At 73.1% G+C, this 57,158-nt stretch carries 47 protein-coding genes, 1 tRNA gene and 1 pseudogene; 29 read left to right on the top strand and 20 right to left on the bottom strand.

All coding sequences use genetic code 11. The features are described 5' to 3' along the window. Window positions 1–124: 124 nt before the first annotated feature. Window positions 125–958, top strand: a complete 834-nt coding sequence (locus ACFVYI_RS23240) for a hypothetical protein (protein ID WP_387888692.1) — start codon at window positions 125–127, stop codon at window positions 956–958. 23 nt (window positions 959–981) lie between these two features. Here the strand turns inward: ACFVYI_RS23240 and ACFVYI_RS23235 are convergent, their stop codons facing one another. Next, window positions 982–2,151: an NADH-quinone oxidoreductase subunit D gene (locus ACFVYI_RS23235; RefSeq protein ID WP_387888642.1), complete on the bottom strand. Its 1,170-nt coding sequence runs from the start codon at window positions 2,149–2,151 to the stop codon at window positions 982–984. Beyond that, window positions 2,148–3,167 (bottom strand): SAM-dependent methyltransferase, encoded by a 1,020-nt coding sequence (locus tag ACFVYI_RS23230; protein WP_387888637.1) that lies wholly within the window; start codon window positions 3,165–3,167, stop codon window positions 2,148–2,150. The genes ACFVYI_RS23235 and ACFVYI_RS23230 overlap by 4 nt, the downstream gene beginning before the upstream one ends. Before the next feature lie 164 nt (window positions 3,168–3,331). On the opposite strand from ACFVYI_RS23230, the gene ACFVYI_RS23225 reads away from it, so the two are divergent. The 17 genes and pseudogenes from ACFVYI_RS23225 (at window position 3,332) to ACFVYI_RS23145 (ending at window position 22,127) form a co-directional block, all read left to right on the top strand. Continuing rightward, window positions 3,332–4,525: a sensor histidine kinase gene (locus ACFVYI_RS23225; RefSeq protein ID WP_387888690.1), complete on the top strand. Its 1,194-nt coding sequence runs from the start codon at window positions 3,332–3,334 to the stop codon at window positions 4,523–4,525. A gap of 31 nt (window positions 4,526–4,556) precedes the next feature. Next, window positions 4,557–5,246, top strand: coding sequence for a response regulator (locus ACFVYI_RS23220; RefSeq protein ID WP_387888636.1), 690 nt, complete (start codon window positions 4,557–4,559; stop codon window positions 5,244–5,246). 193 nt (window positions 5,247–5,439) lie between these two features. After that, window positions 5,440–6,387, top strand: a complete 948-nt coding sequence (locus ACFVYI_RS23215; protein ID WP_387888634.1) for a Rossmann-like and DUF2520 domain-containing protein — start codon at window positions 5,440–5,442, stop codon at window positions 6,385–6,387. Continuing rightward, entirely contained in the window at window positions 6,387–7,292 is a 906-nt protein-coding gene (gene panC / locus ACFVYI_RS23210) for a pantoate--beta-alanine ligase (RefSeq protein ID WP_387888631.1), read from the top strand. Before ACFVYI_RS23215 ends, panC begins: the two co-directional genes overlap by 1 nt. A 91-nt stretch (window positions 7,293–7,383) precedes the next feature. Beyond that, window positions 7,384–7,833 carry an aspartate 1-decarboxylase gene (gene panD, locus ACFVYI_RS23205; RefSeq protein ID WP_360640373.1) on the top strand — a complete coding sequence of 150 codons (450 nt, stop codon included), beginning with the start codon at window positions 7,384–7,386 and terminating at the stop codon, window positions 7,831–7,833. A 17-nt stretch (window positions 7,834–7,850) separates the two neighbouring features. Then, entirely contained in the window at window positions 7,851–9,524 is a 1,674-nt protein-coding gene (locus tag ACFVYI_RS23200; protein ID WP_387888629.1) for an L-aspartate oxidase, read from the top strand. A gap of 4 nt (window positions 9,525–9,528) precedes the next feature. Continuing rightward, a complete protein-coding gene (gene nadC / locus ACFVYI_RS23195) occupies window positions 9,529–10,491 on the top strand; it encodes a carboxylating nicotinate-nucleotide diphosphorylase (protein WP_387888627.1) in 963 nt (320 codons plus the stop codon). Between the two features lie 34 nt (window positions 10,492–10,525). Beyond that, window positions 10,526–11,311: a type III pantothenate kinase gene (locus ACFVYI_RS23190; protein ID WP_360640382.1), complete on the top strand. Its 786-nt coding sequence runs from the start codon at window positions 10,526–10,528 to the stop codon at window positions 11,309–11,311. 199 nt (window positions 11,312–11,510) lie between these two features. Then, window positions 11,511–11,951 (top strand): annotated as a pseudogene (locus tag ACFVYI_RS23185) (ABC transporter permease); the annotation flags it as partial. 100 nt (window positions 11,952–12,051) lie between these two features. Further along, entirely contained in the window at window positions 12,052–12,783 is a 732-nt protein-coding gene (locus ACFVYI_RS23180) for a hypothetical protein (RefSeq protein ID WP_387888624.1), read from the top strand. A 196-nt stretch (window positions 12,784–12,979) separates the two neighbouring features. Then, the gene (gene lysX / locus ACFVYI_RS23175) at window positions 12,980–14,539 is read left to right on the top strand and encodes a bifunctional lysylphosphatidylglycerol synthetase/lysine--tRNA ligase LysX (protein WP_387888621.1); all 1,560 of its coding nucleotides are present in this window, start codon (window positions 12,980–12,982) and stop codon (window positions 14,537–14,539) included. A gap of 4 nt (window positions 14,540–14,543) precedes the next feature. After that, window positions 14,544–14,666 (top strand): hypothetical protein, encoded by a 123-nt coding sequence (locus tag ACFVYI_RS23170; protein ID WP_329488349.1) that lies wholly within the window; start codon window positions 14,544–14,546, stop codon window positions 14,664–14,666. Window positions 14,667–14,783: 117 nt separating this feature from the next. After that, the gene (locus tag ACFVYI_RS23165; protein ID WP_387888618.1) at window positions 14,784–15,221 is read left to right on the top strand and encodes a BlaI/MecI/CopY family transcriptional regulator; all 438 of its coding nucleotides are present in this window, start codon (window positions 14,784–14,786) and stop codon (window positions 15,219–15,221) included. 9 nt (window positions 15,222–15,230) lie between these two features. Continuing rightward, the gene (locus tag ACFVYI_RS23160) at window positions 15,231–15,767 is read left to right on the top strand and encodes an amino-acid N-acetyltransferase (protein WP_329885568.1); all 537 of its coding nucleotides are present in this window, start codon (window positions 15,231–15,233) and stop codon (window positions 15,765–15,767) included. Window positions 15,768–15,859: 92 nt separating this feature from the next. After that, window positions 15,860–16,210, top strand: a complete 351-nt coding sequence (locus ACFVYI_RS23155) for an Lsr2 family protein (protein WP_387888616.1) — start codon at window positions 15,860–15,862, stop codon at window positions 16,208–16,210. A gap of 690 nt (window positions 16,211–16,900) precedes the next feature. Continuing rightward, window positions 16,901–19,420, top strand: coding sequence for an ATP-dependent Clp protease ATP-binding subunit (locus tag ACFVYI_RS23150; RefSeq protein ID WP_387888613.1), 2,520 nt, complete (start codon window positions 16,901–16,903; stop codon window positions 19,418–19,420). Between the two features lie 352 nt (window positions 19,421–19,772). Beyond that, window positions 19,773–22,127, top strand: coding sequence for an immune inhibitor A domain-containing protein (locus ACFVYI_RS23145; protein ID WP_387888611.1), 2,355 nt, complete (start codon window positions 19,773–19,775; stop codon window positions 22,125–22,127). Window positions 22,128–22,298: 171 nt separating this feature from the next. Here ACFVYI_RS23145 and ACFVYI_RS23140 read toward each other — a convergent pair whose 3' ends face one another. Then, window positions 22,299–23,468 (bottom strand): threonine aldolase family protein, encoded by a 1,170-nt coding sequence (locus tag ACFVYI_RS23140; RefSeq protein WP_387888608.1) that lies wholly within the window; start codon window positions 23,466–23,468, stop codon window positions 22,299–22,301. 378 nt (window positions 23,469–23,846) lie between these two features. Between ACFVYI_RS23140 and ACFVYI_RS23135 the strand changes: the two genes are divergently transcribed. Next, on the top strand, window positions 23,847–24,788 hold the full coding sequence (locus ACFVYI_RS23135; protein ID WP_387888605.1) for a M23 family metallopeptidase: 942 nt from the start codon (window positions 23,847–23,849) through the stop codon (window positions 24,786–24,788). Between the two features lie 103 nt (window positions 24,789–24,891). On the opposite strand, the gene ACFVYI_RS23130 is transcribed toward ACFVYI_RS23135, so the two are convergent. Then, complete coding sequence (locus ACFVYI_RS23130; protein WP_387888604.1) at window positions 24,892–25,518, bottom strand: TetR/AcrR family transcriptional regulator; 627 nt, start codon at window positions 25,516–25,518, stop codon at window positions 24,892–24,894. A 234-nt stretch (window positions 25,519–25,752) separates the two neighbouring features. On the opposite strand from ACFVYI_RS23130, the gene ACFVYI_RS23125 reads away from it, so the two are divergent. After that, window positions 25,753–27,360: an MDR family MFS transporter gene (locus tag ACFVYI_RS23125; RefSeq protein WP_387888601.1), complete on the top strand. Its 1,608-nt coding sequence runs from the start codon at window positions 25,753–25,755 to the stop codon at window positions 27,358–27,360. Between the two features lie 177 nt (window positions 27,361–27,537). Here the strand turns inward: ACFVYI_RS23125 and ACFVYI_RS23120 are convergent, their stop codons facing one another. Further along, complete coding sequence (locus ACFVYI_RS23120; protein WP_387888599.1) at window positions 27,538–28,485, bottom strand: A/G-specific adenine glycosylase; 948 nt, start codon at window positions 28,483–28,485, stop codon at window positions 27,538–27,540. 202 nt (window positions 28,486–28,687) lie between these two features. Here ACFVYI_RS23120 and ACFVYI_RS23115 point away from each other — a divergent pair, with 202 nt between their 5' ends. Both ACFVYI_RS23115 and ACFVYI_RS23110 read left to right on the top strand, forming a co-directional pair. Continuing rightward, window positions 28,688–29,554, top strand: a complete 867-nt coding sequence (locus ACFVYI_RS23115; RefSeq protein ID WP_387888597.1) for a hypothetical protein — start codon at window positions 28,688–28,690, stop codon at window positions 29,552–29,554. 353 nt (window positions 29,555–29,907) lie between these two features. Beyond that, entirely contained in the window at window positions 29,908–31,122 is a 1,215-nt protein-coding gene (locus ACFVYI_RS23110; protein ID WP_387888596.1) for a S8 family serine peptidase, read from the top strand. Between the two features lie 108 nt (window positions 31,123–31,230). Here the strand turns inward: ACFVYI_RS23110 and disA are convergent, their stop codons facing one another. After that, complete coding sequence (gene disA / locus ACFVYI_RS23105) at window positions 31,231–32,289, bottom strand: DNA integrity scanning diadenylate cyclase DisA (RefSeq protein WP_238863804.1); 1,059 nt, start codon at window positions 32,287–32,289, stop codon at window positions 31,231–31,233. A gap of 188 nt (window positions 32,290–32,477) precedes the next feature. Beyond that, entirely contained in the window at window positions 32,478–34,001 is a 1,524-nt protein-coding gene (radA, locus tag ACFVYI_RS23100) for a DNA repair protein RadA (RefSeq protein WP_387888593.1), read from the bottom strand. A gap of 231 nt (window positions 34,002–34,232) precedes the next feature. Here radA and ACFVYI_RS23095 point away from each other — a divergent pair, with 231 nt between their 5' ends. Beyond that, window positions 34,233–36,230, top strand: coding sequence for a sigma-70 family RNA polymerase sigma factor (locus ACFVYI_RS23095; RefSeq protein WP_387888591.1), 1,998 nt, complete (start codon window positions 34,233–34,235; stop codon window positions 36,228–36,230). A 71-nt stretch (window positions 36,231–36,301) separates the two neighbouring features. Here the strand turns inward: ACFVYI_RS23095 and ACFVYI_RS23090 are convergent, their stop codons facing one another. From ACFVYI_RS23090 to ACFVYI_RS23080, 3 genes are all read right to left on the bottom strand, one after another. After that, on the bottom strand, window positions 36,302–36,973 hold the full coding sequence (locus ACFVYI_RS23090) for a GAP family protein (protein WP_387888588.1): 672 nt from the start codon (window positions 36,971–36,973) through the stop codon (window positions 36,302–36,304). A gap of 39 nt (window positions 36,974–37,012) precedes the next feature. Next, complete coding sequence (locus tag ACFVYI_RS23085) at window positions 37,013–38,347, bottom strand: DUF1254 domain-containing protein (RefSeq protein ID WP_387888586.1); 1,335 nt, start codon at window positions 38,345–38,347, stop codon at window positions 37,013–37,015. An 81-nt stretch (window positions 38,348–38,428) separates the two neighbouring features. After that, entirely contained in the window at window positions 38,429–39,754 is a 1,326-nt protein-coding gene (locus ACFVYI_RS23080; RefSeq protein ID WP_387888585.1) for a DUF1254 domain-containing protein, read from the bottom strand. A 215-nt stretch (window positions 39,755–39,969) separates the two neighbouring features. On the opposite strand from ACFVYI_RS23080, the gene ACFVYI_RS23075 reads away from it, so the two are divergent. After that, window positions 39,970–41,037, top strand: coding sequence for an NAD-dependent epimerase/dehydratase family protein (locus ACFVYI_RS23075; RefSeq protein ID WP_387888583.1), 1,068 nt, complete (start codon window positions 39,970–39,972; stop codon window positions 41,035–41,037). A gap of 229 nt (window positions 41,038–41,266) precedes the next feature. On the opposite strand, the gene ACFVYI_RS23070 is transcribed toward ACFVYI_RS23075, so the two are convergent. Together ACFVYI_RS23070 and ACFVYI_RS23065 are read right to left on the bottom strand one after the other, a co-directional pair. Further along, window positions 41,267–42,316 carry a family 2 encapsulin nanocompartment cargo protein polyprenyl transferase gene (locus tag ACFVYI_RS23070; protein ID WP_387888580.1) on the bottom strand — a complete coding sequence of 350 codons (1,050 nt, stop codon included), beginning with the start codon at window positions 42,314–42,316 and terminating at the stop codon, window positions 41,267–41,269. A gap of 85 nt (window positions 42,317–42,401) precedes the next feature. Next, window positions 42,402–43,829, bottom strand: a complete 1,428-nt coding sequence (locus tag ACFVYI_RS23065; protein WP_387888578.1) for a family 2B encapsulin nanocompartment shell protein — start codon at window positions 43,827–43,829, stop codon at window positions 42,402–42,404. A 373-nt stretch (window positions 43,830–44,202) separates the two neighbouring features. Here ACFVYI_RS23065 and ACFVYI_RS23060 point away from each other — a divergent pair, with 373 nt between their 5' ends. Further along, window positions 44,203–45,267: an ATP-grasp domain-containing protein gene (locus ACFVYI_RS23060; protein ID WP_387888575.1), complete on the top strand. Its 1,065-nt coding sequence runs from the start codon at window positions 44,203–44,205 to the stop codon at window positions 45,265–45,267. Between the two features lie 123 nt (window positions 45,268–45,390). On the opposite strand, the gene ACFVYI_RS23055 is transcribed toward ACFVYI_RS23060, so the two are convergent. The 3 genes from ACFVYI_RS23055 to ACFVYI_RS23045 form a co-directional block, all read right to left on the bottom strand. Beyond that, window positions 45,391–45,948, bottom strand: a complete 558-nt coding sequence (locus ACFVYI_RS23055) for a methylated-DNA--[protein]-cysteine S-methyltransferase (protein WP_387888573.1) — start codon at window positions 45,946–45,948, stop codon at window positions 45,391–45,393. Window positions 45,949–46,092: 144 nt separating this feature from the next. Then, on the bottom strand, window positions 46,093–46,326 hold the full coding sequence (locus tag ACFVYI_RS23050; protein ID WP_387888571.1) for a hypothetical protein: 234 nt from the start codon (window positions 46,324–46,326) through the stop codon (window positions 46,093–46,095). Between the two features lie 197 nt (window positions 46,327–46,523). Next, complete coding sequence (locus ACFVYI_RS23045) at window positions 46,524–47,714, bottom strand: MFS transporter (RefSeq protein WP_387888569.1); 1,191 nt, start codon at window positions 47,712–47,714, stop codon at window positions 46,524–46,526. Window positions 47,715–47,989: 275 nt separating this feature from the next. Between ACFVYI_RS23045 and ACFVYI_RS23040 the strand changes: the two genes are divergently transcribed. Then, window positions 47,990–48,856 (top strand): hypothetical protein, encoded by an 867-nt coding sequence (locus ACFVYI_RS23040; RefSeq protein ID WP_387888568.1) that lies wholly within the window; start codon window positions 47,990–47,992, stop codon window positions 48,854–48,856. On the opposite strand, the gene ACFVYI_RS23035 is transcribed toward ACFVYI_RS23040, so the two are convergent. Beyond that, window positions 48,856–48,929 (bottom strand) — tRNA-Thr (locus ACFVYI_RS23035). The two genes, ACFVYI_RS23040 and ACFVYI_RS23035, sit on opposite strands and share 1 nt — an antisense overlap. Before the next feature lie 280 nt (window positions 48,930–49,209). Here ACFVYI_RS23035 and ACFVYI_RS23030 point away from each other — a divergent pair. From ACFVYI_RS23030 to ACFVYI_RS23020, 3 genes are all read left to right on the top strand, one after another. Then, window positions 49,210–50,301, top strand: coding sequence for an ABC transporter ATP-binding protein (locus ACFVYI_RS23030; protein WP_387888566.1), 1,092 nt, complete (start codon window positions 49,210–49,212; stop codon window positions 50,299–50,301). Between the two features lie 183 nt (window positions 50,302–50,484). Then, on the top strand, window positions 50,485–50,925 hold the full coding sequence (locus ACFVYI_RS23025; protein ID WP_387888563.1) for a hypothetical protein: 441 nt from the start codon (window positions 50,485–50,487) through the stop codon (window positions 50,923–50,925). Between the two features lie 95 nt (window positions 50,926–51,020). Beyond that, window positions 51,021–51,824, top strand: coding sequence for an NDP-sugar synthase (locus ACFVYI_RS23020; RefSeq protein WP_387888561.1), 804 nt, complete (start codon window positions 51,021–51,023; stop codon window positions 51,822–51,824). Window positions 51,825–51,984: 160 nt separating this feature from the next. Here ACFVYI_RS23020 and ACFVYI_RS23015 read toward each other — a convergent pair whose 3' ends face one another. From ACFVYI_RS23015 to ACFVYI_RS23000, 4 genes are all read right to left on the bottom strand, one after another. Beyond that, the gene (locus ACFVYI_RS23015; protein WP_387888558.1) at window positions 51,985–53,628 is read right to left on the bottom strand and encodes a DoxX family membrane protein; all 1,644 of its coding nucleotides are present in this window, start codon (window positions 53,626–53,628) and stop codon (window positions 51,985–51,987) included. 324 nt (window positions 53,629–53,952) lie between these two features. Further along, the gene (gene rlmB, locus ACFVYI_RS23010; RefSeq protein WP_387888557.1) at window positions 53,953–54,948 is read right to left on the bottom strand and encodes a 23S rRNA (guanosine(2251)-2'-O)-methyltransferase RlmB; all 996 of its coding nucleotides are present in this window, start codon (window positions 54,946–54,948) and stop codon (window positions 53,953–53,955) included. Between the two features lie 135 nt (window positions 54,949–55,083). Next, window positions 55,084–56,478 (bottom strand): cysteine--tRNA ligase, encoded by a 1,395-nt coding sequence (gene cysS / locus ACFVYI_RS23005; RefSeq protein ID WP_387888554.1) that lies wholly within the window; start codon window positions 56,476–56,478, stop codon window positions 55,084–55,086. A gap of 117 nt (window positions 56,479–56,595) precedes the next feature. Beyond that, window positions 56,596–56,991 carry a PPOX class F420-dependent oxidoreductase gene (locus tag ACFVYI_RS23000; protein ID WP_387888552.1) on the bottom strand — a complete coding sequence of 132 codons (396 nt, stop codon included), beginning with the start codon at window positions 56,989–56,991 and terminating at the stop codon, window positions 56,596–56,598. Between the last annotated feature and the right edge of the window lie 167 nt (window positions 56,992–57,158).

The following is a 57,158-nucleotide window of genomic DNA, read 5'->3' as shown; positions in this document are numbered from 1 at the left end:
AAATCACCGCAAATGCCCCGGCCCCAGGCGGTTCGCACCGCCGTGAAGGCTCTACCCTTGCCGGGTGGCAGCAGAGACGTCCAAGAAGAAGTCCAAGGCCGGCGCGACCCCGGTCGACCTCGCGATGCCGACCCTGCGCGCCGAGGTCCCGCTCGACTTCCCGCGCCCCGAGGTCCCGCTCGACTTCCCGCGGGCCTGGGTCGAGTTCGCCGACCCCGACGACGAGGAGCAGGTCTTCCGCTGCGACCTCACCTGGCTGACCTCCCGCTGGACGTGCATCTTCGGCCGCGGCTGCCAGGGCATCCGCGAGGGCCGGGGCGAGTCGGACGGCTGCTGCACGCTCGGCGCGCACTACTCGGACGAGGACGACGAGAAGCGCGGGGCCGGCCACGCGGCCCGGCTGACGCCCGAGATCTGGGAGAACTTCGCGCACGGCACCGACGCCAAGGGCCGGATCAGGCTCGACGGCGGCATCACCATGTTCGACGAGGACGGCGACCGGCAGACCCGCCGGGTCGACGGCGCCTGCCTCTTCCTCAACAGCCCCGGCTTCCCCGGCGGCGCCGGCTGCGCCCTGCACACCCTCGCCCTCAAGGAGGGCAAGGAGCCGCTGGAGACCAAGCCGGACGTCTGCTGGCAGCTCCCGGTGCGCCGCACCTACGACTGGATCGACCGCCCGGACGACACCCGCTACCTCCAGGTCACCATCGGCGAGTACGACCGCCGGGGCTGGGGCCCGGGCGGCCACGACCTGCACTGGTGGTGCACCGGCAGCCCGGACGCCCACACCGGCCCGGACCCGGTCTACGTCAGCTACCGCCCCGAACTCACCGAGCTGATGGGCAAGGCCGGGTACGAGGTGCTGGCCGGCCTCTGCGAGCAGCGGATCGCCACCAAGGGCGACCGCAAGGTGGCCCCGCACCCGGCCGACCCGACGAGGAAGGCCGGCAAGAAGTAGCCGGCCCGCCGCTCCGCGCCGCGCTACTTGTCGATGTCGCCGACGACGAAGAACATCGAGCCCAGGATGGCCACCATGTCGGCGACCAGGGCGCCGGGCAGCAGCTCGGCGAGCGCCTGGATGTTGTTGAAGGACGCCGAGCGCAGCTTCAGCCGCCACGGCGTCTTGTCGCCGCGCGAGACCAGGTAGTAGCCGTTGACGCCGAGCGGGTTCTCCGTCCAGGCGTAGGTGCTGCCCTCGGGGGCCTTGAGCACCTTGGGCAGCCGCAGGTTGACCGGGCCGGGCGCCAGCGTGGCCAGCTTGTCCAGGCAGGCGTCCGCGAGGTCCAGCGAGTTGACGGTCTGCTCCAGCAGGCACTCGAACCGGGCCAGGCAGTCGCCCTCCTCGCGGGTGACCACGGTCAGCACCGCCCGCAGCTCGTCCGAGCCGTACGCCAGGTAGGGCTCGTCGCGGCGCAGGTCGAAGTCGAGCCCGCTGGCGCGCGCGATCGGGCCGCTGACGCCGTACGCCTCGGCGTGCGCCTTGGTGAGGATGCCGACGCCGGCGGTGCGGGCCCGGAAGATCTCGTTGCCGAGGACGAGCTCCTCGAAGACCGGCAGCTGCGAGCGGACGGTGGCGATCGCCGCCCGGACCCGGCCGAGCCAGCCGGCCGGCAGGTCCTCCTTGAGGCCGCCGACCCGGTTGAACATGTAGTGCATCCGGCCGCCGGAGGCCTCCTCCAGCACGTGCTGGAGGTCCTCGCGGCCGGAGAAGGCGTGGAAGATCGGGGTGATCCCGCCCAGCTCCAGCGGGTAGGAGCCGAGGAACATCAGGTGGTTGAGGACGCGGTTCAGCTCCGCGAGCATGGTGCGGATCCAGACCGCGCGCTCGGGCACCTCCATGCCGAGCATCCGCTCGACGCCGAGCACCACGCCCAGCTCGTTGGCGAACGCGGAGAGCCAGTCGTGCCGGTTGGCCAGCATGATGATCTGCCGGTAGTCGCGGGCCTCGAAGAGCTTCTCCGCGCCGCGGTGCATGTAGCCGATCACCGGCTCGGCGGTGACGATCCGCTCGCCGTCCAGCACCAGCTTCAGCCGCAGCACGCCGTGGGTCGCCGGGTGCTGCGGGCCGATGTTGAGCACCATGTCGGTGCTGTCCGCCCCGCCGGTGAAGTTCTCGGCTCCCGCCCCGATGCCGACCGTGGTCTCCCTCATGACCCGAGAGTCTGCCATCCCCCGAGGCCGGCGAGGGTCTCCGGTACCGGCATGCGGACGGCCTGCGCGAGCCAGCCGAACGCGCCCAGGCCCGCCGGGTCGGTCAGCTCGGCGCCCTCCCCGGCGCCGCCGAGCGCCCGCAGGTAACCCACCGGGTCGGTGGAGGCCAGCGCCAGCGGCGGGCGGGCACCGCTCACGCCGAGCGCCCGCAGCGCCTCCCGCTGGGTTGTCCACAGGCTGTGGAGGGCGGGCGCGGCCACCGCGTCCAGCGCGACGTGCGCGGTGAGGTCGCAGCTGCCGTCCGGCACCGGGCGCACCTCGCGGCCCGCCCGGAAGCCGGTCAGGGTGGTGAGGAGCGGGCGGCGCGCGGCGGTGTGCCCGTAGTCCGCCGCGACCGCGAGGCCGCGCTCCAGCCCGGCGACGGCCGAGGCCCAGGCCGCGTCGCGCGGTGCGCCGAACTCCACGAGGTCACCCGGCGCGGGGGCCGGCCACCAGCGGGCGGCCCAGGCGGCGTCGGCCTCGTCCACCGCGCCGCCGAGGCGCTCGTCGCCGGTCGCGGTGTCCACCTCGACGTAGCGCAGCACCCCGTCCCCGTCCACCGCGCCGAAGTCCAGCGGCACGTTGTCCAACCACTCGTTGGCGAACAGCAGGCCGCTGACGCCGCGCGGCACCTCCTCCGTCCACAGGGCTGTGGACGGAAGTCCCGCGGGGCGGTCCGCCGCGATCTCCACCCCGTACGGCCGCAGCCGGGCCAGCACCTCGTCCGGCAGCGCGGCCAGCACGCCGGTCAGCAGCTCACCGCGGCCGGCCCCGACGTCCACGAGGGCCAGCTCCTCCGGACGGCCGAGGGCCGCGTCCACCTCCAGCAGCAACCGGGCCACCGCACGGGCGAACAGCGGGGAGGCGTGCACCGAGGTGCGGAAGTGCCCGGCCGGCCCCTCCGGCCTGCGGTAGAAGCCGCCCTCCGGGGCGTAGAGGGCCTGTTCCATGGCGGGCCGCCACCGCATCCAAGTCATGCGGCGGGACGCTACCCGCGGCGGGGTGCCCCTCCCAACCGGAGCGTGGGCTTCTCCGACCTAGGGAGTAGGACGGATCGCCCTCCCGGCGGACCTGACCACGCTCGGCGACTGCCTAGGCTTGAGACGTGCAACGACTCAACGCCTGGCTCCGCCGTCACCCCATGGTGGTCGACTCCGCCTGGGCGGCGATCGTGCTGTTCTTCGGACTGCTCCCCAGCGACGCCCGCGAGGCCGGCTGGCACGGGGGCGTCCAGGTCGCGGTCGCGATCGTCCTGCCGCTGCTGATGGTCTTCCGGCGGCGCCTGCCGGACCTCACGGTGGCCGCCGCCGTCGTGGTCGGACTCACCCAGGTCGCGCTGGACGTCGACCCGGGCGGATCCAGCATCGCCTACCTGGTCTTCGCGTACACCGGCGCCGCCTTCGGCTCCACCTGGATCTCCCGGCTCGCCCTCGCCGCCGGCCTGTCCGCCGGGCCGCTGGTCTTCTGGGAGCAGGGGCTGCTCAAGAGCCAGTACCACCCGGAGACCAGCACGACCACCTTCCACCCCTACGGCGTCGGCGAAACGCTCCTGATCATGGGGCTGATGACCAGCCCGTTCATCCTCTGCTGGGCGTGGGGCCGGCTCACCCGGGTGCGCCGGGCCTATCTGGTCGAGCTGGAGGACCGCGCCGCCCGGCTGGAGCGCGAGCGCGACGCCCAGGCCAAGGTGGCGGTCGCCGCCGAGCGCGCCCGGATCGCCCGCGAGCTGCACGACGTGGTCGCGCACAACGTCTCCGTCATGATCGTCCAGGCCGACGGCGCCGCCTACGTGCTGGACAACTCGCCCCAGCAGGCCAAGGAGGCGCTGAGCACGATCGCCTCCACCGGGCGCCAGGCGCTCGTCGAGATGCGCCGGCTGCTGGGCGTGCTGCGCACCGCGGACACCGCCGAGGAGTACGTGCCGCAGCCCGGCGTCGAGGAGCTGCCCGAGCTGCTGGACCAGGTCCGCACCGCCGGCCTCCAGGTGGAGTTCGCCACCTCGGGCGACCCGCGCGAACTGCCGCGCGGCGTCGAGCTGACCGTCTACCGGATCGTCCAGGAGGCGCTGACCAACGTCCGCAAGCACGGCGGCCCCGATGTGCACGCCCGGGTCGCGGTCGACTTCGGCGAGCGCGAGCTGGCCGTCCTGATCGAGGACGACGGCCGCGGCTCGACCGACGAGCAGCTGGCCTCCGGCGGGACGGACGGCCAGGGCCACGGCCTGATCGGCATGCGCGAGCGGGTCGGCATGGTCAGCGGCAGCCTCGACGTCGGGCCGCGGCCCGGCGGCGGCTTCCGGATCCGCGCCATCCTGCCGCTCAAGGCAGCACACTGACCACGTCGCCGCCCACGAACTAGGAGCCACCTTGACCATCCGCGTGATGCTCGTCGACGACCAGGAGCTGCTGCGCACCGGCTTCCGGATGATCCTGCAGTCACAGGGCGACATCGAGATCGTCGCCGAGGCGGGTGACGGCGCGCAGGCCCTGGAGCGACTGCGGCACACGCAGGTGGACGTGATCCTGATGGACGTCCGGATGCCCCGCCTGGACGGGGTGCAGGCCACCCGCCGGATCTGCCTCGCCGAGGACGGCAGCCCGCTGGCGAACGCCCCGCACGTCCTCATCCTCACCACCTTCGACCTGGACGAGTACGCCTTCGCCGCGCTCAAGGCCGGCGCCAGCGGCTTCCTGCTCAAGGACGTGCCGCCGACCGAGCTGGTGGCCGCGATCCGCGCGGTGCACGGCGGCGACGCGGTGGTCGCGCCGACCACCACCCGCCGCATGATCGACCGGTTCGCCGAGGTGCTGCCCACCGCGGCGAGCACCCCCGGCCCGGACACCCTGGGCCCGCTCACCGAGCGCGAGCGCGAGGTGTTCCTGCTGGTCGCCCAGGGCCTGTCGAACAGCGAGATCGCCGCCCGGCTGGTCCTCTCCGAGGCCACCGTGAAGACCCACGTCGGCCGGATCCTGGCCAAGCTCGGCCTGCGCGACCGGGTCCAGGCCGTCGTCCTCGCCTACGAGGCCGGCCTGATCCGGGCCGGCTCGGGGGATTAAGGCACCGCCGGCACCGGCCGTAGAATGGGCCGGTGCGTCCGGTACCCGCAGAGGACCGGAACGGTAAGAGTGAGGACCAGGGCCGAACTGTGAGCGAGCGAACCGGGCTCACCGTCGAGAGGTGCGCCATGGCGACTGCCCCCGCCGAGCGCCGGGGCCGCCCCCGGCCCGGGAACGACGCGGAGGTGTGCGCGTGAGCACGTCCGACAACGCCGACTTCACCCCCCTCGCCGACGGTTTCGGCGACCCCGCCGACCCCGGCAACCGCCCGGCCCGCCTCGCCGTCGGGGTGGTCGGCACCGGCCGGGTCGGCCCGGCGCTGGGCGCCGCCCTGCAGCTCGCCGGGCACCGGGTGGTCGCCGCCTCCGGGGTGTCCGCCGCCTCCCGGCGCCGCGCCGAGCAGCTGCTGCCGGGCGTGCGGATCGTCTCCCCGCCGCAGGTGCTCGCCGCCGCCGACCTGGTGCTGCTCACCGTCCCCGACGACGCGCTGGCCGACCTGGTGGCCGGCCTCGTCGCGACCGGCTCGGTGCGCCCCGGCCAGCTGGTGGTGCACACCTCGGGCGCGCACGGCGTCGCCGTCCTGGAGCCCGCCACCCGGGCCGGGGCGCTGCCGCTGGCGCTGCACCCCGCGATGACCTTCACCGGCACCACGGTCGACCTCGCCCGGCTGGCCGGCTGCCCGTTCGGGGTGACCGCCCCCGACGAGCTGCGCCCGGTCGCCGAGGCCCTGGTGGTCGAGATGGGCGGCGATCCCGAGTGGGTGCCGGAGGGCGTCCGCCCGCTCTACCACACGGCCCTCGCGCACGGCGCCAACCACCTGGTCACCCTGGTCTCGCAGGCGCTGGAGCTGCTGCGCACGGCGGGCGTCGCCGAGCCCGGCCGGCTGCTCGGCCCGCTGCTGGGCGCTGCCCTGGACAACAGCCTGCGCTCCGGCGACGCTGCCCTCACCGGCCCGGTCGCGCGGGGCGACGCGGGCACCGTTCGGCGCCACCTGGCGCAGCTCAGTACGGTGTCCCCGGACATCCCGGCCGCCTACCGGGCGATGGCCCGTGCCACCGCCCAGCGGGCGCTCGCCCGCGGGACGATCGACGAAGCGTCGGCGGCGGCGCTGCTGGACGTACTGAACGAGGAGAAGCACTGATGGCACGCGGCAAGCAGCCCGGCAAGGCCCAGCGGGCCCCGAAGGTCCACCGGGCCGTCGTCACCCGGACCGTCACCGACTTCGAGGCGGCCTTCTGGCCGGACGAGCAGCCGGTGGACAACGCGGTCGTGATGACCATGGGCGCGCTGCACGAGGGCCACGCCGCGCTGATCCGGGCCGCCCGCAAGCAGGTCGGCCGGGACGGCCGGGTCGCCGTCACCGTCTTCGTCAACCCGCTGCAGTTCGGCGCCGGCGAGGACCTGGAACGCTACCCGCGCGACCTGGACGCGGACGTGCGGCTGGCCGAGGAGAACGGCGCCGACGTCGTCTTCGCGCCGTCCGTCGAGGAGGTCTACCCGAACGGCGAGCCGCAGGTGCGCCTGGCGGCCGGCCCGATGGGCGAGCGGTTCGAGGGCACCACCCGGCCCGGCCACTTCGACGGGGTGCTGACCGTGGTGGCCAAGCTGCTGCACATCACCGACCCGGACTTCGCCCTCTTCGGCGAGAAGGACGCCCAGCAGCTGGCCGTCATCCAGCGGATGGTGGCCGACCTGGACTTCGACGTCGAGATCATCGGGGTGCCGACCGTCCGCGAGGAGGACGGGCTGGCGCTCTCCTCCCGCAACCGCTTCCTCTCCGCCGAGGACCGCGAGCACGCGCTCGCCCTGTCCGGGGCCCTGTTCGCCGGCCGCGACGTGGCCGCGCAGGGCCCGAAGGCCGTGCGCGAGGCCGCCGCGGCCGCCCTGGCCACCTCCGAAGGCGTCACCCTCGACTACCTCGCCCTGATCGACCCGCACGACTTCACCGAGGCGGCGGACGACTTCCAGGGCGAGGCGGTCCTGGCCGTCGCCGCGAAGGTGGGCTCGACCCGCCTGATCGACAACGTCCACGTCATCTGCCGCTAGGCGGATGACCGGCAAGCACGGAATCGTTCGGTAGTCCGGCAAGCGACAGCAGTCCCCCTTTCAGGCATGCACTCACAGGAGGCGTGACCCCATGCTCCGCACCATGCTCAAGTCCAAGATCCACCGGGCCACCGTGACCCAGGCCGACCTGCACTACGTCGGCTCCGTCACGGTGGACGAGGACCTGCTCGACGCCGCCGACCTGCTCCCCGGCGAGCTGGTCCACATCGTCGACATCAACAACGGCGCCCGGCTGGAGACGTACACGATCGCCGGCCCGCGCGGCACCGGCGTGATCGGCATCAACGGCGCCGCCGCGCGCCTGGTCCACCCCGGCGACCTCGTCATACTCATCGCCTACGGGCAGATGGACACCGCCGAGGCCAAGGGCTACCTGCCGAAGGTGGTCTTCGTGGACGCGGACAACCGGATCACCGGCCTCGGCGGCGACCCCGCCGAGGCCGGGGAGGGCACCGGACTGCTCCGCGGCGACGCGGCGTACGGTGACGGCAACGGCGCGGCCCCGACCGCCGCGCGCTGAAGGAGCCACTGAACGCCATGCCCGTCACGCACCGCCTCACCGCCCCCGCCCCCGGCTGGACGACCACCACCGACGTCGTCGTGGTCGGCTCCGGCGTGGCCGGACTCACCGTCGCGCTCAACGTCCGCAAGGCCGGCCTGCGGGCCGTGGTGGTCACCAAGGCGATGCTCGACGACGGGTCCACCCGCTGGGCCCAGGGCGGCATCGCCGCCGCCCTGGGCGAGGGCGACACCCCCGAGCAGCACCTGGACGACACCCTGGTGGCCGGTGCCGGGCTCTGCGACGAGGAGGCCGTGCGCACCCTCGTCACCGAGGGCCCGGAGGCCGTCCGCCACCTGATCGCCACCGGCGCCGCCTTCGACCGCGGCGAGGACGGCGAGATCCTGCTCACCCGCGAGGGCGGCCACCACCGCCGCCGGATCGCGCACGCCGGCGGGGACGCCACCGGCGCCGAGATATCGCGCGCCCTGGTCACCGCCGTCCGGTCCGACCCGGGCCTGGAGCTGATCGAGCACGCCCTCGTCCTCGACCTGCTCACCGACGCCGACGGGCACGCCGCCGGCCTCACCCTGCACGTGATGGGCGAGGGCCAGCGGGACGGCGTCGGCGCCATCCGGGCCCGCGCGGTGGTCCTCGCCACCGGCGGCATGGGCCAGGTCTTCTCCGCCACCACCAACCCGGCGGTCTCCACCGGCGACGGCGTGGCGCTCGCGCTGCGGGCCGGCGCCGAGGTCACCGACCTGGAGTTCGTCCAGTTCCACCCGACCGTGCTCTGGCTCGGGCCGGACGCCGAGGGCCAGCAGCCGCTGGTCTCCGAGGCGGTCCGCGGCGAGGGCGCGCACCTGGTCGACGCGGCTGGCACCCGCTTCATGCTCGGGCAGCACGAGCTGGCCGAGCTGGCCCCGCGCGACATCGTCGCCAAGGCCATCACCCGGCAGATGCAGCTCCTGGGCACCGAGCACATGTACCTGGACGGGCGGCACTTCGGCGCCGAGATGTGGGAGCAGCGGTTCCCGACCATCCTCGCGTCCTGCCGGACGCACGGCATCGACCCGGTGACCGAGCCGATCCCGGTCGCCCCGGCCGCGCACTACGCCTCCGGCGGCATCCGCACCGACCTGCACGGCCGCACCACCGTCCCCGGTCTGTACGCCTGCGGCGAGGTGGCCTGCACCGGGGTGCACGGCGCCAACCGGCTGGCCTCCAACTCGCTGCTGGAGGGCCTGGTCTTCGCCGAGCGGATCGCCGCCGACCTGACCTCCCGGCACCGTGCGGACGACCTGCCCGAGCGCTCGGTGGACGTCGCCGCCGCGCGTGCCGCCCACCCGGTGCCGCTGCCCGCGCCCGAGGCGCGCGCCGAGATCCAGCGGCTGATGTCGCGCGGCGCGGGCGTGCTGCGTTCGGCCGCGTCGATGGCCGGCACGGCCACCGGGCTCGCCCTGCTCGCCGAGCACGCGTACGCGCACGTCGCCGAGGAGAAGCCGGCCGACCCCCGGGTGGAGACCTGGGAGGCCGCCAACCTGCTGCTGGTCGCCACCGCCCTGGTGACGGCCGCCGGCCGGCGTGCCGAGACCCGCGGCTGCCACTGGCGCGAGGACTTCCCCGAACGGGACGACGCCCACTGGCAGCGCCACCTGATCACCACCCTCACCGCTTCCGGCGATCTTGTCAGCACCCCAGAGGAGCAGTAGAACCATGACCCACTCCCACGAGGAACTCCCGATGGCCGACGGCTGCGGCGACGGCTGCGCGTGCGGCGACGGCGAGGGCTACGAGACCGGTCTGGACCCGCAGCTCGCCGAGCTGCTGGAGGAGGCCGGCCTCGACCCGATCGAGGTCGAGGACATCGCGACCCTGGCGCTGGCCGAGGACCTGGCCGGCGGTGAGGACGTCACCTCGGTCGCCACCGTGCCCGCCGACGCCGTCGCCACCGCCGACTTCACCGCCCGCGAGGCCGGCGTGGTGGCCGGCCTGCGGATCGCCGAGGCGGTCGTCTCGCTGGTCTGCGAGGAGGAGTTCGAGGTCGAGCGGCACGTCCAGGACGGCGACCGGGTCGAGGCCGGCCAGGTGCTGCTCTCCGTCCGCAGCCGCACCCGCGACCTGCTGACCGCCGAGCGCAGCGCGCTCAACCTGCTCTGCCACCTCTCCGGCATCGCCACCGCGACCCGCGCCTGGACGGACGCCCTGGAGGGCACCGGCGCGGTGGTCCGCGACACCCGCAAGACCACCCCGGGCCTGCGCGCGCTGCAGAAGTACGCGGTCCGCTGCGGCGGCGGCGCCAACCACCGGATGGCGCTCTCCGACGCGGCCCTGGTCAAGGACAACCACGTGGTCGCGGCCGGCGGCGTCGCCGAGGCGTTCCGGGCCGTCCGGGCCGCCTACCCCGACCTGCCGGTCGAGGTCGAGGTGGACACCCTGGAGCAGATCCCGCCGGTGCTGGAGGCCGGGGCCGACCTCGTCCTGCTCGACAACTTCACCGTGCCGCAGCTGGAGAAGGCCGTCGAGCTGGTGGCCGGCCGCGCCCGGCTGGAGGCGTCCGGCGGACTGACCCTGGCCAGCGCGCGCGAGGTCGCCCAGACTGGGGTCGACTACCTGGCCGTGGGCGCGCTCACGCACTCCTCGCCGATCCTGGACATCGGCCTGGACCTGCGCGCCTGATCACCTCTGATCACCCCTCACGCAGAAGGCACCCATGCTGCTCACCATCGACGTCGGCAACACCCAGACCACGCTCGGCCTGTTCGACGGCGAGGAAGTGGTCGAGCACTGGCGGATCTCCACCGATCCGCGCCGCACGGCCGATGAGCTGGCGGTGCTGCTGCAGGGCCTGATGGGCTCGCACACCGCGGTCAACGAGGCCGCGGTGGAGGGCCTGGCGATCTGCTCGTCCGTCCCCTCCGTGCTCCACGAGTTCCGCGAGGTGACGCGCCGCTACTACGGCGACGTCCCCGCGGTGATCGTGGAGCCGGGGGTGAAGACGGGCGTGCACGTCCTGATGGACCACCCCAAGGAGGTCGGCGCCGACCGGATCGTCAACGCGCTGGCCGCCAACCACCTGTACGGCGGCCCGTGCATCGTGGTCGACTTCGGCACCGCCACCACCTTCGACGCGATCAACGCCCGCGGCGACTACGTCGGCGGCGCGATCGCCCCCGGCATCGAGATCTCGGTGGAGGCGCTCGGTGCGCGCGGCGCCCAGCTGCGCAAGATCGAGCTGGCCCGCCCCCGCAACGTGATCGGCAAGAACACCGTCGAGGGCATGCAGTCCGGCATCCTCTACGGCTTCGCCGGCCAGGTCGACGGCCTGGTCGACCGGATGGCCAAGGAGCTCGCCAAGGACCCGGACGACGTCCAGGTCATCGCCACCGGCGGGCTGGCCCCGCTGGTCCTCGGCGAGGCCGGCACCATCGACGTCCACGAGCCCTGGCTGACCCTGATCGGCCTGCGCCTGGTGTACGAGCGCAACCGGCCCAGCTGAGGCGGGACTTCACCGCACCCGCCGCTCCGAACCCACCCGAACGGGACATTCGCGCCCGCTCCCCCGCGCCCGCCCCGCCGTTCCTCGCGATCCCGACCGGCGCGACCCCGCGCTGTGTTAGTTTCACGCCCCGGGACCGGGCAGCGCGCCGGTCCCGCGGCCGGGGAGGCCGGTGGGCACCGGGGGGTGCGGGCGCGGTCCCGCCCACCCGACGAGCCCGCCCCACCCGCGCACCCTGCGCACGGCCGTCACCTCCGACCTCGACCGGCTCTTCCTGCTGCTCGCCGGGATCTGCCTGGTGATCGGGGCCGTCGGGATCGCCAACACCACCCTGGTCGCGGTGCTGGAGCGGACCGGCGAGATCGGGCTGCGCCGCGCGCTGGGGGCCCGGGGCCGCCACATCACCGGCCAGTTCCTCTGCGAGTCGGCGTCCCGGGGGCTGGTCGGCGGTCTGGTCGGCAGCTCGCTGGGGGTGCTGACGGTGCTCGGCGTGGCGCTGGCCCGGGACTGGACCCCGGTGGTGGCCCCGGTGACGGTGGCCGCCGCCCCGGTCGTCGGTCTGGCCACCGGTCTGCTGGCCGGCGCCTACCCGGCGTGGCGCGCGGCCCGGATCCAGCCGGCCGAGGCGCTGCGGCGCTGAGCGGGCGGGCCCTTCGTCCACAGGACATTCACCGGGCCAAACGTGGGGGATCGGCGCGACGTTACCGACAAATCGGATATTCCTCACGTAGTGTCAGCCCATGCCTACGCCACACGGATCGCGCGGCGGCATGGCCTTCAGCGCCGACGAAGTCCGCGTGCTGCGCCGCGCCCTCGCCCAAGCACTGCACCCCGCCGTCCCCGTCCATCTCCACGCCCCCGACCGGCTGCCGTTCGCCGGCGCGGGCGCCGAGCTGTGGGCGGAGGACGTCCAGGACGCCCTGCGCCTGACCGAGGCGATCGACGAGGCCGTCCAGGAGGGCGGCCGGCTGCGCGCCTTCCTGCTCGCCGACCTCGGCCGCTACCGGGCGGCACTGCCGGGCAGCGCCACCGGCTACCTGGAACGCCTGGAGGAGGCGGTGACCGACGGCTACCTCCCCGGGCCCGAGGACCTCACCGCGCTGCGCGGGCTGACCCGACAGCCGTGCGGCCAGACCGAGCGGTCCCGCCGCTCGCGGCTGGCCGGGCGCTGCCACGCACTGGCCGAGGCGGCCGTCCGCGAGCGGCTCGCCCTCACCACCGGCCAGCGCCACCTCGTTGCCGTACCGAGCCCTGCCGCACCCCCGAGCAGTCTCCCCACCCCTGTTGGAGGACGGATCCCGATGAGCAGCACCGAGCCCGGCGCAGAGCAGCCCGACGCCCCCCGGACGCCGCCCCGCCCGCACCGGATGCCGACCCCCGCCGAGCTCTTCGGCCGTCGCCCCAAGCCCCCGGCCCGGCCCGCGCCGCCCACCGCCCCCGAGGAGCTGGAACTGGCCACCGGCACCGGCTGACCGCCCCCGCCCGGCCCGCCCCCGCCGTCCGCCCGGGGGGGGCGGGCCCGCTCATGCCCGCGGCACGGTGGCGACCGGGCCGGCGGCGGGCCCGACCGGCGTCCGCCGCGCGGGGCGGGCGGCACCCGCCGTCCGCCCCGCGCGGCTCGGCCAACCCGTGGCGGATCGGCGCTCCGGGGCTGGCTACCCTGGTGGGGTGAGCGATCAGAGCCCCATCCCCGCGACCGACGACCTCCCCGAGCAGATGCGCGTCCGGCGCGAGAAGCTGGACCGGCTCCGGGCGGCCGGCATCGACCCGTACCCGGTCGGTTTCCCCCGGACCAGCACCATCGCCGACCTCCGGGCCAAGCACCCTGACCTCGCCCCGGACACCGCGACCGGCGAGCGGGTCGGCATCACCGGCCGGGTGATCCTCTCCCGCACCGGCGGCAAGCTCTGCTTCGCCACCCTGCGCGACGGCAGCGGCGACCTCCAGGTGATGTTCTCCCTGGACAAGCTGGGCGACGAGCGGCTGGCGGCCTGGAAGTCCGACATCGACCTCGGCGACCAGGTCGGCGTCGAGGGCGAGGTGATCACCTCCCGCCGCGGCGAGCTGTCGGTGATGGTGGACGCGTGGGCGCTCACCGCCAAGTGCCTGCGCCCGCTGCCGGACAAGCACAAGGGCCTGACCGACCCGGAGGCCCGGGTCCGCCAGCGGTACGTGGACCTGATCGTCAACCCCGAGGCCCGCGAGATCCTGCACCTGCGCAGCAAGGTGGTCCGCTCGATCCGCCGCACCTACGAGGAGCGCGGCTACATCGAGGTCGAGACCCCGATGCTGCAGCCGGTGCACGGCGGCGCCAACGCCCGCCCGTTCAAGACCCACATCAACGCGTACGACATCGACCTGTTCATGCGCATCGCCCCCGAGCTGTACCTCAAGCGGCTGGTCGTCGGCGGCGCGGAGAAGGTCTTCGAGATCAACCGCAACTTCCGCAACGAGGGCGCGGACTCCACCCACAACCCCGAGTTCACCTCGCTGGAGTCCTACGAGGCCTACGGCGACTACGACACCCAGGCCGAGCTGATCCGGGCGACGATCGTCAACGCCGCCCGGGACGCGCTCGGCACCACGGTGATCCGGGGCCTCGACCCGCACGGCGTGGAGCACGAGATCGACCTGGCCGAACCGTGGGCCGAGGTCGGCGTCTACCCGGGCATCTCGAAGCACCTGGGCACCGAGGTCACCCCGGAGACCGGCGTGGAGGAGCTGCGCAGGCTGGCCGCCGAGCACGGCATCCCGTTCGAGAAGGACTGGGGCCACGGCCAGATCGTGCTGGAGATGGTCGAGCGCCTGCTGGAGGAGAACGCCGTCGCGCCGACCTTCATCAAGGACTACCCGACCGAGGTCTCCCCGCTGACCCGCCAGCACCGCTCGATCGCCGGCGTGGCCGAGAAGTGGGACCTGGTGATCTTCGGCACCGAGATCGGCACCGCCTACTCCGAGCTGGTCGACCCGGTCGAGCAGCGCGCCCGCCTGACCGCGCAGTCCCTGCTGGCGGCCGGCGGCGACGTCGAGGCGATGCAGGTCGACGAGGACTTCCTGCGGGCCCTGGAGTACGCGATGCCGCCCACCGGCGGCCTCGGCCTCGGGGTGGACCGCCTGATCATGCTGCTCACCGGCAAGAACATCCGGGAGACCGTGCTCTTCCCGCTCGTGAAGCCGGAGCCCAAGGCGTCCGCCGCCACCGCGGCGGACAAGACCGAGGAGGAGTGACCTGATGGACTACGTCAGCGCGATCGTCCCGCCGCTGGTCATGGCGATCGGCTTCGGCTTCCTGGTGCGGGCCATCATCCGCAGCCAGGGCGGGGCCCAGAAGGCCAAGGAGGACGCGGTCGACTGACCCCGGCCGCGACCACGAGCACCGGCGCGCCGCCATTCCCGATTCCGGGGGTGGCGGCGCGCCGGTTTGCCGCACTTCACAAGATTTGCCCCTTTCACTCCCTATCCTGGCCGCACTATGGTCCGGCAACTCGGCGAACTTGAGAACGCCATCATGACCCGGGTGTGGCAGTGGAACCGACCGGTCACGGTTCGCGAGGTTCTCCTGGATCTGCAGTCGGAACGCGAAATCGCGTACACCACGGTGATGACCGTCCTGGACAAGCTCCACAGAAAGGGCTGGCTGCGCCGGGACCGCGCCGGGCGGGCCTATCGATATGAACCGGTCTCGTCCCGCGAGGCGTACACGGCCGCTCTGATGAACGACGCCTGGGCCACCAGCGACAATCCCGCGGCCGCCCTGGTGCACTTCTTCGGCCTGATGTCGCCCGAGCAACGGGAGGCGCTGCGCGACGCGTTGCGGGTGGCCGCACTGTTCCCGCCCGATCCGGCCGGGCCCGATTCCGGGGAGGACGGGACGGATACCGGCGGGACCCGGCCGGGGCCGGCACGATAACGTCCCGCCATGGAGGTCACCATCCGCCGGGCGCGGACCACGGACGTGCGGGCAGTGCGCGGGCTCATCGACGCCTACTCGCGCGACGGCATTCTGCTCGACAAGCCCACCGTCACCCTGTTCGAATCCGTGCAGGAGTTCTGGGTCGCGGAACGCGACGACACCGGGGCGGTCGTGGCCTGCGGCGCGCTGCACGTCATGTGGGAGGACCTCGCCGAGGTGCGCACGCTCGCGGTCGACCCCTCCTGCCGCGGCCACGGCGTCGGACACCTCCTGCTGGAGAAGCTGCTGCAGACCGCGCGCTGGCTCGGCGTCCGTCGGATTTTCTGCTTGACGTTCGAGGTGCCCTTCTTCGCGAAACACGGTTTCGTCGAGATCGGCGAGCTCCAGGAAACCGATGATGGTACGACAGATCCGGCGGCGATCGCTACGGATGTCTATGAAGAACTTCTCCGCTCGTACGATGAAGGTGTCGCGGAGTTCCTGGACCTGGAGCGCGTGAAGCCCAACACACTGGGCAACTCGCGCATGCTGCTGCACCTGTGAGCGGCCCCCGACCCGGGCAGGGGTTTGTGTTTTCCGGAGAAAGGCGCTTTCCTTTCCTTAGGCAATGGGTCGTTTAGCGGAAAGGGAAGCCCGTGGCACAGAGGGTGCAGGTCATTCTTGAAGACGATCTCGACGGCGGTTCGGCGGACGAGACGGTGACGTTCGCGCTCGACGGCGTTGCCTACGAGATCGATCTGAAGAGCGCCAACGCGGACAAGCTGCGCGGTCTGCTGGCGCCGTACGTGGAGAAGGGCCGCAAGCAGAGCGGCCGGCTCGTCGGCGCCCGGCGCCCGGGCCGCGGCGCGGCTCCGCGCCCGTCCGGCAGCGCGCCGGACACCGCCAAGATCCGCGCGTGGGCCAAGGAGCAGGGCCTGGACGTCAACGACCGCGGCCGGGTGCCGAGCACCGTCCGCGAGGCCTACGACAAGGCCAACGCGGCCTGACTCCGGCCGTGCCGGTCCGCCGGAGCGGGTGCGGGGCTCCGGTGGTCGCCCGAGGCACACCTGGCACATGCGCGGGGCGCGGAGGAACCTTCTCCGCGCCCTGCGGCGCGTGCCCGTCCGGCCCGTCCGCCCGGCCCCGCGGGCACGGCGGCGGCCCCGGGCGCGGGCGCCCCTTCGGGCACCCGCCCGGGCAGCACCGGATCGGGCGGCGGAACAATCACGAGCTGTGCAACGCTGTAGGGGCGAAGCGGTAACGCCGACACCACCGGGATGGCCCACCGACCCCGACGGTCGGAGCTGACCCACCGTCACCGCCGGCCGACTTCTCGCCAGGCGAACACCGCCACCGCGGAAACTGCGCGAGAACCGCCCCGATACCGGGTATGAATGCAGGTGGACGGCGCCCGGGCGTCGTCCGGGGCAGTACGTGCGACCCGCCGGAGACCGTCCGGATCCGCCGAGGCCGGTGTTGTTCGCCGATGGCGTAGCGGTATCTGGTGCATCCGGCCCACCTGTGGGAACACCGTCTCCCAGCATCAGGTTGGGATTGGTGTCGGCTGGTCGCGCAGCATGTCGCTCCCGTACCGGGGAGTGAATCCGTGGGCCGCGCCGCTGAGCGGGACTAGCATGCGGAAGGACAGGGCGGGGACCGACCCCGAACTGCCCGACCGCTCTGAGGAGCGATAAACGATGTTCGAGAGGTTCACCGACCGCGCGCGGCGGGTTGTCGTCCTGGCTCAGGAAGAAGCCCGGATGCTCAACCACAACTACATCGGCACCGAGCACATCCTCCTGGGTCTGATCCACGAGGGTGAGGGTGTCGCCGCTAAGGCCCTGGAGAGCCTCGGGATTTCTCTTGAGGCCGTTCGCCAGCAGGTCGAGGAGATCATCGGCCAGGGCCAGCAGGCCCCGTCCGGTCACATTCCCTTCACCCCCCGGGCGAAGAAGGTCCTGGAGCTGTCGCTCCGGGAGGCCCTGCAGCTCGGCCACAACTACATCGGCACCGAGCACATCCTGCTCGGCCTGATCCGCGAGGGCGAGGGCGTCGCCGCCCAGGTCCTGGTGAAGCTCGGCGCCGACCTCAACCGGGTGCGCCAGCAGGTCATCCAGCTGCTCTCCGGCTACCAGACCGGTGGCGGCAAGGAGTCGGCCACGGCCGGCGGGCCCGCCGAGGGCACCCCGTCGACCTCGCTGGTCCTGGACCAGTTCGGCCGCAACCTCACCCAGGCCGCCCGCGAGGCCAAGCTCGACCCGGTGATCGGGCGCGAGAAGGAGATCGAGCGGGTCATGCAGGTGCTGTCCCGCCGCACCAAGAACAACCCCGTGCTGATCGGTGAGCCCGGCGTCGGCAAGACGGCCGTGGTCGAGGGCCTGGCCCAGGCGATCGTCAAGGGCGAGGTCCCGGAGACGCTCAAGGACAAGCAGCTCTACACGCTGGACCTGGGCGCCCTGGTGGCCGGCTCGCGCTACCGCGGTGACTTCGAGGAGCGCCTGAAGAAGGTGCTCAAGGAGATCCGCACCCGCGGCGACATCATCCTGTTCATCGACGAGCTGCACACCCTGGTCGGCGCGGGCGCCGCCGAGGGCGCCATCGACGCCGCCAGCATCCTCAAGCCGATGCTGGCCCGTGGCGAGCTGCAGACCATCGGTGCCACCACGCTCGACGAGTACCGCAAGCACCTGGAGAAGGACGCCGCGCTGGAGCGCCGCTTCCAGCCGATCCAGGTCGCCGAGCCGTCGCTGCCGCACACCATCGAGATCCTCAAGGGCCTGCGCGACCGCTACGAGGCCCACCACCGGGTCTCCATCACGGACGCCGCCCTGGTCGCCGCCGCCACCCTGGCCGACCGGTACATCTCGGACCGCTTCCTGCCGGACAAGGCCATCGACCTGATCGACGAGGCCGGCTCCCGGATGCGCATCCGCCGGATGACCGCGCCGCCGGACCTGCGCGAGTTCGACGAGAAGATCGCCGACGTGCGCCGCGAGAAGGAGAGCGCGATCGACGCGCAGGACTTCGAGAAGGCCGCGTCCCTGCGCGACGACGAGAAGCAGCTCCTGCAGGCCAAGGCCAAGCGCGAGAAGGAGTGGAAGGCCGGCGACATGGATGTCGTCGCGGAGGTCGACGAGGAGCTCATCGCCGAGGTCCTGGCCACCGCCACCGGCATTCCGGTCTTCAAGCTGACCGAGGAGGAGTCCTCCCGCCTGCTGCGCATGGAGGACGAGCTGCACAAGCGCGTCATCGGCCAGAAGGACGCCATCAAGGCGCTCTCCCAGGCCATCCGGCGCACGCGTGCGGGCCTCAAGGACCCGAAGCGCCCCGGCGGCTCGTTCATCTTCGCCGGCCCGTCCGGCGTCGGTAAGACCGAGCTGTCCAAGACGCTCGCCGAGTTCCTCTTCGGCGACGAGGACGCGCTCATCTCGCTCGACATGTCCGAGTTCTCGGAGAAGCACACCGTCTCCCGGCTCTTCGGCTCGCCCCCCGGCTACGTGGGCTACGAGGAGGGCGGCCAGCTGACCGAGAAGGTGCGCCGCAAGCCGTTCTCCGTCGTCCTCTTCGACGAGGTGGAGAAGGCCCACCCGGACATCTTCAACTCGCTGCTGCAGATCCTGGAGGACGGTCGCCTGACCGACTCCCAGGGCCGCGTGGTCGACTTCAAGAACACCGTCATCATCATGACGACCAACCTCGGCACCCGGGACATCTCCAAGGGCTTCAACCTGGGCTTCGCGGCCTCGGGTGACTCCACCACCGGGTACGAGCGGATGAAGGCGAAGGTCGGCGAGGAGCTCAAGCAGCACTTCCGCCCCGAGTTCCTGAACCGCGTCGACGACATCGTGGTCTTCCACCAGCTGTCCGAGGAAGACATCATCCAGATCGTCGACCTGATGATCGACAAGGTGGACGGCCGGCTGCGGGACCGCGACATGGGCCTGGAGCTCAGCATCGAGGCCAAGAAGCTGCTCGCCAAGCGCGGCTACGACCCGCTGCTCGGCGCCCGTCCGCTGCGCCGCACCATCCAGCGCGAGATCGAGGACCACCTCTCCGAGAAGATCCTCTTCGGTGAGCTGCGGGCCGGCCACATCGTGGTCGTCGGTGTCGAGGGCGAGGGCAAGGAAGCGAAGTTCACCTTCCGCGGCGAGGAGAAGTCCGCGGTCGCCGACACTCCGGCCGCCGTGGCCTCGCCCGGTCCGGACCTGACGAAGTAGTAACAGTTAACAGATAACAGCACACCGTCTGAGCCCCCGGCGTTCGCGCCGGGGGCTCAGGCCTTTTTACGTGCCGTCACGAAAGCTGTGATCCACCCCACGAACTCGCAGGCGGGAGGCCTGGTGGAGCGGCGGTCCGGGTGCGATCGAAAATGCAGGCATCTTTAATGCCAATGATGTTGACGGATCGTCAGTTGATAGTGGGTCGCGGAGCATAGCGCTGTAGCCATGTCACGGTCAAGGTCTATCTTTTCCGTCCACGCTTGGATCAAATGTCGTCCACCTGTCTTTCATTGGTTTACCGGAAGGCCAAGAGCCGGACCGGTTTGGGGAGGACGTCACAACGTTGAAGATGACCAGGAAAGCCGCCGCGGCCGCCACGGCCGGGGCGGTCATAGCCGCTCTCGGCGCGGGTCTGTTCCCGAGCGTGGCCACCGCGGCCGGCTCGGCACCCGTCCCGCACGACCCGGCCGACGCCGTTCAGTCGGTCAAGACCGACCACAACCTGCCGGGCCCGCTGACCGAGAAGGTCGAGGCCGAGCAGAAGGCCGCCACCGAGCAGCTGCTCGCCGGCACCGCGAAGGTCGAGGAGCACGGCGGCAGCACCAGCATCAAGCTGGGCAAGGACAAGTACGTCGAGCTCGCCCGTGAGCGGACGGACAAGATCTTCACCATCCTGGTCGACTTCAGCGACCAGGTGGACAACACCACGAAGACGCCGGACGGCAAGATCAAGTTTGGTGGGGACCCCGGTCCGCAGCACAACCAGATCGCGCAGCCCGACGCGGCGACCAACAACTCGACGCTCTGGCAGGCTGACTACAACCAGCAGCACTACCAGGACATGTACTTCAGCAAGACCCAGGACTCGCTGAAGACCTTCTACGAGAAGCAGTCCTCGGGCCGCTACTCCGTCGACGGCCAGGTCACCGACTGGGTGAAGGTCCCGTGGAACGAGGCCCGCTACGGCTCGGACTACTGCGGCCAGCACGTCTGCAACAACGCGCAGGACCTGATCCGCGACGGCATCAACGCCTGGGTCGCCGACCAGAAGGCCAAGGGCCAGACGGACGCTCAGATCAAGGCCACCATCGCGCAGTACGACCAGTGGGACCGGTACGACTTCGACCACGACGGCAACTTCAACGAGCCCGACGGTTACATCGACCACTTCCAGATCGTGCACGCCGGTGAGGACCAGTCGGCGGGCGGCGGCAAGCAGGGCGACAACGCGCTGTGGGCCCACCGCTCGTACGTCTACGGCACCCAGGCCGGCTCCACCGGCCCCGCCGACAACCTGCTCGGCGGCACCCCGGTCGGCTCCACCGGCGTCTGGGTCGGCGACTACACCATGCAGCCGGAGAACGGCGGCCTCGGTGTCTTCGCCCACGAGTACGGCCACGACCTCGGCCTGCCGGACCTGTACGACACCTCGGGCAGCGGGATCGACAACTCGGTCGGCTTCTGGTCGCTGATGTCCTCCGGCTCCTGGCTCGGCGAGGGCAAGAACTCGATCGGCGACATGCCGAACGACCTCGACGCCTGGAGCAAGCTCCAGCTCGGCTGGCTGAAGTACGACAAGGCCAAGGCCGGCACCGAGTCGACCCACCACATCGGCCCGGTCGAGTTCAACACCGCCCTGCCGCAGGCGCTGGTCGTCGACCTTCCGAAGAAGAAGGTCACCACCACGATCAACACCCCGTTCGCGGGTGCCAACGAGTGGTGGAGCGGCAGCGCCGACGACCTGAACGTGTCGCTGACCCGTGACGTCGACCTGACCGGCAAGACCGCCGGCGCGCTGACGGCCAAGGCCTGGTACGACATCGAGCAGGACTTCGACTACGGCTACGCCGAGGTCTCCACCGACGGCGGCGCCAACTGGAACGCCCTGGACGGCACCTTCAACGGGGTCGCGATCCCGAAGAACGCCGCCGACAAGGCCGGCCTGACCGGCAACTCGGGCAACAAGTGGGGCGACCTGTCGTTCTCGCTGAACGCCTACGCGGGCAAGGCCGTCAAGGTCCGTTTCCACTACACCACCGACGGCGGTCTGCACCTCAAGGGCCTGGCCCTGGACGACATCGCCATCACCGCCGACGGCGCCACCGTCTTCACCGACGGTGCCGAGAACGGCGACAACGGCTGGGCCGCCAAGGGCTTCTCCCGGATCACCGGCGAGTTCTCGAACGACTACGCGCAGTACTACATCGCCGAGAACCGCCAGCACATCTCGTACGACCGGACCCTGAAGACCGGCCCGTACAACTTCGGCTTCGCCAACACCAAGCCGAACTGGGTGGAGCACTACCCCTACCAGCAGGGTCTGCTGATCTGGCTGTGGGACACCTCCCAGAGTGACAACAACGTCACCAACCACCCGGGCTCCGGCCTGGTCCTCCCGATCGACTCGCACCCGACCCCGATCAAGTGGACGGACGGCACCCTGATGCGCCCGCGCATCCAGGGCTACGACTCGACCTTCGGCTCGCGCAAGGTCGACAGCCTGTCCCTGCACAAGAACGGCGTCGAGACGGTCGTCCCGAAGGCCAAGGGCATCGACGAGTTCAGCGACCTCAAGTCGTACTGGTCGAAGGACAACCCGTACAGCAGCGTCATCGTCCCGAAGACCGGCACCAGCATCGAGGTCGAGAACGAGTCCTCGAACTACCTCGAGACCTGGATCCGCGTCCGCCCGGTCGACAACTGATCGAATCGAGCAGTGACGATCAGCCTCTGACCAGGCACACCTGATTCACCCGTCCGGCCCGTCCCCGCACCTGCGGGGGCGGGCCGGACGCTTGTCCGCGGCGGTCCGCCGCGTCCCGGCCCGCCCCGGCCCGCCCCGGCCGGACACTGCCGCCGCCACCTGAGCGGACGCTCAGACCGGCCGCTTGGGCAGCAGCGCGAGGAAGGCGTCCACCGCGTCCGCGACGTCCCTCCCGGTCCACTCCAGCGCGTCCGCGGCCACCGTGACCTCCGTCATCGACAGCCCCGGCAGGCCCTGCTCGCGCCAGCCGCCGAACAGGGCCGTCCCCGACTCCTCCGCCAGCCGCAGGCCCGCGAGATCCAGCTCCTCGGGGGTGTACGGGAGCCAGAGCTGGAACTGATGGGTGTGCGGCGGGGCCGGGTGGACCCTGGCTCCCGGAACGCCCGAGAACCCCTCGGCGAGCGCCGCCGCGACGGTCTTGGCGTGCGCGACGTAGCCGTCCAGGCGCGGCAGTTCGCGGTCCAGACCGGCCAGCGCGGCCAGCGCGGCCGGCCACTGCTGGAAGAGCTGGCCCCCGTAGCGGTGCCGCCAGGCCTTGGCGGTCCGCACGAAGGAGGCCCGGCCGGCCAGCGCGGCGCCGCTGATCCCGCCGAGGGTCTTGTAGAAGGAGACGTAGACCGAGTCGGCCTGCGCGGCGATCTCCGGCAACGGACGGTCGAAGTGGACCACCGACTCCCAGAGCCGGGCACCGTCCAGGTGCAGCGCGGCGCCGTGCTCCTCCCGGACCACCGCCGCCACGGCCAGCAGGTCCGCCCAGGACGGCAGGACGAAACCGGCCTCGCGCAGCGGCAGCTCCAGGATCAGCGCGGCGTACGGCTCGTCGAAGGCCCTCAGCTCGGCCGCCGTCGGCAGGCGCGGCGCGACGGTGGGCCAGACACTGCGCAGGCCGCTGAGCTGCACCAACGCGTGCCGCTCGTGCAGCTCGGTGTGGCCGAGCGGGTGCGTGGCCACCGTCGGCAGGCCGGCGGCCTCGGCATGGATCCGCAGCGCGACCTGCTGGGCCATCGTGCCGGTGGGGAAGAACGCCGCGTCCTCGGTGCCGAGCAGCTCGGCCACGCGGTGTTCCAATGCCCGCACCACGCCGTCGCCGTACATGTCCGGCCGCCGGTCCAGGTCGTACGCGTTCTCGCCGTCCTCGGCCAGGGCGGCGAGCCGCTCGCGCAGGCTCCGCGGCCGGGTGCCGGAGAGCAGCCGCTCGCTGGCACGCAGCGCGGCGTACCGGCGCTCCTGGACGCTCGGCCCGTGGCCGCCGTCGGTCTCTTCGCTCCTGTTGGGATACATGCGTCGATGGTCCCGCAGGGAGGGCGCCGGGTCAGCGGTACGGACCGGACGTCCGCACCCGGCACCTGCCAAACCCCGGTGCCGGGTGGCACTGGTCACAAGCTCCCGCCGCGGTACGAGCGGCGGTAGTAGCGCGGTGCGGCGCACCCGGGAGGCGCGGGGGCCATGAACGGACTGTCGGATCGCATGATCGTTACTCCGTCAGCTTGAATCTCCGGCGCAACGCTGACTACACGCCGTAGTACGTCACACCTTTTGGGAGTCCGCTCGGTGACGGTTACACCTGAGTGGTCCCCCGCTCAGCACGCCCGAACGGGCTCGTTGTGCTGCCCCCGTACGTCCGTGAGGTTGAGCTACCCGATGTCTTCCGTCCCGCCCATGGGGCCGGCCCTCCGCCGCCTCGCCGCCCGCGCGGCGACCCAGGCGGCGGCCTGGCAGCCCCGGCTCGGCCAGGCCGTCCGCACCCACGCCGCCCCGCTGCGCACGCTCACCGCACCCCGCCACACCCTGCCCGGCGGCCCGCTCCGGACCGACCGCCACCGCACCGTCACCGCGATCGGCGCGAGCGCGGTGATACTGTCCGGCGCCCTGCTGGTCGCCGCCCCGGGCAGCGCCTCGGCGCAGACGGTCATACCCACCACCCCCGGCAGCTCGGCCTTCACCGCCTCGCCGGACGCGGTGCCCGCCCCCGCGCCGGTGCAGGTCGCCGGCCCGAGCTCGTACCAGCTGCCGCACGAGCACGGCTCGGCGCAGGAGTACGTCGCGGTGGCCGCCAACCTGCTGCCGCCGGAGCCGCCGGAGCCGCCGGCCGCGCCGGCACCCGCGCCGTCCGCCGACCAGGCTCCGGCGCCCGAGCCGGCCCCGGAGCCCGCGCCCGAGCCGGCCCCCGCCCCGGCCCCTGCGCCGGCCCCCGAGTGGTCCGCCCCGGTACCGGGCGCGCCGACCAGCAACCCGTACGGCGTGGCCAACCCGGAGTACGCGGCCGGCTACCACACCGGGGTGGACTTCGCGGTGAAGCCGGGCACCCCGCTGCTCGCGGTCGGCAACGCCACCGTGGTGTCGGCCGGCTGGGACGGCGCCTACGGCAAGGAGGTCGTGCTGCGGCTGGCCGACGGGCGGTACGCCCAGTACGCGCACATGTCGGCGATCTCGGTGTCGGCGGGCGACCGGGTGTCGGCCGCCGAGCAGATCGGCAAGTCCGGGAACACCGGCAACTCGACCGGTCCCCACCTGCACTTCGAGATCCGCTCCAGCAACCACTACGGCGCGGTGGTCAACCCGATCGCCTACCTCTCCGGGCACGGGGTCACCGGCTTCTGAGGCCGCGGCGAACGACGAGGGGCGGGCCGGTCGGTGACCGGCCCGCCCCTCGGGCGTCATCGGTGCTTCGGGCCCTCGCCCGAACGCGTGCCCGAGGACCGGTTCAGACCCGCGCCGGGGGGCTGATCAGGGCGCCGATCTCCAGCGCGACCCGCTGCGCCGCCGCCATCGCCTCCTCGACGGTGGCCACCGGCACCGCGTGCTCCGGGACGTGCCCGGGCTTCTGGCACTCGGAGGCGTCCTGCTTGAGCAGGAACAGTGCCGAGTTGATGGTGAGCAACGACATCGCGGCGCGCAGCCGGTCCTCGAAGGTGGCGTCCGGGCCGTGCACCAGCCGGACCATCGCGATCATGCGGTCCTTGAACTCCATCCCGGCGGGCGAGTCGCGCAACGCGGGCTGGTTCTCGTGGAAGAAGCGCAGCAGCGGGGCCCGCTCCGACATGCCCGCCGCGAACCGCCGGATCAGCTCGTCCCGCAGCGCGGGCGTCCACTCCCGCTCCCGGCCCCAGGCGATGGTCTCGTCGATCGGCGCGGCCATGCTCTGCACGATGCCGTGGACGATGTCGTCCTTGGTCTTGAAGTGGTAGTAGAGCGCGGCCTTGGTGACGCCGAGGCGGTCGGCGATCTCGCGCAGCGAGGTCTGCTCGTAACCCTGTTCGGAGAAGAGTTCCAGTGCGACCGCGACGATGCGGGCCCGGGTGTCGCTGCGGGGGCTGTGCGTCGTACCCATGGCCTGCCTCGTTGACTGCGTCGGTGACTACTGCGGCTGCGTTCGGCGGGCGCCGGTCCAACGCCTGTCCGAACCCATTCTCCCCGCCCGGTGGGTCGGCCGAGAAACTGGCTTGACGACCGACTAGTGGACAACCTACCGTGCCGACGGTCCACAAACTAGCCGGGCGACAAGTAAGTAAGCCTTCCGCAGGCCAGATCGGTCGTCCGCCTCCAGTCCGGGAGACACCACCCCATGTCACAACCCAAGGCCGATACCCCGGCACCGGAAACGAAGACGGCCGAGGAGGAGCAGCCGCGCTCCCCCCGCGAGATCCGCCTGGTCATGATCGGCCTGGTGGTCACCATGCTGCTGGCCATGCTCGACAACCTGATCGTCGGCACCGCGATGCCGACGATCGTCGGCGACCTCGGCGGCGCCGAGCACCTGTCCTGGGTGGTGACCTCGTACACCCTGGCCACCGCCGCCTCCACCCCGATCTGGGGCAAGCTCGGCGACCTCTACGGCCGCAAGGGCACCTTCCTCACCTCGATCGTGATCTTCCTGGTGGGCTCGGCCCTCTCCGGCCTCTCGCAGAACATGAACGAGCTCATCGGCTTCCGCGCCCTCCAGGGCCTGGGCGCCGGCGGTCTGATGGTCGGCGTGATGTCGATCATGGGCGCGCTGGTCCCGCCGCGTGACCGCGGCAAGTACCAGGGCATGTTCGCCGCCGTGATGGCGCTCGCCACCATCGGCGGCCCGCTGGTCGGCGGCTTCATCACCGACCACCTGAGCTGGCACTGGACCTTCTACATCAACCTGCCGCTCGGCGTGGTCGCGCTCGCCGTCGTCGTGGTCACCCTGAAGCTGCCGAAGGTCCGCAGCAAGGCCCGCATCGACTACCTCGGCGCGCTCCTGCTCACCACCGGCATCACCGCACTGACCCTGATCACCACCTGGGGCGGCCAGGAGTACGCCTGGGGCTCCAAGCAGATCCTGGGCCTGGCCGCGCTCGCCGCCACCACGCTGATCGCCTTCTGTTACGTCGAGCAGCGGGTCGAGGAGCCGATGCTCCCGCTCGACCTGTTCAAGAACCTGAACTTCACCCTGGTGTCGCTGATCGGCTTCGTCGTCGGCTTCGTGATGTTCGGCTCGACCGTCTTCCTGCCGCTCTACCAGCAGACCGTGCAGGGCGCCTCGGCCACCAACTCCGGTCTGCTGCTGATGCCGATGATGTTCGGCATGCTGGTCATCTCGCTGGTGGTCGGCCAGGCGGTGACCAAGACCGGCAAGTACCGGATCTACCCGATCATCGGCACCATCGTGATGACCGGCGGCATGCTGCTGCTGTCCACGCTCTCCACCGACACCAGCAGCTTCACCTCCGCCTGCTGGATGGTGGTGCTCGGCGCCGGCATGGGCTTCCTGATGCAGATCACCATGCTGGTCGCGCAGAACAGCGTCGAACTCAAGGACATGGGCGTGGCCAGCTCCACCGCCACGCTGTTCCGCACCATCGGCGGTTCCTTCGGCGTGGCGCTGTTCGGCGCCCTGTTCAACAACCGGGTCACCGAGACCATGAAGGAGCGGCTCGGCGACGCGGCCGCCAACGGCGGCGGCAAGGGCGACCCGAGCTCGCTGAGCCCGGCCGCGCTGCGGGCGCTGCCCGCCCCGGTCCAGGACGCGTACCACCACGCCGTGGCCAACGGCATGCACACCGTCTTCCTCTGGGGCGCCGCTGCCGCGGTGATCTCGATCGCCGCCGCGGTGTTCATGCGCGAGGTGCCGCTGCGCGGCGCCGGCTCGCCGGCGAAGAGCGACGACAAGGGCACCGAGCCCAACGTCGAGGCCGTCGCCATCTGACGCCCCGACATCCCCCCTCCCGCGTCGGGAGGGGGGATGTCGCGTCTTCGGACGCTTTCGCGCCGCCGGTCGTTTCGCGCCGCCGGCGGTTCGTGTTCCGGGCCTTGGTGTTCCGGGTCTTCGCGTCGCCGGGCACGCGTGCACGGAGGGGCCGGCGCGAGCGGCGGCCGCCCGGCGCTACTGCGGCAGCTGGTAGACGCCCTGCTCCACCGGCTCGACCAGGCCGTCGGCGACCAGGCCGTCCAGCGCCCGGGCCCGCTGCACCGCGTCCGGCCAGACCGCGTCCAGCCGCACCTGCTCGACCGCGCCGTGCGCGTCCCGCAGCACCGCGAGGAGCTTCCCGCGCACCTGCCGGTCGGTCCCCTCGTAGGACTGGCCGCGCCGGGCCGGGCCCTCGTAGGGCGGGCGGCCGGCCCGCTGCCAAGCGCAGTGGCTGAACAGCGGACAGCCGCCGCACTCCGGCCCGCGCGCCGTGCAGACCAGCGCCCCCAGCTCCATCACGCCGACCGCCCAGGTCGCCGCCGTCTCGGCGTCGTCGGGCAGCAGCGCGGCGGCCGTCCGCCGCTCGGCCGCCGTGGTGGCCTGGGCCGGGTACTCCACCCCCGTCACCGCGCGGGCGAACACCCGCCGGACGTTGGTGTCCAGCACCACGTGCCGCTGACGGAAGGCGAACGAGGCCACCGCCGCCGCCGTGTACTCCCCCACTCCGGGCAGCGAGAGCAGCGTCGCGTGGTCGTCCGGGACGACGCCGCCGTGCGTCTCGGTGATCGCCACCGCCGCCCCGTGCAGGCGCAGCGCCCGCCGGGGGTAGCCCAGCCGGCCCCACATCCGGACCGCCTCGCCGGGCGCGTCGGCCGCCAGGTCGGCCGGTGTCGGCCAGCGCTCCAGCCAGGCCTCGTAGGCCGGCAGCACCCGCTTCACCGGGGTCTGCTGAAGCATGAACTCGCTGACCATCACCGCCCAGGGCGAGGCCTGCGGGGTCCGCCAGGGGAGATCGCGCGCATGGGCGTCGTACCAGCCGAGGACGGTCGAGTGCAGCACCGGCAGCGGCAGCGGCAAAGCCGGCGGGGCAGTCGCTGCGGGCGCGGGGGCGGGGACGGCGGGGGTGACGGTGATGGCAGCCATGGCCCTTCGATCCTCCCATGTCCGCGCCGTCACCCGAAGCGGAGGAGTGAACTCCGGATTCCCTCGAAAGGCCCCCCTCGGGCCTCCCCCGAACGGCGCATATGGCGGATCATGTGAAGGAAGGGGCGAGTGTGCGGTGTTGGTGAGTCAAAGGGCACACACAGTCTCGTAGAGTTCGGGTGTGCCCTCTCTGCGTCAACCCGTGGGACCGTTGCCTGCCTCGATCTACTGGCGACGGCGCCTTGTCGTGCTCGTCGCCGTCGCCGCGGTCGTCGCCCTGCTCTTCTGGCTGATGTCCGATCAGGGCGGGGGTGGTGACGGAGCGGCGGGCAAGGCCGCGCAGGCCGCGCCGTCCCAGACCCAGCCCCCCGCCGAGGCGATCACGCCCGGCGCGTCCCCGAGCGGCCCCGCGAACAACTCGCGCCCCGGCGGCGGCGGGACGGGCGGCGCCAACCCGACCGGGGGCGCGGTCTCCGGATCCGGCGGCGGTGACGTCAGCCTCAGCACCGGCGGCACGGGCGGCGCGCCCAACCCGGCCCCCGCCACCGGCGGCTCGGCCACGGGCGGGTCCGCCGCGGGCGGCGCGAGCGGCGGCGCGGCCGGCGGCACCAGCGGCGGCGGTGGCACTCCCCCGGTGAACACCTCCGAGGTGATGGCGCTGCCCGTCTGCGCCTCCTCGCAGGTGACGCTGGAGCTGGCCAGTGCCCAGAACTCCTACCAGCCCAAGGACAAGCCGAAGCTGACGCTGACCGTCCACAACTCCTCCGGCGCCAACTGCCGGGTGGACCTGGGCCGGACGGCCTCGGCCATCACCGTGACGGCCAGCAACGGCGACCGCATCTGGTCCTCCGGCGACTGCCCGGCCGACCGCGGCGGCAACTGGGCGCAGATCCCGGCGAACGGCGGTCTGACCGAGACCTTCACCTGGGACCGCGGCCGCAGCAAGCCGCAGTGCGCCACCGCCGACCCGGCCGCCGCTCCCGCCGGCACCTACCTGGTGGTCGCCGACCTCACCGGCCTCTCCGGGGGCCAGGTCTCGGCGCGCTCCTCGATCCGTCTGGAGAGCTGAGCACCCCTCGAACGCACCGCCACCGAAGCCCCGGCGCCCGTCGCGCCGGGGCTTCGGTGCGTTTCCGGCCGCCCGGGCGGCACGCCCCGCCGCGGCGGCGTTGAGGAAGGGTGTCGGCCGGTGTCCGCGGGTGACGCCCCGATGGCGGCCGGATCCCGCGGGCCGCCCGGCGCCGCTCGTTCCGCCCGGTTCACCCCGACTCGCCCCCGCCGCCGGATGTCGCTGGTGTGGCACCGGTATGACGACCCGAAAGCCTCCTTGTCGCGTCCCTGCCAGTGGCCGAATGCTGATCCCCCGGGCCGCAGCACCGCCCGGTACCAGCTCCGCACCACCGACGAGGAGGAACCCCTCTCATGGCAGTGCAGCACATCACCCGCCGCCGCGCCGCGGCCGCCCTGACCACCGCGATCGCCACCGCCGTCCTCTGCGGCGCCGCCACCCTTCCCGCCGGCGCGGCCGAGCTCCCCGAAGGCGTCGTCCAGCAGGCCGACTCACCGACCGCCGTCCCGGGCAGCTACATCGTCACCCTCCGGGCGGACTCGGGCGTCCGCGCCGACTCCGAGCAGGGCCGGCACGTGGTGGCCCGGCACGGCGGCCGGATCCAGCAGACCTGGAACGGGGCGGTGAACGGCTACGAGGCCGCCCTGACGGCCAAGCAGGCCCGGCGGCTGGCCGCCGACCCGGCGGTCGCGGCGGTCGAGGCCAACCAGGTCCTCACCGTGGCCACGACCCAGGTGAACCCGCCCTCCTGGGGCCTGGACCGGATCGACCAGGCCGCCCTCCCGCTCGACTCCCGCTACACCTACCCCGACACCGCCGGCGCCGGGGTGACGGCCTACGTCATCGACACCGGTGTGCGGATCTCGCACACCGACTTCGGCGGCCGGGCCGCCAACGGCTACGACTTCGTCGACGGCGACGCCGTCGCCCAGGACGGCAACGGCCACGGCACGCACGTCGCGGCGACCATCGCGGGCAGCGCGTACGGGGTCGCCAAGGGCGCCAAGGTGGTCGGGGTCCGGGTGCTCGACGACAACGGCTCCGGCACCACGGCCGGCGTCATCGCGGGCGTCAACTGGGTCACCCAGAACGCGAAGAAGCCCGCCGTCGCCAACCTCAGCCTCGGCGGCTCGGCCAGCACCACCCTGGACAACGCGGTGGCCGGCTCGATCGCCTCCGGCGTCACCTACGCGATAGCCGCCGGCAACTACAACGCCCCGGCTCAGAACTACTCGCCCGCCAGGGTCGCGACCGCGATCACCGTCGGCGCGACCACCAGCACCGACGCCAGGGCCACGTACTCCAACTACGGCAGCCGGGTCGACCTCTTCGCCCCCGGCACCTCCATCACCTCGGCCTGGGGCACCAGCGACACCGCCACCAACACCATCTCCGGCACCTCGATGGCCAGTCCGCACGTGGCCGGCGCGGCGGCGGTCTACCTCTCGTACCACCCCGGGGCCGCCCCGGCGGGCGTCGCCGGCGCCCTCACCTCGGCCGCCACCAGCGGCACGCTCACCTCGATCGGCAGCGGCAGCCCCAACCTGCTGCTGCGCGTGACCCAGTAGCGGCGACGCGGCGGCGCCACGGCAGCAGCGCCGCGGCACCGGCGCCCGAGAACGGGGCGGCCCCCGGGGAATGCTCCCCGGGGGCCGCCCCCGCGTACCGGGGCACCGTCAGACGTAGCGCTCCAGGATGGACGATTCGGCAAGGCGGGACAGGCCCTCGCGCACCGAGCGCGCCCTGGTCTCGCCGACGCCCTCGACCGTCTGCAGATCGTCGATGCTGGCCGCGAGCAGCTTCTGCAGTCCGCCGAAATGCTCGACCAGCCGCTCTATCACCGTGTTGGGCAGGCGCGGGATCTTGGCCAGCAGCCGGTAGCCGCGCGGCGAGACCGCGGAGTCCAGCGACTCCGGCGTGCCCGAGTACCCGAGCGCCTTGGCGACGGTCTGCAGGTCGAGCAGCTCGGCGTGGGTCAGCGCCTCCAGGTCAGCCAGCACCTCGGTGACCGTCCGGCCCTTCTTCGCGGCCCGCTCCGGGAAGTAGTCCCGGGCGACCAGCTCGCGCTCCGGCTCCACACCCGCGATCAGCTCGTCCAGTTGGAGCGAGAGCAGCCGGCCGTCGATGCCGAGCTCCAGCACGTAGCCGGCGATCTCGGTGGCGATCAGCCGGACCATCTCCAGCCGCTGGGCGACGGCGGTGACGTCCCGGACCGTCACCAGGTCCTCGATCTCCAGGGCGGAGAGCGTGCCGGCCACCTCGTCCAGCCGGAGCTTGTACCGCTCCAGGGTGGCCAGCGCCTGGTTCGCCCGGGAGAGGACGGTGGTCGAGTCCTCCAGCACCCGGCGGGTGCCGTTGACGTACATCGCGATCAGCCGCATCGAGTGCGAGACCGCGACCACCGGGAACCCGGTCTGCCGGTTGACCCGCTCCGCGGTGCGGTGGCGGGTGCCGGTCTCGTCGGTGGGGATGGTGGAGTCCGGCATCAGGTGGACCCCGGCCCGGACGATCTTGGTGATGTCCTTGTCCAGCACCACGGCGCCGTCGAGCTTGCACAGCTCGCGCAACCGGGTCGCGGTGAACTCGACGTCCAGGACGAACCCACCGGTACAGATCGACTCGACGGTCTTGTCGAAGCCGAGCACGATCAGACCGCCGGTGTTGGCCCGCAGCACCCGCTCCAGGCCGTCACGCAGCCCCGTGCCGGGGGCGATGGCGGTGAGGGAGGCCCGCAGCAGGGCCTCCTCGCGGGAGGACTTGTCCGCCCGGTCGCTGGCTGCCACGTGACTCCTCCGGTCGACCCCGTACCGCGCGCCTCGCGCCGTGCGCCGGCCTACGGTCTGTTGCTCTGTCGCTTATTACTGCCTTATTGCCGATTAGACAGGGGAAAGTCTAACTGCGTGCGGCATTAACAGGGCTTGGGTCAGCGCAGTTCGTCCGAGTCGACCGGCTCCCACCCCTCCATGAGCTCCTCCGGGTAGGCGGCGACGGGTGCTGCGGCGGGTGCTGCGGCCGCGGCCCGGCGCGGGGTGGGCGGCGCCGACGCCGCCTCGCCGCGCGGCTTGGCGGCGGCCCGGCGGCGGCCCGGGATGGCCCGCAGCGCCTCCCCGATGTCCGCGACCTCGACCACCTTCATCCCCGCCGGCACCTTGCCCGGGTCCGGCGGGACCAGCGCGTGCGTGAACCCCAGCCGGTGCGCCTCGGCCAGCCGCCGCTGCACACCCGTCACCCGCCGCACCTCGCCCGCGAGACCGACCTCACCGATCGCCACCAGGTTGCTCGGCAGCGGGGTGTCCGAGGAGGAGCTGGCCACGGCGAGGGCGATCGCGAGGTCCGCCGACGGCTCGCTCAGCTTCACCCCGCCGACCGTCGCGGTGTAGATGTCCTGCTTGCCGAGCTTGACCCCGCCGTGCCGCTCGACCACCGCCAGGATCATCGCGATCCGGGGCGACTCCAGACCGGAGGTCGTCCGGCGCGGGGACGGGATCTGCGAATCCACCATCAGCGCCTGGACCTCCGCCACCAGCGGGCGGCGACCCTCCAGGGTGACGGTCAGGCAGGTGCCGGGGACGGGCTTGTCACGCCTGGTCAGGAAGAGGCCGGACGGATCGGCCAGGCCCACGATGCCCTCGTCGTGCAGCTCGAAACAGCCGACCTCGTCGGTGGCGCCGTACCGGTTCTTGACCCCGCGGATGATGCGCAGCCGGGCGTGTCGGTCCCCCTCGAAGCTCAGCACCACGTCCACCAGGTGCTCCAGCAGGCGGGGGCCGGCGATCTGGCCGTCCTTGGTGACGTGGCCGACCAGCAGGGTGGCCATGCCGCGGTCCTTGGACGCCCTGATCAGCGCGCCGGCCACCTCGCGGACCTGGGCCGGCCCGCCGGGTGCGCCGTCGAGCTCGGCGGAGGCGATGGTCTGCACCGAGTCCAGGATCAGCAGGCCCGGGTTCACCGCCTCGATGTGCCCGAGGACGGCTCCGAGGTCCGACTCGGCGGCGAGGTACAGGTGCTCGGAGAGCGCGTTGATCCGGTCCGCCCGCAGCCTGACCTGGCCGGCCGACTCCTCGCCGGTGACGTAGAGCGTGCGGTGCTGCGCACCCGCCGCCTTGGACGCGACGTCCAGCAGCAGGGTGGACTTGCCGACGCCGGGCTCGCCGGCCAGCAGCACCACGGCGCCGGGGACGAGGCCGCCGCCGAGCACCCGGTCCAGCTCGGGCACGCCGGTGGAGCGGGCCGTCGCCACCTGGCCGTCGATCTGGCCGATCGGGCGGGCGGGCGCGCTCACCGGCCCGGCGGCCGTCGTCCTGATCGGCACCGCGCCGTACTCCTCGACCGTGCCCCAGGCGTTGCACTCCGGGCAGCGGCCGACCCATTTGGGCAGCTGGTTGCCGCACTCGGTGCAGCGGTACGCCGGGCGCGGCTTGGCGGTGGTCTTGGTGCGGGCAGCCATGCGGTCACCGTAGCGCCTGGGTACGACACTGCGGGCGGGGCGGCGGGGCCGGCGGCGCGGGCCTGGGTGCGGGACGGACGCCGGGCGGCTGCGGGAGGGTCGCCGGGGGGACGGCGCGGGCGGGCGGTGAGGGCGGTCCTGGTCCACGAATGGGCGATGTTGTTACCCGAAAGAAGTACAACAGCAGGGAACAGCCCGGGCACGGCCCCCGGCCTCTCTACCGTCGGACGGGTGACAACGCGTACTGAAGGGCCGCGCGACCCCGTGCTCGCGGCGTACGACCGGCAGGTGGACGGCCTGTTCACCTACTGCCTCTCGGTGCTGTGCGAGCACGACGCGGCCGCCGCCGCCCTGCGCGAGGTGCGCGAGCTGGCACTGCGGCACGGGACCCGGCTCGCCGAGCCCGGACTGGTCCGGGCCTGGCTGTACTCGCTGGCCCGGTACTGCTGCCTGCGCCGCCTGGAGGACGGGGCGGGCTTCGGTCCGGGCGCTGCTGCCGGTGCCGTCGATGCGGCGGCCGGTGCGGGGGCGAGCGGTACGGAGACGGCCGGTGCGGGGGCGAGCGGTACGGAGGTGAGCGGGCTCTCGGCGGCGGAGGCCGGCCGGCGGCGGCGGGAGCTGGCCTCGCTCGCCTGGCCCGAGGCGGCCGGCACCGACCCCGAGCAGCGCGAGGCGCTGGAGCTGTCGGTGCGCCACCGGCTGAGCCCGATCGAGGTGGCGGCCGTGCTGGGCGTGCCCTTCGAGTCCTCCCGTGCGCTGCTCGCCTCGGCCGAGGCCGAGGTCGGCCGGACCAGGGCGGCGCTGCTGGTGCTCGGCGTCGGCAGTTGCCCCGAACTGGACCGGCTCGGCGGGGCCGGGGCGGAGAGCTGGCGGGACTGGGTGCTCGGCCCCGCACTGCGCCGGGAACTGGTGCAGCACGTGGCGGACTGCCCGACCTGTCGGGGTACCGCGGAGCGGGTGGCCGGCGAGGTGATGCAGGGCGCCGAGGGCCTGTCGGGGCTGCCGGTGCTGTCGGCACCCGGGACGGCCGGGGCGCTGCGGGGCGACGGGGCGACGTTCCTGCCGCGCGTGGCGGGGGAGACGGTGTGGCGGAGGTCGTCGGCGCCGGTGATCGAGCCGGGCCTGCGGTTCGACCAGGGCGGGTTCCCCCGCCACCGCGCGCCGGACAGCGGCCGGGCCCGGGCGGTGCGCCGCCGGGTGGTGACCACCGGGGTGCTGGCCGCCGTGCTGGCCGCGCCGGTGGTCGCGCTCTGGGCCGGCCACCGGGGCGGCGGTGGCACCGGGGCGGCGGCCTCGGTCTCCTCGGTCCGGGTCGAGGACGACGGGCGGGCTGCCGGGCGTCGGCCGAACGGACCGGTCGCCGGGCAGCCCGGGCAGGCGGGCGGGGTGGTGGGGGCCGTGGGGGCGGCTCCGGCGGTGGCCGGGCTGGAGCTGGCCGGGGCCGGGCCTAGGCCTGCAGAAACGTTGCTCCCTGGGATCCAGGGCCCCGCGATCCCGGTCCCCGGCCGGGGCGCGACCCCGCTCGGCAGCCCGACGCTGATCGCCGCGCCGGCCCCCGCCGCCACCACCGGTACCGGCACCGGTCCGGGTTCCGCGTCGGCGGGGTCGTCCGTTCCCGCACCGGTCGGGCTGCTGACGGTCGAGGCCGGCGACTACGGCAACCGGACCGTCCTCACCCTGACCAACTCCGGCGCCACGGAGATCCGCTGGCACGCCGAGGTGGACGCCGCCTGGCTCCGGCTCAGCCGGGACGCCGGGACGCTCGCGCCGGGCCAGCGGATCACGGTGATCGTCACCGTCGACGAGGACCTCGCTCCGAACACGCACTGGACCGCCCGGATCGCGCTGCCGCCCTCGCAGGCGGTGGTCACCCTGGAGGGCGGTCCGCAGCACCGGGGCGGCAGCACTACGGTCCCGGCCGAGCCGAGCGCCACCCCGACCGCCCCGGGTCCCGCGCCCACCGGCGGTACGCCGTCCGCCCCGCCGACCGGGCCCGGGCCCACGGCCTCGCCGTCCTCCCCGAGCGCCACGGCCTCGCCGTCCTCCCCGAGCGCCACGGCCTCGCCGACCGCCACGCCGACGGCCGCACCGACCGCGGCCCCGTCGGCGACACCCACCGGGACGCCCACGGGGGCACCGACCGGGACGCCCAGCGGAACGGCGTCGACGGGTGCGCCCGCCTCACCGGCCCCGACGGGCGGTGCGTCCGCCCCCGCCTCGGCGCGCTGAACCGGAGCGGCGGTGGCGGGCGGGTCGGCCGCCACCGGGGCGGCCGACCGCCGCACGGCCGTCGCCGGGCCTCAGCCGGTCAGGCCGGCGATGGCGTCACCGATGTACTTCGCGCCGAGGACGACCAGGACGACCATCATGATCGCCGCGTTGTGCGTGGCCATCCACGCCTTCCACTCGCCCAGCACCCGGGCCGACCGGTCGCCGCCGAACAGGTAGACCACCAACGGCACCACGGTGCAGAGCGAGCCGATCAGCACCATCAGGACGGCCGCGACCGCCTTGCCCCCGCCGGAGGCCGTACTGGTCGCGATCGAGACCGCGCCGCCCACCGCCAGCACCAGGTTCTTCGGGTTGGCCGCCACCAGGGCGGCCGCCAACCCGGCCGCCCTGCCCGGAGTGAAGCGGTCGATCGCCTGCATCCACTTCGGCGGCCCGTGCACATGGCCCTCGCGCGGGCGGCCCCTCCACTGCTTGAACCCCAGCAGCAGGAACAGCAGGCCCAGCGCCAGCTTCAGCCACCACGCCCAGGTCGGCTTCGAGGTGTCGGTGCTCAGCCCCGACCCGACCAGCACCACCACGGTGACCACCGCCGCCAGCGCCACCACCCAGCCGGCGGTGAACGCCAGGCCGTTGCTCCTGCCCTTCGGGGTGGCCAGCATCAGGATCACCGCGATCAGCGGCATCGGGCTGATCGCGATGCCCACGGCCGAGGCCAGCATCTGGCCGACGGCGTCACCCATCCCCGCCTCCTCCCTGTCACCGGTGTGCGAACGGCGTGCTCAGCTCCGCCGGATCGGCGGCACCCGGTAGGTGCCGTCGAGTGCGGCCGGCTTCGGCTGGTAGAGCCGGATGATCGGCCGGAACTCCCCCTCCGGGGTCGGCAGCCAGTTCGCCGCCTCCGCCGGGTCGGCCGGAGGGTGGCGCTGCAGTCGGAGCGTCAGCGAACCGTCCTCGTCGTGGACCAGACCGGGGGTGCGGTCGCCGATCGAGTAGCGCGCGATCGGGTTCGCGACCAGGTAGTAGTCCGGCAGGCCGTACATGGTGACGGACCAGAAGGCATCCACCGGCGGCGGCTGGTCCAGGCGCAGGGTGTACGCGTGGGCACCGCTGAGCGGCCGGCCGTCGGCGTCGTCGTAGGTCATCGCGTACGTCGCCTCGTACGCGTGGTTGCCCCAGAGGCCGGCCCGGGCGGCGGCGGCGCGGCTGAGGTAGGCGGCACGGCGGTCGGGGATGCGCCACTCGGGGTCGTCGATGGTGCCGGGGCCGAGGAAGTCGACGTTGTAGTCGAACAGGTGCAGTCCCGTGCGCCACTCGCCGGCCGGGTGGTCCTCCGGCGGCCGGGTGGCGGCCTCGACCCGCTCCCGGCCCGCCGCCAGGCCCTTGAGCAGGGCGAGGGTCCAGTCGGGCGCGGCGGCGCGGTAGGGCGAGGGCCCGGTGTCGAGCAGGCCGAGCGGGGCGAAGCGCTGCTGGTACTCGATGTCGGGCCCGGCGGGCGGGAAGGCCGCCATCCAGATCCTGAGCCGTTCGAAGAAGGCCAGCCGCTCGGGCACCTCGGGGTCCGGCGCCGGCAGTCCGGCGGCCAGGCCGCCCGGCTCCAGCGGTTCGAGCGTCAGCCCCTCCTGGAGGGCCCGGACCCGCGGCAGGTCGTCCGGGCCGGTGCAGGCGAAGCGGCCCACGACGGTGGCCACGGTGGTCGGCGAGACGATCACCCGCTCCGGATCCGGCGGGGTCCCGTGCCAGCCGGGAGGGACGACCAGCCAGGTCTGCGCACCGGTGCCGGTGGCCCGTCGGCCGAGGTAGGCGAAGTTGTCGGTCCACGCGCCGACGAACTGCAGCACGTAGTAGGCCCCGGCGGTGTCCGGCACCCGCACCACCTGCGGGCCTTCGGAGAGGTCGAGCTGGGCGATCGAGTAGACGGTGTCGTTGTTGACGGAGACGAAGGGGTCGTCCGGGCCGGCCAGCCGGGTGGCGTGGCTGAAGTCGTTGAACGGTGCCGCCGGCAGGGTCCCCATGCCGCCCTCGGTGAAGCGCTCGACCATGGTGAGGTCGGAGACCAGCGGGTAGCCGTAGACGTAGGCGTCGGCGGCCAGGGCCTCCAGCTCGGGCTGGGTCATCGGCAGTCCTTCTCGGGTCCGGGTGGGGGCGGGTGGGGGCGGCACGGCGGTGGCGCGGCGTCGGGTCGGCGCGACCGCGGGTCAGCGCGGCGTCAGCGGCGGCAGCGTCCAACGGCCGTCGAGGACCCGCTCGTCCGGGCCGTAGAGCCGGACGACCACCGTGAACGGGCCGTCGGGCGCTGGCAGCCAGTTGGCCGAGTGCTGGGCGTCGGCCGGCCGCTTGTGCTGGACGTACAGGGTCAGGCCGCCGTCCGGGTCGCGGACCAGCCCGGGGGTGCGGTCGCCGATCGAGTAGCGGTCCAGGGGGTTGTCGACCAGCAGACGGTCCGGGAGCGCGTACATGGTGGCCGACCAGAAGAACCGCGCGGGCGGGAGCCGGTCCGGGCCGAAGCGCAGGACGTAGTCGTGCTCGCCGGCGTTCAGCGGGCTCCCGCCGTCGCTGTCGGCGGCCCAGCCGCCGTACCAGGCCTCCTCGGCGGGCAGCCCGTACAGACCCTTCAGGGCGGCGACGGCCCGCGTGAGGTAGTTCGTGCCGAGCTGCTCGCGCGTGCCGAAGAGGCCGGTCGACCCGACGGTCCGTTCGGCCGCCCGGGCGAGTTCGGCCCGGGCGTCGGCGATGCCGCGCTCGATCTCGGCGCGGACCTCCAACGGCAGCGCGGCGGGCTCGAACTCGCCCCGGCCGTCGATGCCCAGATCGGTGAGCCGGCCGCGCAGGTCGGCCTCGGCGGGCAGCACCGGGAAGAAGCCGAGCAGGAAGTCGAGGAAGCTGAAGAACTCGACGGTGCCCAGCACCTCCTCCCGCCAGACCGGCCAGACGGGGTTGGGCGCGGGCTGCGGTGCCGCGGTGCCCGTGTACTCGTGCAACGGGCGCAGCCGGTACTGCCCCTGGATGCCCTTCAGCTCCTCGACCGCCTCGGGCGACGTACCACCGAGGTAGGTGCGCCCGAGGATGCCGATCAGCTCGGTGGCGGTGCGGATCACGCCGGCCGTGCCGTCGGGCACCGTGCCCCGCCAGCCGGGGCCCGCCACCAGGTAGTCGCCGGGCTCCTGGCCGGTGGTGCGGGCACCGATGAACCCGGCGTACGGCGTGTCGAGCTCGTGCAGCGGGAGGACGTAGTAGCGGTCCTCGGCGGGCACCGAGACCACCCACGGCTCGGCCCGCAGGTCGAGCCAGGCCCAGGAGTACGGGGTGTCGTTGTTGGGCGTGACGACGTCGGTGTTGGCCGGGGTGAAGGGCTGCGGATAGTGCCGGAAGACGCCGAAGCCGCCGACGTGGCGCGGGTCCGCGTCGTCGACCGCATGCGGGTAGAGCGTCCGGTAGTTCTCCAGCAGTGGGAACCCCCAGATCCACGCCTCGGCGGCGGTCGCGCGGACGGTGGTCGGATCCACGAGTGCCGGGTTGCCCATGCTGACGATCTCCCCTGGCTCGGCACATGCCTCTTTTGCGGACGAATAGGTACAAACGGATCCTAGGGGCCACCCAGTCGATCAGCATGTCGGCGACGGCGCCGGGGTGCCGGGCGGCTGCGCCGGGGTGCGTCCGGGGGGCGGCGGTCCGGAGAGGGCGTCCGCCCACCGCGAACGGGGGTCTGGAGAGCGTCCGACCAGGACAGGCTGTCGCCATGAAGATCCTCTTGCTCGGCGGTTCGTCCTTCCTGGGGCGGGCCTTCGCTTCGGAGGCCCTCGCCCGCGGCCACGAAGTGACCACCTTCAACCGCGGCCGCTCCGGCACCGACCTGCCCGGCGTCGAGGCCGTCCGGGGCGAGCGCGACTCGGCCGACGACCTGACCCGACTGGTCGAGGGGCGGCGGTGGGACGCCGTCGTGGACACCTCGGCGCAGCAGCCCGCCCAGGCCGTCCGCTCCGCCCGGCTGCTGCGCGAGCACGCCGACCACTACACCTTCGTCTCCTCCGTGCACGCCTTCGCCGACTGGCCGGCCCTGCCGGTGGACGAGACCGCCCCCCTGCACCCCTGCCCCGCCGACACCCCGCCCGACCAGCCGCCCGGCAACCCCCTCAAGGCCGGCTGCGAACGCGCGGTGCTGGAGGAGTTCGGCGCCGACCGCACCCTGATCCTCAACAGCGGCCTGCTCATCGGCCCCCACGAGAACGGGGGCCGCCTGCCGTGGTGGCTGGAGCGGATGGCTCGCGGCGGCCAGGTCCTGGCGCCGGGCGACCCGACCCGGGCGATGCAGGTCATCGACGTCCGCGACTTCGCGGCGTTCGGCGTGGACGCGCTGCTGGCGGGCCGCACCGGGCGCTTCATCACCACCGCCCCGGCCGGGAACGTCACCTTCGGGGAGTTCCTGACGACCTGCGTGGAGGTCGTCGGCGAGACCGCCGACGAGGACGGCGGCGCCCGCCCGCCCGCCGAACTCGTCTGGGTCGAGGACGGCCCGCTGCTCGCCGAGGGCCCGGACAGCGTCCAGCCGTGGAGTGAACTCCCGCTCTGGGCGCCCGACGCACCGGAACTGGCGGGCGTCTGGCTCGCCGACACCACCCGGGCGCAGGCTGCCGGTCTGCGCTGCCGGCCGTTCGCCGAGACCGCGCGCGACACCTGGGCCTGGCTCCGGCAACGGGGCTCGGCCGAGGACACCGACGCCGACGGCCTCAAGGGCCGCAAGGGCGCAGCCCAGAAGACCGGCATCGTCCCGGCCAAGGAGCAACGCCTGCTCGCCGCCCTCGCATAGCGCCGTGCCGTGGCATGGCGTGGCGTCCGCGCGGCACGCGTGCCGACGACCGGGACCGGTGCTGGACTCTGCACAGGACGGCAGCGCGCAGGGGTGGGAGGTCGACCGGTGCGACCTCCCGCCCCTGCGCGTCGGCACGGCGACGGCCACCGCCCTCCCGAGACGGCGGACCGACAGCGCAGTGGGCGGGCCCGATCAGTACATGAGCCCGGTCAGTAGGCGGGCCCGGTCAGTGGGTGCGCCGGGTGACCAGCTCGGCAAGGGCGAGCAGTTCGTCGGCCGCGGACGGCTCGGGCACCGCCGTCGCCAGCTGGGCGAGCGCGGCGGCCATCCGCTCGCACGACTCCCCCTGTGCCCAGCCGCGCCCGCCCGCACCCTCCACGGCGGCCGCGCAACGGCTCAACTCCTCCGGGGTGAGCGGGCGTTCGAGCGCATACAGCTCGGCCAGCACCCGCCCGTCCGGCGTTCCGGAGCCGAGCGCCGCCACCACCGGAAGGGACTTCTTGCGCGCCACCAGATCCGCGCCGACCGGCTTGCCGGTGACGGCGGGATCACCCCAGATCCCGATCAGGTCGTCGATGAGCTGGAACGCCAGGCCGATCTCCCGACCGAAGCCGTCCATCGCCTGCGCCGCCTCCTCCGAGGCACCCGCGTACTGCGCCCCCATCGCACAGGCGGCGCCGAGCAGGGCACCCGTCTTCGCCTCCGCCATCGCCAGGCACTCGGCGAGCGAAACGTCACTGCGCTGCTCGAAGGCGCAGTCGATCTGCTGGCCCTCGCAAAGTTCGACGACGCAGTCGGTGAGCCTGCGGATCGCGCCCTGCGCGGCCGGGTGGGCGTCCTCCGCGAGGAGGCGCAGCGCCAGCGAGTGCAGGGCGTCGCCCGCCAGGATGGCCTCGGTGGTGCCGAACACCCTCCAGGCGGTGGGGCGGTGGCGCCTGGTCTCGTCGCGGTCGATGACGTCGTCGTGGAGCAGGGTGAAGTTGTGGACGAGTTCGACGGCCGCCGCCGCGGCGGTGGCCGTGGCCGTGGTGCCGCCGAGCGCCTGGGTGGCGGCCAGGACCATGGCCGGCCTGATCGCCTTGCCGGAGGGCGCGGCGGCCGGTGAGCCGTCGGCCTCCCACCAGCCGAAGTGGTAGCCGGCCACCTTGCGCATCGAGCCGGGCAGCGAGTCGACGGCGACGCGCATGACCGGATCGACCAGGCTGCGGGTGCGGGCGAGCACGTCCTCCGCCTCGTGGCCCTCCCGGTGCTCCCGCTCCAACGTGAAACTTCCCATGGGTTCCTCCCCCTGATGGTGGGCGCCGCCCGGCCGGGGGCGTGGGCGTGACCCGGCCGGGCGGCGCGATTCCGACCGACCCCGGTCAGTCGTTGCGGTGCGCGATGTCGACGTTTTCCAGGACGCCGACCGCGTCGGGCACCAGAATGGCGGCGGAATAGTAGGCACTGACGAGATAGGAAATGATGGCCTTCTCGCTGATCCCCATGAAACGCACCGAGAGGCTCGGCTGGTATTCATCGGGAATTCCGGTCTGATGCAGCCCGATGACGCCCTGGTTGTCCTCCCCGGTGCGCAGCGCGAGGATCGAGCTGGTGTTCTCCCTGGTGATCGGGATCTTGTTGCACGGGAAGACCGGAACTCCGCGCCAGGCGAAGACCGACTTGCCCTGGACCTCGACGGTGTCCGGATAGAGGCCCCGGCGGTTGCACTCCCGGCCGATGGCGGCGATCGCCCTGGGGTGGGCGAGGAACATCTTGGTGCTTCGGCGCCGGCTCAGCAGCTCGTCCATGTCGTCCGGGGTGGGCGGCCCGGAATGGGTCTGGATCCGCTGGTCGTACGCGGCGTTCTGCAACAGCCCGAACTCCGGGTTGTTGATCAGCTCGCCCTCCTGGCGCTCGCGCAGCGCCTCGATGGTCAGCCGGAGCTGGTGCTCGGTCTGGTTCATCGGCTGGTTGTAGAGGTCGGCGACACGGCTGTGCACCTTGAGCACCGTCTGGGCGACGCTCAGCTCGTACTCGCGCGGCTTCAGCTCGTAGTCCACGAAGGCACCGGGCAGCTCGTACTCGCCGTGGTGACCGGCGGAGAGCCCGATCGCCGCCTCGCCGTGCTTGTTCTGCGCCTGCTGGAAGCCGGCCAGGTAGTCCATGATCTGCAGCTGCAGCGCCTCGGAGCGGTCCGCGAGCTCCTGGAACGCGGGCCAGGAGAGCGCCAGCACGGTACCGGCGGTGGCGGCCTTCACCGCGTACGGCCAGGCGCCGTCCTCGCGCTGGAGCACCTCGTCGCCCAGGTGGTCGCCGTCGGCGAGGGAGCCGATCACCGTCTGCTCGCCGTACTTGCCCGTTCCCAGCCGGTCGAGCTTGCCGTGCGCGATGATGAGGACCTCGTCGATCGGCGCCCCGGCCGCGACCAGGACCTCACCGGCGGAGAACTCGCGTTGGACGAAGCGACCGGCCAGCTCCTCCAGGACCGCGTCGTCCTCGAAGCCGCGCAGCACCGGCACCTCGCGCAGACTCGGCGGGACGATCCGGACCTCGGAGCCCGTCTTGACGACGCTCACCCGGCCGCGGCCGACCGAGTAGCGCAGACGCCGGTTGACCCGGTAGGTGCCGCCGGAGACCTGGACCCACGGCAGCATCCTGAGCAGCCAGCGCGGGCTGATGCCCTGCATCTGCGGCGCGGACTTGGTGGTCGTCGCGAGGTTCCTCGCGCCGGCCGTACCGAGGCTCTGCTGCTGCCCGGACTGCGGCGGGCCGCCCGGCGCAGGAATACCGACGTTGGTTTCGGTCGACATAGGGAGCCTTTCGCATACCCGACGAAGTGTCGCCTTGCAAGAATCATGATGGGCCCGTTCGGGGGGTTCCACAATCACTCATTCGAGTGGTCGGAATAACCGAACAAATAGGACGACTAGATCACCTGATCTATTTCAGTTCGATGCCTATTCGAACGCGGTCGGACTTTCTCCCGCCGGGCGCCACCGGCACCCCGGGGCCGCCCCCGGGCGGGCCCCGCTCCGACCCCCGGCCACGGCGGGGCCCACCCGCCGTCCACTCCGCCACGAGGGGCCGCTAAGGTGCCACCTCAAAGGGCCCTGGGGCCAGTTGACGAGTGTGTGGCCGCCACCGGATGCCCTCCCCTCGTTCACCCTGCCCTGGGAGGCCTTCGTGAGTGCCCCCGTACGTGTCTGGCTCAACCGCACCTACGCCGAGAACGTCTTCTTCATCGAACAGCTGCGCGCCGCTCCGCGCCCGGTCCGGATCCACGCCACCCACGTCGACGCCGACTCCCCCGTGCTCGCCGCCGCCGACCACGCCACCCTGGAACCGGGCGACCTCACCCCGGACGCCTACGTCGCCTACGCGCTCGACTACTGCGCCCGCCACTCGATAGACGTCTTCCTGCCCCGGCTCAACCAGCTCGCGATCTCCCTGCACCACCACGAGTTCGAGGCGATCGGCACCGCCCTCGTCTGCCCGCCCGCCACCGCGATCGCGGCCTTCGACAGCAAGGCCGACGGCTACGCGGCCATCGCCGCCGCCGGGCTGCCCACCCCGCCGTGGTGGCTGGTCCGCAACGCCGACGACCTGCTCGCCGCCGTCGACCGGATCGAGGCCGCCGGGCTCACCGCCTGCCTCAAGCCCGCCTCCGGCGCGGGCGGCGAGGGCTTCCGGATGCTCACCCGCGAGCCCTTCGGCCTGCACCGGCTGGCCGGCTGGGACAGCCGGGTCCAGGTCGACCAGGTGGCCGCCGCGCTGGAGGCCGCCGAGGAGCCGGCCGACCTGCTGGTGATGCCCTACCTGGAGGGCCCCGAGATATCGGTCGACTGCCTCGGCGACCGCGACGGCACCCTGCTCGCCGCCGTCGGCCGCAGCAAGCACCGGCGCCGCCGCAGCTTCACCACCGCACCGCAGTACCTGGAGCCCACCCGCCGGCTGGTCGAGTCCGTCGGGATGTCCTTCCTGTCCAATGTGCAGTTCCGCCACCTGGCCGGGGAGCCGGTGGTCATCGACGTCAACACCCGGCCCTCCGGCGGACTGCACCAGTTGCGCCTGTGCGGCCTCAACCTCCCGTGGAACGCCGTGCAGCTGGCACTCGGCGAGCGCCCGGACACCGCCGTGACCGGGGATCCGGCCGGGATCGACTACACCCTGGTCTCCGGGATCCAGCCGGTCCTGCCGCGCCAGACCCCGTTCGCCCGCGGCCTCGCCGCGGTGGAACTCGTGCACTGACACCTATGAGCCGCCGCCGGCGCCACCCCGTCGGCGGCACCCGTCCCCGCCCGCCCCGCTCCGGGACACCCTCTCCGCTCCGGGACGCCCGCCGCGCTCCGGGACACCGCCCGACCGGCCCCGCTACAGCGGACCGTCCCAGTCCAGCGTCGGCTCCAGCGCCCCCTCCAGGGTGAGCAGCCAGCGCTTGACGTCGATCCCGACCCGGCCGCCGCCGAATCCGCCGAGGCCGTCCGCCGCCACCACCCGGTGGCACGGGACGAGCAGCGCGACGGGGTTGGCGGCCATCATCTGCCCGACCGTCCTGGCCGCCAGTCCGGGCTCCGAGACGCCCTCGAACACCCCGCTGCGGGAGGCCAGTTCGCCGTAGGTGATGGTCCGCCCGAACGGCACCTCCTGCCAGAGCGTCCGCAGCACGGCGCGGTGCGGTCCGGTGCTCAGGCTCCAGTCGATCGGCAGCCCCAACTCCCGCCGCCGGCCCGCCAGGTACTCGCCGATCCGGCCGCTGACCGCGTCGATCTTCGACCGGTCGGTGCACTGCGGCAGCTCGCCCGGGCGCCCCAGGTACCCGGCGGCCGCCACACCCTGCGGCGTCACCGCGATGTGCATCGGACCGCTCGGCAGCGGCGTCTCCACCGTCAGCCAGGACATCGCGCCGGGCTGTGACACGGACTGCGGCACGCTCGGGCCCCCACCCTCCTCCGCCGGGCCGGCCACCGGCCGCGCCGGCACCCGCGGGGCGCGCGAGGACCACCCGCCCCGCGGGTCATCGTACGGCGACGCCGCCCGCCGGGGCGCGGCCGCCGTCGTCGGCTCCCGTCCGGTCTAGAGCCGCCCCTTCAGCTCGGCGGCGAGACCGCGGGACCAGCGCGACAACTCGGCCCGGTCGGGCGCCCGGCCCTCGCACAGGGCGTCGAGCTGCGCTTCGTTGATCCGGTTCGGCCCCGGGATCTCCAGCAGGTAGGCGATTTCCTCCAGCACCGTGGCGAGGCGCTTGGCGTCCCCGTGATCCAGGGCGACCGACGCCTCGTGGTGGCTGATGGTGAGAGAACCGGGCATGGCCAACCTCCTCCGTTCGCCCCCGCACTCCCTCCACCGTACGACCGCTCCGGGCGCCGTGCCCGCCGCGCGGCCGCCGGGACCGGGCCACCTCGGGCGAGCCCACCGGAGGCGACCGAAACCGTTCGTCCGGCCACGGACGGTGGCCGCCCGCGACGGCGTCCTCGGCCCCCGGCACGGCCGTCCGCCCCCCGCCGCTACCACCGTCGCCGGCGCACCGCCGGCACCGCCAACACCACCACCCCCGCGCCCAGTTGCCACAGCGCGCCGAAGGCCAGCACCGCCCCGGCGCCGACCCGGTCCGCCAGCGGCCCCGCCGCGGCCAGCCCGGCCGGCCCCAGCACGAACGCCCCCAGACCACCGAACGCGCTGACCCTGGCCAGGACTTCGACCGGCACCCAGCTCTGCATGGTCGTGCTGTACAGCGCACCGCAGACCGCCGCACCGACGCCCGCGAGCAGCGCCGCCCCCACCACCGGCACCAGCGGCCACCCCGCCGCCAGCGCCGCCGAGGGCAGCGCCCAGCCGAACGTCGCCACCGTCGCCACCGCCAGCGGCCGGCCGGGACGCCGCCCCAGCATCAGCAGTCCGCCCAGCACCGCGCCCGCCCCGTAGCCGCCCATCACCAGCCCCCATCCGCGCGCCCCGCCGAGCCCGTGTTGCGCGGTCAGCGGGCCGAGCACCAGGAACGGCGCCCAGACCAGCAGGTTGAACAGCCCCATGTGCGCCGTGGTGATCCAGAGCCAGGGCCGCGAACGGAACTCCGACCAGCCCTCGCGCAGATCGGCGAGCAGCGAACCGCCCTCCCCCGCCGACCCCTGCGTCGCAGGACGGAACCGGGCGAGCGCCACCGCGCCGATCCCGTAGGTGACGGCGTCGATCAGCAGGACCGCCGCCGGGCCGCACCCCGCCGTGACCAGTCCCGCCACGGCCGGCCCGACCACCGTGGCCACCGAACGGGCCAGCCCCAGCAGGGTGTTGGCGTCCGAGAGGCGGCTAGCGTCCCGCACCAGGCTCGGCACCAGCGCCCCGAACGCCGGCAGGAACACCCCCTCCCCCAGGCCCCAGACGGCGACCAGCGCCACCATCGCCCAGAGCGGCGCCCGGCCCGACATCAGCACCGCGGCGAACACCGCCTGCACGCCGCAGCGCAGGACATCGGCCGCCAGCATCACCCGCCGGCTGCCCAGCCGGTCGGCGACCACCCCGCCGACCAGCATGACCAGCACGATCGGCAGGATCCGGGCCGCCATCACCCAGCCGAGGCCGCTGCCGCCGCCCCCGGCCCCGAGGACGGCGAAGGCCACCGCCACCGGCGCCATCGAGGACCCGAGGAGCGAGGTCGTGTAGCCGACGAAGAACCACCGGAAGTCGCGTTCACCCAGCACGGCCAGACGGTCCGCCCACCTGCGTGGGGCCGCCGTTCCGGGCTTGGGTGCGCGATGCGCGTCCACTGCCATGGGCGGCAAGTCTGCCGCCGCCCGGCGGCCGCGGACAAGGGTTTCCGAGGAAGAAGTTGAGTCTGACGCCATCAATTCTTCCGTCGCCTGCAACTGTCGCAGTAAATCTCCCCAATCATGGGCTCCACCATGCTCTTTACTGCGGATTACCGCTACGCTTGAGCCCTCGCCATCGCATCATTTACTGCGGAAGGAAGCCGCCCATGCCGAGCGTCCAGCCCGTCGAGTACGCGGTCGCCGTCGAGCGCTATCTGGCCGCCGCCGAACTCGGCGCCGCCTCGCGCCGGATCTACCGGATCGCCCTGGACACCTGGGCCTGGGCCCTGGCGGACCGCCCCGCCCCCGGCGGCCCCGACCGGCGCCGCGCGCGGCCGCCCGTCCTCCCGCTCGCGCTGCTCGACCACCCGGACGCCGCCGCCCGCCTCCGGGCCGCCGCCGCCCACCGCGCGACCACGACCGACCCCCGCACGTTCAACCGCGAACTCTCCACCCTGCGCGCGGCCCTCACCTGGTGGCGCGCCCAGGGCTGGCTCCGCACCGACCCCGCCGCCGATCTGCGCCCGCAGCCCCTATCGGACGCCGCCGGCACCGGCCCGCTCGACCCCGACCAGCTGCGCGCCCTCTTCGCCCTCCGGGCCCCGCTGCGCGAACAGACCCTCTGGCACCTGCTCCACGAGAGCGGCGCCCCCGTCGAGACCGCCCTCGCCCTCGACGTCGACGACCTCGACCTCCTCCACCGCCGCAGCCACCTCTCGGCCGCCGCCGTCCACTGGCGGGCCGGCACCGCACGCCTGCTCCCGCTGCTCGTGGCCGGCCGCACCCGCGGCCCGCTCTTCCTCACCGACCGCCGCGCCCCCGCCGCCACCCCGGCCGCCGACCGCTGCCCCCACACCGGCCACGCCCGCCTCTCCTACCGCCGGGCCGCCGAGCTGTTCACCGCCCTCACCCGGCCCCTCGCCGCCCCCGCCGCCCCCTGGACCCTGCGCCGCCTCCGGTCCGGCCACCCCCGGAGAACGCCAGTGGCCCCGGGCACGAAGCCCGGGGCCACTGGTCACACCGACGAATCCTGAGCCCCCTGTCGGGTTCGAACCGACGACCCCCGCTTTACAAGAGCGGTGCTCTGGCCAGCTGAGCTAAGGAGGCATGGTGACCGTCCGCGACGAGGTCACGGCGGCACCGGGGGCAGTCTACCGGGCAGTGGTGGGGCGGTGTCGGCATATCCGGGGGTTGGCAGGACCGGGACGAGCGTGATGGAACCGATGCCGAATTCCAGTGGGCCGGGGGGCTGACAACCGGCGTAGGCGCAGGTAGCGTCGCCGGGAGTCGGTTCGTGCAGTGGTTCAGACCACTGGCGGGCCGCCCACGACATCCACCTTTACTCGGATCGTCCGGCACGTTCCTGCCGGTGAAGGAGAGCACAGCCATGGCTTCTGTGACGTACGACAAGGCGACCCGTGTCTACCCCGGGGCCGACAAGCCCTCCGTGGACGCGCTGGAGCTGGAGATCGCGGACGGCGAGTTCCTCGTCCTGGTCGGCCCCTCGGGTTGTGGCAAGTCGACCAGCCTCCGGATGCTGGCCGGCCTGGAGGACGTCAACGCCGGCGCCATCCGCATCGGCGACCGCGACGTCACGCACCTGCCGCCGAAGGACCGGGACATCGCCATGGTGTTCCAGAACTACGCGCTCTACCCGCACATGACCGTCGCCGAGAACATGGGCTTCGCGCTCAAGATCGCGGGCGTCAACAAGACGGAGATCCGCACCAAGGTCGAAGAGGCCGCGAAGATCCTCGACCTCACCGAGTACCTGGACCGCAAGCCGAAGGCGCTCTCCGGCGGTCAGCGCCAGCGTGTCGCGATGGGCCGCGCGATCGTCCGCGAGCCGCAGGTCTTCCTGATGGACGAGCCGCTGTCGAACCTCGACGCCAAGCTCCGCGTCTCGACCCGCACCCAGATCGCGGGCCTGCAGCGCCGCCTGGGCATCACCACCGTGTACGTCACCCACGACCAGACCGAGGCGCTCACCATGGGCGACCGCGTCGCGGTGCTCAAGGGCGGCGTGCTGCAGCAGGTCGACACCCCGCGCAACATGTACGACCGGCCCGCCAACCTCTTCGTGGCCGGCTTCATCGGCTCGCCGGCGATGAACCTGGTCGACGTGCCGCTGGTGGACGGCGGCGTGAAGTTCGGCGGCTCGGTCGTCAACATCTCCCGCGAGGACCTCTCCGGCGCCGGCACCGACAAGTCCGTGACCGTCGGCATCCGCCCGGAGCACTTCGAGATCGTCCCGGGCGGCGGCATCGAGGGCGTCGCCGTGACCGTCAACGTGGTCGAGGAGCTCGGCTCGGACGGCTTCGTCTACGGCACCACCAAGATCGGCGGCGAGGACAAGGACCTGGTCGTGCGCGTGCACGGCCGCCAGATCCCGCAGCGCGGCGAGACCATCCACGTCGTGCCGATCGCCAACGAGACCCACGTGTTCTCCACCAGCAGCGGTGCCCGTCTGAGCAACTGACCGTCGCCCCCGGGCAACGAGCAGCCGCGGCCCCGTCGGACCCCCGGTCCGGCGGGGCCGCGTCGTCGTTCGGCCGTCCGCAGCACCCGCGTCAACACGGTGAAGGGACGAACCCGGACACCGCGTCACTCGATGGTGTAACGGAGGGCGATCCGGTCCCCACCCAGCGCTACTCTCCTGAGCGTGAAGCAGCTTGTTCGCCGAATCGGCCAGACCATCGCCCTGACCCTGCCCGTGGTCCTGGTGACCACCGGCACCCTCGCCGTGACCAGGGTGCCGTGGGCTCCGCCGACCGGGCTGGACCAGCAGGTCGTGGCGGCGTCCAGCGAGGACGGCGCCGGCATCGGGCGGGCGCCCGCGGCCAAGGCCCCGGAGGGCCTCGCCCCGCAGGACGCCCTGCGCGTCGCGCTGCTGGAGGAGCTGCGCGCGCACAACCCGGGCAGCGCACTGGACCTGCTGGAGCGCTCGATGCGCGAGCAGCCGGCGCTGACGCCCTACTGCACCTCGCTCGCGGGCGAGCTGGGCAAGGCGGCCGTGCGCAAGTACCAGGGGGACGTCCAGCGGGCCCGGTCCTTCGCCCGCCCGGTCTGTGACGGCTCGTTCGCCTCGGGTGTCACCGGCTAGGTCCGCCGGAGCCGCGCGGGCGGGCGTTCAGGCGGGCGGGAGTTCGACGCCGGAGCCTGGGGTGTCGCGCCCCGGTGGCCGCCTATTGTGCAGGCATGACCGCTGACCCCGGCCCCACCGCCGACCTCACGTCCCCGCAGGAACAGCAGGCACCGCAGGCGTCCCCGCCCCGGACGACGGCCGTCACCCAGGCAGTCATCCTGGCCGGCGGCCAGGGCTCCCGGCTGCGGCCCTACACGGACGACCGGCCGAAGCCCCTGGTCGAGATCCCCGGCACGGGTACGCCGATCCTCGGGCACCAGCTGTCCTGGCTCGCCTCCGAGGGCGTCACCGACGTGGTCATCTCCTGCGGGCACCTGGCCGGTGTGCTGGAAGAGTGGCTCGACCGGACCGACCTGCCGCTGAAGGTCCGCACCGTCGTCGAGGCCGAACCGCTGGGCCGCGGCGGCGGGCTGAAGTACGCCGCCAAGGCGCTGCCCCGCCCGGACGAGCCCTGGTACGCCACCAACGGCGACATCTGGACCCGCTTCAGCCTGCGCGACATGGCCGCCTTCCACCACGAGCGGGACGCCGTCGCGACCCTCGCGCTGGCCCGGCCGCGCATCCCCTGGGGCGCGGTGGAGACCGACCAGTTCGGCAATGTGCTGGACTTCATCGAGGCCCCGCCCTCGCCCTTCCTGATCAACGCCGGCCTGTACGTCTTCAGCCCGGAGTTCGCCGAGCTGCTGCCGGACGTCGGGGACCACGAGCGGACCACCTTCCCCCAGCTCGCGCGCGGCAAGCGCCTGGCGGGGTACCAGCTGCCGCAGGGCGTCTACTGGCGCGCCATCGACACCGCGAAGGACCTCACCGAGGCGGCCAAGGAGCTCGCCGCCGGCGCCGGTCGCACGCCCGGGTAGCCGGCCCGCCCGGCCGGTCCGGAAAGGCCGGGAAAGGCCCCGCAAGGCCCGCCCGCAGACCCCCGACGGCCCCCGGGCGGGCCCGGGCACGGCGAAGTGGCCGGGTGCTCCCCCACGGAGCACCCGGCCACCTGCGTTCCCCGGAGGGCCCGAGGGCCCGTCAGGTCGCCGTCGGCGACCCCGGCCGGGAGTTCCGGGCACCGCCGCCGGACAGCTCGGCCAACGGCCCGCTGCCCAGCACGCCGCCCAGCAGCCCCGAGCCGGAGCTGCTGCTCGGACTCGGCTTGGGCGCCGCCCCCGAACCGCTGCCCGCCGCCGGGGTGCCGCGCTGCGCGGGCGCCGAGGCGGCCGGGGCCGCGGTCGGCGTCGCCGCCGCCGGGGCCGAGCTCGCACCGCTCTCCGGCTTGGTCGACCGCGCCTTGCCGCTCGGGGTGGCCGTCCCGGCCTTCGGCGAGGCCGAGGCCGGCGCCGGGGCGGAGGTCGGCGGTGCGGACGCGCCGGCCGTGGGCGAGGCCGGCCGCGCGGCCGCGGGCGAGGGCGAGGTGGCCTGGCCCTGCCCACCGGGGGCGACGGAGGGCCCGCCGCTCGGCCAGACCGGCGTGCCGTAGTCCGTCGCCGGACGGGAGGGCGCGGGGTGCGGACGGCCGCCGGTGCGGACCGCCGCGCCCAGCATCGACCCGAGCAGAAGCGTCAGGCCGACCACCACCGCGGTGACCACCGCGCCGCGCCGCAGCACCCGTCGGCGCAGCGCCGCCGGCGCACCCGAGCCGTGGCGTCGCCAGGCCTCCAGGTTGAGCCGTCCGTCCAACGAGGCGAACGGCGCTCCGGCGATCAGCAGCGGGCTCCAGGCCGCCAGGAAGATCAGGTCGGGCGTGTCGTAGACCGGCACGGCCCGCCAGCTGACGGTGAACAGCAGGGCGGCGGAGAGCAGCATCGCCGCTCCGGCCGCGAGCCGCTGCCAGAGGCCCAGGACGGTCAGCACGCCCACCACGATCTCGGTGAACGACACCACCAGCCCCGAACCGACCGGGTGCGCCATCGCGAAGGCCAGCAGCGGTTCGGCGACCTTCCAGGGGTGCAGCGAGGAGAGCCAGCGCATCATCGAGCCGCGCTCGCCGCCGTCGAAGTACACCGGGTCGCAGAGCTTGCTGAACCCGGCGTAGACCGAGAGCGAGCCCAGCACCGCGCGCAGCGGCAGCAGCACCAGGCCGAGGTCCACCCGGCGGCCGGGGTACCACGGCGGCCTGCCCTCGCCCGTGGTGGCGGAGACCTCGGGCAGCTCACCGCTGGGCGTCCAGCCCTGGGGCGCGCCGACCGGGCCGACGCCGGCCTCGGTGGCGGTGCCGGCGCCCTCGCGCGGCTGGCGCGGGACGGTCCGGGCGCCCGCGTACGACGGGATCACCCGGGTGTCGTCGTCGGCCGTGGAGCCGCCGACCGTGGCTCGCCCGCCGATCCCGGCCGGCGCGGGCACGCCGGTCAGCCGGACGGCCTCCAGCAGCTGGGTGGCCGCCTGGTCCCCGGGGGGCGCCTGGCCGGTCCAGGTGACGGCGGTGACCCGGCCCTTGCGGCGGGGCGCACCGGCACCGCCGGCCCCGGCGAGCGCCGGTACGGCCGAGGCGGGCACGACGACCTGCGGGGTGACCAGCGGACGGCGGATCAGGCCCTGCCCGGCGTACGGGTCGCCGAACGCGGCCCCGGTGGAGAGGAGTCCGGCCGGGGCGTCGATCAGCGGCGCCACCGGGGTGCCGAGCCGGAGCCGGAAGCTCGCCTGGGTGATGCTGAGGCGCGCGGGGTCGGACGGCACCTTGACGGTATTGAGGCCGGGGCCCGCGTCTATCCCGGTGCTGCCGTTGCCCAGGAGGGGGCGCCGAGGTGTTCTGGTGTCCACACCCGTCTAACCGGGTGACACCCGGTTAGGACACTCTCCCGAGTGGATATCCGGCGCCCACTTGAAGTGATCATGAGAAAAGCGATCGGGCCCGATCGGGCCCGATCGCTTTCACCCGAACTGCGGACGGACTGCGGAGAATCCGGAAGATCTCCTGCGCCGTCCGGCCCGCCTGTGCTGCGTCGGAAGGGGCTCGGCCGAGCCGTCGCGGGACGGCTCGGCCTACTGCGTCGGGAGGGCTCAGCCGACCTTGCTGCGCAGGCGCGCGGCCTCGTACAGCACGATGCCCGCGGCGACGCCGGCGTTCAGCGACTCGGTGGCACCGGGCATCGGGATCCGCACCCGGATGTCACAGGTCTCCGAGACCAGCCGGGACAGGCCCTTGCCCTCGCTGCCCGCGACGATCACGACCGGGCCGGCCAGCGCCTCCAGGTCCCCGATCTCGGCCTCGCCGTCGGCGGCCAGACCGACCACCAGCAGGCCGGCCTTCTGGTAGGCCTCCAGCGCCCGGGTCAGGTTGGTGGCGCGGGCGACGGGCAGCCGCGCCGCGGCACCGGAGGAGGTCTTCCAGGCACCGGCGGTCATCCCGGCCGCCCGGCGCTCGGGGATGACCACGCCGTGCGCGCCGAAGGCGGCGGCGGAGCGGACCACGGCGCCCAGGTTGCGCGAGTCGGTGACGCCGTCCAGCGCCATGATCAGCGCGTCCTCGCCGGCCTCCGCGGCCTCGGCCACCAGGTCCTCGGGGTGCGCGTACTCGTACGGCGGCACCTGCAGCACCAGGCCCTGGTGGTTCATGCCACCGGTCATCTGGTCCAGCTGCGCCCGCGGGGCCTCCATCAGCGGGAGGCCGCGGTCGTTGGCGGCCTGGAAGGCGTCGCGGACCCGGTCGTCGGTGTCGATGAACTGCATGACGTACAGCGCGGTGGCCGGCACACCGCCCTGCAGGGCCTCGACCACCGAGTTGCGGCCGAAGACCAGCTCGGCGGCACCGGCGCCGCCGCGCCCGCCCCGGCCGCCCGCACCGGCCCGGCGCATGCCGGCCCGGGCCTTGGCGTCCCGCTCGCGCTTGACCGCCGCGTTGGCGGCGCGCTGCTTCGGGTGCCCCTTGCGCTCCGCACCGGGCGGCGTCGGGCCCTTGCCCTGGAGCGCCTTCCGGCTGTGGCCGCCGGTACCGACAGACGCGCCCTTCTTCGATCCGGGGTTGCGACGGTTCCTGCGTGCACTGTTGCCGGCCATGGCTGTACTTCCTGTCTGTCCGGCATGCCCCGGCCGCACCGGTGTGCCCGGTGGCGGTCGACGGCATGCGCTACGTCATGCGGGAGGGCCGCACCGGTCCGGTACGGCCCACCCTCACCCCATCGTCAGATGGAGTTACTGGCTGTTGATCGTCCAGCGCGGGCCGGACGGGGTGTCCTCGATCGCCAGCCCGGCCACGCCGAGCTGGTCGCGGATGGCGTCCGCGGTGGCGAAGTCCTTGCGGGCCCGGGCCGCCTGCCGCTGCTCCAGGACGAGGCGGACCAGCGAGTCGACGACCCCGTGGAGGTCCTCGCCGCGCTCGGCCCCGGCCCAGTGCGGGTCCAGCGGGTCGAGACCCAGTACTCCGAGCATCGCACGGACCTCGGCCAGACGCGCCACCGCGTTCTCCTTGTCGTCCGCGGTGAGGGCGCTGTTGCCCTGACGGACGGCGGTGTGCACGATGGCCAGCGCCTGCGGAACGCCCAGGTCGTCGTCCATCGCCTCAGCGAAGGCCGGCGGCACCTCGGGCGCCGCGTCGACCGTGCCGCAGCGCTCGACCACGCGCTGGACGAAGCCCTCGATCCGGCCGAAGCCGGCCTCGGCCTCGCGCAGCGACTCCTCGCTGTACTCGATGGTCGAGCGGTAGTGCGGGGCCGCCAGGTAGTACCGGAGCACGATCGGACGCCAGCGCTCGACCATCTCGGAGACCAGCACCGAGTTGCCGAGCGACTTGCTCATCTTCTCGCCGCTCATGGTGACCCAGGCGTTGTGCACCCAGAAGTTGGCGAAATCGTCGCCGTACGCCTTGGACTGGGCGATCTCGTTCTCGTGGTGCGGGAAGATCAGGTCGATCCCGCCGCCGTGGATGTCGAAGGCCCGGCCCAGGTACTTGTGCGCCATCGCGGAGCACTCCAGGTGCCAGCCGGGACGACCGGGGCCCCACGGGGTGTTCCAGCTCGGCTCGCCCGGCTTGACCGACTTCCACATGGCGAAGTCCCGCTGGTCGCGCTTGCCGGTCTCGCCCTCGCCCTCGGGCTGGCGCAGGTTCTCCAGCTTCTGGTTGGAGAGTTCGAGGTAGCCGGGGTAGGACTTCACGTCGAAGTAGACGTTGCCGTCCGACGCGTAGGCGTGCCCCTTCGCGATGAGCGCCTGCATCATCTCGATCATCTCGGGGATGTGCCCGGTCGCCCGCGGCTCGACGGTCGGCGGCAGGCAGCCGAGCGCCGAGTAGCCGTCGTTGAAGGCCCGCTCGTTGGCGTAGGCGATCTGCCACCACGGCGTGCCGAGCTGGCGCTCCTTGGCGATGACCTTGTCGTCGATGTCGGTGACGTTGCGCGCGAACGTCACCTGGTAGCCGCGGTAGGCGAACCACCGCTGCATGATGTCGAAGTTGAGACCGGACCGGATGTGCCCGATGTGTGGCGCCGACTGGACGGTAGCGCCGCACAGGTAGATCGAGACACAACCCGGTACAAGCGGGACGAAGTCGCGTACCTGGCGGGTGCTGGTGTCGTACAGGCGAATGCTCACAGCGTCAAGCGTAGTGGGCATGAGGGGGTGCCCCGCGACATTCTCGAATGTCAATACCGCGGCTACGCCGTTTCTTCTTCGTTGCCTACCGGAGCCTCCCCCTCCGCGGGGGTCTCCTCAGAGGTTGCCGACCACCTTGCGCGGGGTGAGCCGGACGACCACGCGGACGTCGTCCGGGCCGTCGTAGCCGTAGGACTGCTCGCCGCGGTACTTGAGCGCCAGCTCGTCGATCAGCTCCTTGCCGCCCTCCCGGCTGAGGGTGACCTCGCCGCGCACCTCCAGGTAGGAGTACGGGCTCTCCGGCGGGTTGACCACCAGGGAGATCCGCGGGTCCTTCACCAGGTTGAGGTGCTTGCGGCGGCCCTCCACCGTGGAGAAGAGGAGGTCGTCGCCGTCCCGCTTCACCCAGACCACCGAGGACTGGGGGCTGCCGTCGGGCTGGATCGTGGAGACCACGGCGAAACTCTTGCCGTCGATCAGGGCCTTGGCCTGGTCGGAGAGCTGTGCGGCCATCGGGGACCTCTTCTCGTCAAGCGGCGTCGGACTGCCTGCGGTGGGCGGGGCGGCCCCGGCGGGACCCGCACCGAACGGTAGCGACTCGCGCCCCGGCCACGGCTCCTGAACACTCGTCACCGTCCGGGTATTCCCGGAACGGACCACCCGGACGGCCCACCGGGCCG

The organism is Kitasatospora sp. NPDC058218, assembly GCF_042882445.1.
In the GTDB taxonomy this organism is placed as follows: domain Bacteria; phylum Actinomycetota; class Actinomycetes; order Streptomycetales; family Streptomycetaceae; genus Kitasatospora.
This window is presented reverse-complemented; position numbering and strand designations above follow the sequence as displayed.

Bases quoted from the DNA above. Each gene is read 5' to 3' on its own strand.
- ACFVYI_RS23240 (WP_387888692.1), top strand. From the start codon at position 125: ATGCCGACCCTGCGCGCCGAGGTCCCGCTCGACTTCCCGCGCCCCGAG.
- ACFVYI_RS23235 (WP_387888642.1), bottom strand. From the start codon at position 2,151: ATGAGGGAGACCACGGTCGGCATCGGGGCGGGAGCCGAGAACTTCACC.
- ACFVYI_RS23230 (WP_387888637.1), bottom strand. From the start codon at position 3,167: ATGACTTGGATGCGGTGGCGGCCCGCCATGGAACAGGCCCTCTACGCC.
- ACFVYI_RS23225 (WP_387888690.1), top strand. From the start codon at position 3,332: ATGGTGGTCGACTCCGCCTGGGCGGCGATCGTGCTGTTCTTCGGACTG.
- panC (WP_387888631.1), top strand. From the start codon at position 6,387: ATGGCACGCGGCAAGCAGCCCGGCAAGGCCCAGCGGGCCCCGAAGGTC.
- panD (WP_360640373.1), top strand. From the start codon at position 7,384: ATGCTCCGCACCATGCTCAAGTCCAAGATCCACCGGGCCACCGTGACC.
- ACFVYI_RS23200 (WP_387888629.1), top strand. From the start codon at position 7,851: ATGCCCGTCACGCACCGCCTCACCGCCCCCGCCCCCGGCTGGACGACC.
- nadC (WP_387888627.1), top strand. From the start codon at position 9,529: ATGACCCACTCCCACGAGGAACTCCCGATGGCCGACGGCTGCGGCGAC.
- ACFVYI_RS23190 (WP_360640382.1), top strand. From the start codon at position 10,526: ATGCTGCTCACCATCGACGTCGGCAACACCCAGACCACGCTCGGCCTG.
- ACFVYI_RS23180 (WP_387888624.1), top strand. From the start codon at position 12,052: ATGCCTACGCCACACGGATCGCGCGGCGGCATGGCCTTCAGCGCCGAC.
- ACFVYI_RS23170 (WP_329488349.1), top strand. From the start codon at position 14,544: ATGGACTACGTCAGCGCGATCGTCCCGCCGCTGGTCATGGCGATCGGC.
- ACFVYI_RS23165 (WP_387888618.1), top strand. From the start codon at position 14,784: ATGGTCCGGCAACTCGGCGAACTTGAGAACGCCATCATGACCCGGGTG.
- ACFVYI_RS23160 (WP_329885568.1), top strand. From the start codon at position 15,231: ATGGAGGTCACCATCCGCCGGGCGCGGACCACGGACGTGCGGGCAGTG.
- ACFVYI_RS23150 (WP_387888613.1), top strand. From the start codon at position 16,901: ATGTTCGAGAGGTTCACCGACCGCGCGCGGCGGGTTGTCGTCCTGGCT.
- ACFVYI_RS23145 (WP_387888611.1), top strand. From the start codon at position 19,773: ATGACCAGGAAAGCCGCCGCGGCCGCCACGGCCGGGGCGGTCATAGCC.
- ACFVYI_RS23140 (WP_387888608.1), bottom strand. From the start codon at position 23,468: ATGTATCCCAACAGGAGCGAAGAGACCGACGGCGGCCACGGGCCGAGC.
- ACFVYI_RS23135 (WP_387888605.1), top strand. From the start codon at position 23,847: ATGGGGCCGGCCCTCCGCCGCCTCGCCGCCCGCGCGGCGACCCAGGCG.
- ACFVYI_RS23130 (WP_387888604.1), bottom strand. From the start codon at position 25,518: ATGGGTACGACGCACAGCCCCCGCAGCGACACCCGGGCCCGCATCGTC.
- ACFVYI_RS23125 (WP_387888601.1), top strand. From the start codon at position 25,753: ATGTCACAACCCAAGGCCGATACCCCGGCACCGGAAACGAAGACGGCC.
- ACFVYI_RS23120 (WP_387888599.1), bottom strand. From the start codon at position 28,485: ATGGCTGCCATCACCGTCACCCCCGCCGTCCCCGCCCCCGCGCCCGCA.
- ACFVYI_RS23110 (WP_387888596.1), top strand. From the start codon at position 29,908: ATGGCAGTGCAGCACATCACCCGCCGCCGCGCCGCGGCCGCCCTGACC.
- radA (WP_387888593.1), bottom strand. From the start codon at position 34,001: ATGGCTGCCCGCACCAAGACCACCGCCAAGCCGCGCCCGGCGTACCGC.
- ACFVYI_RS23090 (WP_387888588.1), bottom strand. From the start codon at position 36,973: ATGGGTGACGCCGTCGGCCAGATGCTGGCCTCGGCCGTGGGCATCGCG.
- ACFVYI_RS23085 (WP_387888586.1), bottom strand. From the start codon at position 38,347: ATGACCCAGCCCGAGCTGGAGGCCCTGGCCGCCGACGCCTACGTCTAC.
- ACFVYI_RS23080 (WP_387888585.1), bottom strand. From the start codon at position 39,754: ATGGGCAACCCGGCACTCGTGGATCCGACCACCGTCCGCGCGACCGCC.
- ACFVYI_RS23075 (WP_387888583.1), top strand. From the start codon at position 39,970: ATGAAGATCCTCTTGCTCGGCGGTTCGTCCTTCCTGGGGCGGGCCTTC.
- ACFVYI_RS23070 (WP_387888580.1), bottom strand. From the start codon at position 42,316: ATGGGAAGTTTCACGTTGGAGCGGGAGCACCGGGAGGGCCACGAGGCG.
- ACFVYI_RS23065 (WP_387888578.1), bottom strand. From the start codon at position 43,829: ATGTCGACCGAAACCAACGTCGGTATTCCTGCGCCGGGCGGCCCGCCG.
- ACFVYI_RS23050 (WP_387888571.1), bottom strand. From the start codon at position 46,326: ATGCCCGGTTCTCTCACCATCAGCCACCACGAGGCGTCGGTCGCCCTG.
- ACFVYI_RS23040 (WP_387888568.1), top strand. From the start codon at position 47,990: ATGCCGAGCGTCCAGCCCGTCGAGTACGCGGTCGCCGTCGAGCGCTAT.
- ACFVYI_RS23030 (WP_387888566.1), top strand. From the start codon at position 49,210: ATGGCTTCTGTGACGTACGACAAGGCGACCCGTGTCTACCCCGGGGCC.
- ACFVYI_RS23020 (WP_387888561.1), top strand. From the start codon at position 51,021: ATGACCGCTGACCCCGGCCCCACCGCCGACCTCACGTCCCCGCAGGAA.
- rlmB (WP_387888557.1), bottom strand. From the start codon at position 54,948: ATGGCCGGCAACAGTGCACGCAGGAACCGTCGCAACCCCGGATCGAAG.
- ACFVYI_RS23000 (WP_387888552.1), bottom strand. From the start codon at position 56,991: ATGGCCGCACAGCTCTCCGACCAGGCCAAGGCCCTGATCGACGGCAAG.